This window comes from Pseudomonas costantinii (assembly GCF_001870435.1).
Classification (GTDB): domain Bacteria; phylum Pseudomonadota; class Gammaproteobacteria; order Pseudomonadales; family Pseudomonadaceae; genus Aquipseudomonas; species Aquipseudomonas costantinii.
On sequence record NZ_MDDR01000035.1, the window covers coordinates 56,087 to 110,546 of the forward strand.

The 54,460-nt window shown below is 59.8% G+C and carries 59 protein-coding genes; 30 read left to right on the forward strand and 29 right to left on the reverse strand.

Features of this window, described 5'->3' with window-relative positions; translation table 11 throughout:
- Positions 1-56: 56 nt before the first annotated feature.
- From BFL40_RS18955 to BFL40_RS18975, 5 genes are all read right to left on the reverse strand, one after another.
- Complete coding sequence (locus BFL40_RS18955; RefSeq protein ID WP_071485383.1) at positions 57-755, reverse strand: OmpW/AlkL family protein; 699 nt, start codon at positions 753-755, stop codon at positions 57-59.
- A gap of 94 nt (positions 756-849) precedes the next feature.
- The gene (locus BFL40_RS18960) at positions 850-1,371 is read right to left on the reverse strand and encodes a DUF3299 domain-containing protein (RefSeq protein WP_071485384.1); all 522 of its coding nucleotides are present in this window, start codon (positions 1,369-1,371) and stop codon (positions 850-852) included.
- 11 nt (positions 1,372-1,382) lie between these two features.
- Positions 1,383-2,648, reverse strand: coding sequence for an ABC transporter permease (locus BFL40_RS18965; RefSeq protein WP_071485385.1), 1,266 nt, complete (start codon positions 2,646-2,648; stop codon positions 1,383-1,385).
- A gap of 1 nt (position 2,649) precedes the next feature.
- On the reverse strand, positions 2,650-3,360 hold the full coding sequence (locus tag BFL40_RS18970) for an ABC transporter ATP-binding protein (RefSeq protein ID WP_071485386.1): 711 nt from the start codon (positions 3,358-3,360) through the stop codon (positions 2,650-2,652).
- Between the two features lie 6 nt (positions 3,361-3,366).
- On the reverse strand, positions 3,367-3,972 hold the full coding sequence (locus BFL40_RS18975) for a DUF2796 domain-containing protein (protein WP_071485387.1): 606 nt from the start codon (positions 3,970-3,972) through the stop codon (positions 3,367-3,369).
- A 131-nt stretch (positions 3,973-4,103) separates the two neighbouring features.
- On the opposite strand from BFL40_RS18975, the gene BFL40_RS18980 reads away from it, so the two are divergent.
- Positions 4,104-4,451: a hypothetical protein gene (locus BFL40_RS18980; protein ID WP_071485388.1), complete on the forward strand. Its 348-nt coding sequence runs from the start codon at positions 4,104-4,106 to the stop codon at positions 4,449-4,451.
- Here the strand turns inward: BFL40_RS18980 and trxA are convergent.
- From trxA to BFL40_RS18995, 3 genes are read right to left on the reverse strand one after another with little or no spacing between them, the layout of a single operon-like run.
- Complete coding sequence (gene trxA / locus BFL40_RS18985; RefSeq protein WP_071485389.1) at positions 4,448-5,320, reverse strand: thioredoxin; 873 nt, start codon at positions 5,318-5,320, stop codon at positions 4,448-4,450. The two genes, BFL40_RS18980 and trxA, sit on opposite strands and share 4 nt — an antisense overlap.
- A gap of 32 nt (positions 5,321-5,352) precedes the next feature.
- A complete protein-coding gene (locus tag BFL40_RS18990; protein ID WP_071485390.1) occupies positions 5,353-6,015 on the reverse strand; it encodes a class I SAM-dependent methyltransferase in 663 nt (220 codons plus the stop codon).
- Positions 6,012-6,467 (reverse strand): YbaY family lipoprotein, encoded by a 456-nt coding sequence (locus BFL40_RS18995; RefSeq protein ID WP_071485391.1) that lies wholly within the window; start codon positions 6,465-6,467, stop codon positions 6,012-6,014. Before BFL40_RS18995 ends, BFL40_RS18990 begins: the two co-directional genes overlap by 4 nt.
- Positions 6,468-6,607: 140 nt before the next feature.
- On the opposite strand from BFL40_RS18995, the gene nrdR reads away from it, so the two are divergent.
- The 11 genes from nrdR (at position 6,608) to BFL40_RS19050 (ending at position 14,803) form a co-directional block, all read left to right on the forward strand.
- Positions 6,608-7,072, forward strand: a complete 465-nt coding sequence (gene nrdR, locus BFL40_RS19000; protein WP_071485595.1) for a transcriptional regulator NrdR — start codon at positions 6,608-6,610, stop codon at positions 7,070-7,072.
- Complete coding sequence (ribD, locus tag BFL40_RS19005; protein ID WP_071485392.1) at positions 7,069-8,205, forward strand: bifunctional diaminohydroxyphosphoribosylaminopyrimidine deaminase/5-amino-6-(5-phosphoribosylamino)uracil reductase RibD; 1,137 nt, start codon at positions 7,069-7,071, stop codon at positions 8,203-8,205. The genes nrdR and ribD overlap by 4 nt, the downstream gene beginning before the upstream one ends.
- 44 nt (positions 8,206-8,249) lie before the next feature.
- Positions 8,250-8,912 carry a riboflavin synthase gene (locus tag BFL40_RS19010; RefSeq protein ID WP_065909971.1) on the forward strand — a complete coding sequence of 221 codons (663 nt, stop codon included), beginning with the start codon at positions 8,250-8,252 and terminating at the stop codon, positions 8,910-8,912.
- 15 nt (positions 8,913-8,927) lie between these two features.
- Positions 8,928-10,019 carry a bifunctional 3,4-dihydroxy-2-butanone-4-phosphate synthase/GTP cyclohydrolase II gene (ribBA, locus tag BFL40_RS19015; protein WP_071485393.1) on the forward strand — a complete coding sequence of 364 codons (1,092 nt, stop codon included), beginning with the start codon at positions 8,928-8,930 and terminating at the stop codon, positions 10,017-10,019.
- 88 nt (positions 10,020-10,107) lie between these two features.
- Entirely contained in the window at positions 10,108-10,584 is a 477-nt protein-coding gene (gene ribH, locus BFL40_RS19020; RefSeq protein WP_003176356.1) for a 6,7-dimethyl-8-ribityllumazine synthase, read from the forward strand.
- Positions 10,581-11,081, forward strand: coding sequence for a transcription antitermination factor NusB (gene nusB / locus BFL40_RS19025; protein ID WP_071485394.1), 501 nt, complete (start codon positions 10,581-10,583; stop codon positions 11,079-11,081). Before ribH ends, nusB begins: the two co-directional genes overlap by 4 nt.
- 18 nt (positions 11,082-11,099) lie before the next feature.
- A complete protein-coding gene (gene thiL / locus BFL40_RS19030; protein WP_071485395.1) occupies positions 11,100-12,065 on the forward strand; it encodes a thiamine-phosphate kinase in 966 nt (321 codons plus the stop codon).
- 55 nt (positions 12,066-12,120) lie between these two features.
- Positions 12,121-12,846 (forward strand): substrate-binding periplasmic protein, encoded by a 726-nt coding sequence (locus tag BFL40_RS19035; protein WP_071485396.1) that lies wholly within the window; start codon positions 12,121-12,123, stop codon positions 12,844-12,846.
- A 129-nt stretch (positions 12,847-12,975) separates the two neighbouring features.
- A complete protein-coding gene (gene ribA / locus BFL40_RS19040) occupies positions 12,976-13,593 on the forward strand; it encodes a GTP cyclohydrolase II (RefSeq protein ID WP_016978544.1) in 618 nt (205 codons plus the stop codon).
- Entirely contained in the window at positions 13,590-14,009 is a 420-nt protein-coding gene (locus tag BFL40_RS19045) for a nuclear FMR1 interacting 1 family protein (protein WP_071485397.1), read from the forward strand. The genes ribA and BFL40_RS19045 overlap by 4 nt, the downstream gene beginning before the upstream one ends.
- On the forward strand, positions 14,006-14,803 hold the full coding sequence (locus BFL40_RS19050) for a cobalamin-binding protein (protein ID WP_071485398.1): 798 nt from the start codon (positions 14,006-14,008) through the stop codon (positions 14,801-14,803). Before BFL40_RS19045 ends, BFL40_RS19050 begins: the two co-directional genes overlap by 4 nt.
- Here BFL40_RS19050 and BFL40_RS19055 read toward each other — a convergent pair.
- The 7 genes from BFL40_RS19055 to ycaC all read right to left on the reverse strand — a co-directional run bounded on the left by BFL40_RS19055 (position 14,800) and on the right by ycaC (position 21,817).
- On the reverse strand, positions 14,800-16,695 hold the full coding sequence (locus BFL40_RS19055) for a TonB-dependent receptor domain-containing protein (RefSeq protein ID WP_071485399.1): 1,896 nt from the start codon (positions 16,693-16,695) through the stop codon (positions 14,800-14,802). The two genes, BFL40_RS19050 and BFL40_RS19055, sit on opposite strands and share 4 nt — an antisense overlap.
- A gap of 117 nt (positions 16,696-16,812) precedes the next feature.
- The gene (gene dxs / locus BFL40_RS19060) at positions 16,813-18,711 is read right to left on the reverse strand and encodes a 1-deoxy-D-xylulose-5-phosphate synthase (RefSeq protein WP_071485400.1); all 1,899 of its coding nucleotides are present in this window, start codon (positions 18,709-18,711) and stop codon (positions 16,813-16,815) included.
- Positions 18,712-18,822: 111 nt separating this feature from the next.
- Positions 18,823-19,710, reverse strand: coding sequence for a (2E,6E)-farnesyl diphosphate synthase (gene ispA, locus BFL40_RS19065; RefSeq protein ID WP_071485401.1), 888 nt, complete (start codon positions 19,708-19,710; stop codon positions 18,823-18,825).
- Positions 19,707-19,949, reverse strand: coding sequence for an exodeoxyribonuclease VII small subunit (locus BFL40_RS19070; RefSeq protein WP_003176346.1), 243 nt, complete (start codon positions 19,947-19,949; stop codon positions 19,707-19,709). The genes ispA and BFL40_RS19070 overlap by 4 nt, the downstream gene beginning before the upstream one ends.
- 158 nt (positions 19,950-20,107) lie before the next feature.
- Complete coding sequence (locus BFL40_RS19075) at positions 20,108-20,485, reverse strand: MerR family transcriptional regulator (protein ID WP_071485402.1); 378 nt, start codon at positions 20,483-20,485, stop codon at positions 20,108-20,110.
- Complete coding sequence (locus BFL40_RS19080) at positions 20,424-21,068, reverse strand: NAD(P)H-dependent oxidoreductase (RefSeq protein WP_071485403.1); 645 nt, start codon at positions 21,066-21,068, stop codon at positions 20,424-20,426. The genes BFL40_RS19075 and BFL40_RS19080 overlap by 62 nt, the downstream gene beginning before the upstream one ends.
- A gap of 116 nt (positions 21,069-21,184) precedes the next feature.
- The gene (ycaC, locus tag BFL40_RS19085; RefSeq protein ID WP_071485404.1) at positions 21,185-21,817 is read right to left on the reverse strand and encodes an isochorismate family cysteine hydrolase YcaC; all 633 of its coding nucleotides are present in this window, start codon (positions 21,815-21,817) and stop codon (positions 21,185-21,187) included.
- A gap of 371 nt (positions 21,818-22,188) precedes the next feature.
- Here ycaC and BFL40_RS19090 point away from each other — a divergent pair, with 371 nt between their 5' ends.
- Genes BFL40_RS19090 through BFL40_RS19120 form a run of 7 tightly spaced genes read left to right on the forward strand, consistent with a single transcriptional unit; the run spans position 22,189 to position 27,106 of the window.
- Complete coding sequence (locus BFL40_RS19090; RefSeq protein ID WP_071485405.1) at positions 22,189-22,770, forward strand: YjfI family protein; 582 nt, start codon at positions 22,189-22,191, stop codon at positions 22,768-22,770.
- 17 nt (positions 22,771-22,787) lie between these two features.
- Positions 22,788-23,486, forward strand: coding sequence for a PspA/IM30 family protein (locus BFL40_RS19095; RefSeq protein WP_071485406.1), 699 nt, complete (start codon positions 22,788-22,790; stop codon positions 23,484-23,486).
- A gap of 58 nt (positions 23,487-23,544) precedes the next feature.
- Positions 23,545-24,111: a rhomboid family intramembrane serine protease gene (locus BFL40_RS19100; RefSeq protein ID WP_071485407.1), complete on the forward strand. Its 567-nt coding sequence runs from the start codon at positions 23,545-23,547 to the stop codon at positions 24,109-24,111.
- Positions 24,098-24,760, forward strand: a complete 663-nt coding sequence (locus tag BFL40_RS19105) for a DUF2491 family protein (protein ID WP_071485408.1) — start codon at positions 24,098-24,100, stop codon at positions 24,758-24,760. The genes BFL40_RS19100 and BFL40_RS19105 overlap by 14 nt, the downstream gene beginning before the upstream one ends.
- Positions 24,761-24,775: 15 nt before the next feature.
- Positions 24,776-25,204: a DUF350 domain-containing protein gene (locus BFL40_RS19110; protein WP_071485409.1), complete on the forward strand. Its 429-nt coding sequence runs from the start codon at positions 24,776-24,778 to the stop codon at positions 25,202-25,204.
- 18 nt (positions 25,205-25,222) lie between these two features.
- A complete protein-coding gene (locus tag BFL40_RS19115) occupies positions 25,223-25,936 on the forward strand; it encodes a DUF1190 domain-containing protein (protein WP_071485410.1) in 714 nt (237 codons plus the stop codon).
- 12 nt (positions 25,937-25,948) lie between these two features.
- On the forward strand, positions 25,949-27,106 hold the full coding sequence (locus tag BFL40_RS19120; protein WP_071485411.1) for a glutathionylspermidine synthase family protein: 1,158 nt from the start codon (positions 25,949-25,951) through the stop codon (positions 27,104-27,106).
- Between the two features lie 295 nt (positions 27,107-27,401).
- Here the strand turns inward: BFL40_RS19120 and BFL40_RS19130 are convergent, their stop codons facing one another.
- From BFL40_RS19130 to exaC, 9 genes are all read right to left on the reverse strand, one after another.
- The gene (locus tag BFL40_RS19130) at positions 27,402-28,172 is read right to left on the reverse strand and encodes a LexA family transcriptional regulator (protein WP_071485413.1); all 771 of its coding nucleotides are present in this window, start codon (positions 28,170-28,172) and stop codon (positions 27,402-27,404) included.
- Between the two features lie 214 nt (positions 28,173-28,386).
- Entirely contained in the window at positions 28,387-28,914 is a 528-nt protein-coding gene (gene ppa / locus BFL40_RS19135; protein WP_003237090.1) for an inorganic diphosphatase, read from the reverse strand.
- A 108-nt stretch (positions 28,915-29,022) separates the two neighbouring features.
- Complete coding sequence (locus BFL40_RS19140) at positions 29,023-29,838, reverse strand: M90 family metallopeptidase (protein WP_071485414.1); 816 nt, start codon at positions 29,836-29,838, stop codon at positions 29,023-29,025.
- Between the two features lie 6 nt (positions 29,839-29,844).
- Positions 29,845-30,501: a DedA family protein gene (locus BFL40_RS19145; protein ID WP_071485415.1), complete on the reverse strand. Its 657-nt coding sequence runs from the start codon at positions 30,499-30,501 to the stop codon at positions 29,845-29,847.
- A 315-nt stretch (positions 30,502-30,816) separates the two neighbouring features.
- Positions 30,817-31,275, reverse strand: coding sequence for a GNAT family N-acetyltransferase (locus BFL40_RS19150; RefSeq protein ID WP_071485416.1), 459 nt, complete (start codon positions 31,273-31,275; stop codon positions 30,817-30,819).
- A gap of 89 nt (positions 31,276-31,364) precedes the next feature.
- Positions 31,365-32,201 carry an ethanolamine ammonia-lyase subunit EutC gene (gene eutC, locus BFL40_RS19155; RefSeq protein WP_071485417.1) on the reverse strand — a complete coding sequence of 279 codons (837 nt, stop codon included), beginning with the start codon at positions 32,199-32,201 and terminating at the stop codon, positions 31,365-31,367.
- Positions 32,198-33,592, reverse strand: coding sequence for an ethanolamine ammonia-lyase subunit EutB (locus tag BFL40_RS19160; RefSeq protein WP_071485418.1), 1,395 nt, complete (start codon positions 33,590-33,592; stop codon positions 32,198-32,200). The genes eutC and BFL40_RS19160 overlap by 4 nt, the downstream gene beginning before the upstream one ends.
- Positions 33,593-33,645: 53 nt before the next feature.
- The gene (gene eat, locus BFL40_RS19165; protein ID WP_071485419.1) at positions 33,646-35,079 is read right to left on the reverse strand and encodes an ethanolamine permease; all 1,434 of its coding nucleotides are present in this window, start codon (positions 35,077-35,079) and stop codon (positions 33,646-33,648) included.
- Between the two features lie 186 nt (positions 35,080-35,265).
- Entirely contained in the window at positions 35,266-36,786 is a 1,521-nt protein-coding gene (exaC, locus tag BFL40_RS19170; RefSeq protein WP_071485420.1) for an acetaldehyde dehydrogenase ExaC, read from the reverse strand.
- Positions 36,787-37,059: 273 nt separating this feature from the next.
- Between exaC and BFL40_RS19175 the strand changes: the two genes are divergently transcribed.
- The 6 genes from BFL40_RS19175 (at position 37,060) to BFL40_RS19205 (ending at position 45,431) form a co-directional block, all read left to right on the forward strand.
- Positions 37,060-38,970, forward strand: coding sequence for a sigma-54-dependent Fis family transcriptional regulator (locus tag BFL40_RS19175; RefSeq protein ID WP_071485421.1), 1,911 nt, complete (start codon positions 37,060-37,062; stop codon positions 38,968-38,970).
- Positions 38,971-39,370: 400 nt separating this feature from the next.
- Positions 39,371-42,628 (forward strand): hypothetical protein, encoded by a 3,258-nt coding sequence (locus tag BFL40_RS19180; protein WP_071485422.1) that lies wholly within the window; start codon positions 39,371-39,373, stop codon positions 42,626-42,628.
- Positions 42,629-42,823: 195 nt separating this feature from the next.
- A complete protein-coding gene (locus tag BFL40_RS19190) occupies positions 42,824-43,150 on the forward strand; it encodes a hypothetical protein (RefSeq protein WP_071485424.1) in 327 nt (108 codons plus the stop codon).
- Positions 43,151-43,178: 28 nt separating this feature from the next.
- On the forward strand, positions 43,179-44,528 hold the full coding sequence (gene mpl / locus BFL40_RS19195; protein WP_071485425.1) for a UDP-N-acetylmuramate:L-alanyl-gamma-D-glutamyl-meso-diaminopimelate ligase: 1,350 nt from the start codon (positions 43,179-43,181) through the stop codon (positions 44,526-44,528).
- On the forward strand, positions 44,525-45,154 hold the full coding sequence (ubiX, locus tag BFL40_RS19200; protein WP_071485426.1) for a flavin prenyltransferase UbiX: 630 nt from the start codon (positions 44,525-44,527) through the stop codon (positions 45,152-45,154). The genes mpl and ubiX overlap by 4 nt, the downstream gene beginning before the upstream one ends.
- Positions 45,147-45,431, forward strand: coding sequence for a YceK/YidQ family lipoprotein (locus BFL40_RS19205; protein WP_071485427.1), 285 nt, complete (start codon positions 45,147-45,149; stop codon positions 45,429-45,431). Before ubiX ends, BFL40_RS19205 begins: the two co-directional genes overlap by 8 nt.
- 56 nt (positions 45,432-45,487) lie before the next feature.
- Here BFL40_RS19205 and BFL40_RS19210 read toward each other — a convergent pair whose 3' ends face one another.
- The 3 genes from BFL40_RS19210 to BFL40_RS19220 all read right to left on the reverse strand — a co-directional run bounded on the left by BFL40_RS19210 (position 45,488) and on the right by BFL40_RS19220 (position 48,438).
- On the reverse strand, positions 45,488-46,129 hold the full coding sequence (locus BFL40_RS19210) for an oxidoreductase (protein WP_071485428.1): 642 nt from the start codon (positions 46,127-46,129) through the stop codon (positions 45,488-45,490).
- A gap of 29 nt (positions 46,130-46,158) precedes the next feature.
- The gene (locus BFL40_RS19215) at positions 46,159-47,877 is read right to left on the reverse strand and encodes a C13 family peptidase (RefSeq protein WP_071485429.1); all 1,719 of its coding nucleotides are present in this window, start codon (positions 47,875-47,877) and stop codon (positions 46,159-46,161) included.
- A 105-nt stretch (positions 47,878-47,982) separates the two neighbouring features.
- Entirely contained in the window at positions 47,983-48,438 is a 456-nt protein-coding gene (locus BFL40_RS19220) for a MaoC family dehydratase (RefSeq protein WP_071485430.1), read from the reverse strand.
- A 159-nt stretch (positions 48,439-48,597) separates the two neighbouring features.
- On the opposite strand from BFL40_RS19220, the gene BFL40_RS19225 reads away from it, so the two are divergent.
- From BFL40_RS19225 to BFL40_RS19235, 3 genes are read left to right on the forward strand one after another with little or no spacing between them, the layout of a single operon-like run.
- Positions 48,598-48,960, forward strand: a complete 363-nt coding sequence (locus BFL40_RS19225; protein ID WP_071485431.1) for a CidA/LrgA family protein — start codon at positions 48,598-48,600, stop codon at positions 48,958-48,960.
- Positions 48,957-49,673 carry an LrgB family protein gene (locus BFL40_RS19230; protein ID WP_071485432.1) on the forward strand — a complete coding sequence of 239 codons (717 nt, stop codon included), beginning with the start codon at positions 48,957-48,959 and terminating at the stop codon, positions 49,671-49,673. Before BFL40_RS19225 ends, BFL40_RS19230 begins: the two co-directional genes overlap by 4 nt.
- A gap of 21 nt (positions 49,674-49,694) precedes the next feature.
- Positions 49,695-50,288 carry an LON peptidase substrate-binding domain-containing protein gene (locus BFL40_RS19235; protein WP_071485433.1) on the forward strand — a complete coding sequence of 198 codons (594 nt, stop codon included), beginning with the start codon at positions 49,695-49,697 and terminating at the stop codon, positions 50,286-50,288.
- Here BFL40_RS19235 and BFL40_RS19240 read toward each other — a convergent pair.
- The gene (locus tag BFL40_RS19240) at positions 50,282-51,598 is read right to left on the reverse strand and encodes a bifunctional DedA family/phosphatase PAP2 family protein (protein ID WP_071485434.1); all 1,317 of its coding nucleotides are present in this window, start codon (positions 51,596-51,598) and stop codon (positions 50,282-50,284) included. The genes BFL40_RS19235 and BFL40_RS19240 overlap by 7 nt on opposite strands.
- A 30-nt stretch (positions 51,599-51,628) precedes the next feature.
- Entirely contained in the window at positions 51,629-52,312 is a 684-nt protein-coding gene (locus tag BFL40_RS19245) for a DNA-3-methyladenine glycosylase (protein WP_071485435.1), read from the reverse strand.
- Between the two features lie 175 nt (positions 52,313-52,487).
- On the opposite strand from BFL40_RS19245, the gene BFL40_RS19250 reads away from it, so the two are divergent.
- The gene (locus BFL40_RS19250) at positions 52,488-53,753 is read left to right on the forward strand and encodes a glutamate-5-semialdehyde dehydrogenase (protein WP_071485436.1); all 1,266 of its coding nucleotides are present in this window, start codon (positions 52,488-52,490) and stop codon (positions 53,751-53,753) included.
- The gene (nadD, locus tag BFL40_RS19255; RefSeq protein WP_016973919.1) at positions 53,753-54,397 is read left to right on the forward strand and encodes a nicotinate-nucleotide adenylyltransferase; all 645 of its coding nucleotides are present in this window, start codon (positions 53,753-53,755) and stop codon (positions 54,395-54,397) included. Before BFL40_RS19250 ends, nadD begins: the two co-directional genes overlap by 1 nt.
- Positions 54,398-54,460 lie beyond the last annotated feature (63 nt).

Consider the following 54,460-nt stretch of genomic DNA (forward strand, 5'->3'; position numbering starts at 1 on the left):
GCAAAAAAAGGCCCTGCAAAACAGGGCCTTGTTTTTTGAAAGATTGAGAGTCTATATCAAAACTTGTAGCCGATACCCACCATGTAAACCATCGGATCCACGTCCACATTGACCTTGGCGCGTGTGCCTTGGCCCAGCGCGTTGTTGTCCACGGTGGCCTTGGTGCTGATGTCGATGTAGCGCGCCTGGGCGTTGATCATCCACTTGTCGTTGATCATGTAGTCGGCGCCGATCTGCGCGGCCCAGCCCCAGGAGTTCTCAGCCTTGAAGTTGCTGAAACCGGCTTGTTCGGCGCGGCTGCCGACGTGCTCGTCATAGATCCAGGTGTAGTTGATACCCGCGCCCACATACGGTTGGAACGCCGACTTGTTGTCCAGCGGGTAGTACACGACGCTCAAGGTCGGCGGCAGGTGCTTCAGGGTGCCGAGCTTGCCGTTGGCGGCGCCCAGGGCGGTGTTCTTGATACTCACGTCGTGCTCGAACGGCGTGGCCGCCAGCAGCTCGATACCGATGTGGTTGGTCAGCATGTAGGCGAAGTTCAAGCCCAGCTGGGTGTCGCTGCTCATGGTCGCTTTGCCGCCCAGGTTGGTGCCCGCCAATGGACCTTGGTCAACCTTGACGCTGCTGCTGTCGGCCTTCGGATTCACGGTGATTGCACCCGCGCGAATCAGAATGTCACCGGCTTCGTGAGCGTGAACGGCGGGGGCGGCGAGGGCGAGCGCGAAGAGGGACGCGCCGAGCAGGGACTTGTTCATGGGAGCTCCAAAAGGACGTTAAAAGTTGTACGTCCAATGGTAAAGATCGTTCCGTTCGATCTTTTGACTCAGCTCAATGAATGGGCGATCAGCGTTATTCCTGCAGTTCGTAGACGTAAATCTTCTCGGCATCCATCTGATAACCCGCATCTGCCAGTTCACTGGAAGACGGCTTGACCTGCATCGAGCCCTCAATCCAATACGGCTGATACAGCTCATCGAGTTTCACCCCGACTTCGCTTTTCACATGCACGATTTGGTTCGACGGCGGTGGCGGCACATGGATGCAGGCGCCGAAATACGGCACCAGCAAAAACTCGGTAGTGCGGCCTTCTTCACTGACTTCCAACGGGACGATATAGCCTGGCAAACGAATGTGTTTGCCGTTGAGGCTCTGCACCACCGGTGCGTTGGGCAGGTCCTGCTTGGCGGCTGGTGCGGCCTCGACCGACAACGCGTCGGCCATGTTCGACAGGTCGTGCAGCGGTTTCATGTTGGGGATTTCCGGGGGAGCATCCGGCGGGATCATCTCCTGCCACGACAGGTCCTTGGGCTGGTCGGCTGCCCAAGTGGGCAACGCCACCAGCAGCAACAGGGCAAACAGTGCACGACGCATCGAAGCCTTCCTCATAAACGTATGGACAGGCCGTCGGCCAGAGATTGTCGATAGGCACGCCACGCAGGGACGCTGCCCATCAACAGTGCTGCGGCCAGGATACCGGCGAGCAACGTCCATTCATATTCGCTCGGCCACGACATCGGCAAGTCGAGGCCATAGTTGGCCTGCAAATAGCCGCGCGATGCGGCGATGCACACGTACAGCAAACCCACGCCGGCAACGACGCCGGAGAAGGCCAGGGCGAAGGCTTCGAAGATCAGCAGCGTTGCGATATGCCAAGGCCGTGCGCCTACTGAACGCAGGATCGCCATTTCGCGGCGGCGTTCATTGAGGCTGGTGAGGATCGCCGTGAGCATGCCGATCAAGCCGGTCAGCACCACGAACAGCGAGATCACGAACAGCGCTTTTTCGGCGGTGCCCATCATGCTCCACAGCTCTTGCAGCGCCACGCCCGGCAGGATCGCCAGCATCGGTTCGCCACGGAACTCATTGATCTCGCGCTGCAAGGCGAAGGTGGAAATCTTGTTGTTCAGGCCGAGCATAAAGGCGGTGATGGCTTGCGGGGTGAGGTCCATATTGCGCGCTTGGTCGGCGCTGATGCGGCCTTTGCCCTGGGCCGGCACGCCGTTGTGCCAGTCGATATGAATCGCTTCCATGCCGCCGAGGCTGATATGCAGCGTGCGGTCCACCGGCGTGCCGGTGCGCTTGAGAATGCCGACCACCGTGAACGGTTTGTCATCGTGCTTCACCAGGCTGACCACTGCCACGCCGTGGGCCAGCACCAGCTTGTCGCCGAGCTTGTAGTGCAACGCGTCGGCCACTTCGGCGCCGAGTACCACTTCGAACGGGTCGGTGGCGAAGGCGCGGCCACTGGCGAGTTCGAGGTTTTGCTTGCGGCCGTATTGGTAGTGCTCGAAGTAGGATTCGTTGGTGCCCATCACGCGGTAGCCGCGGTGCGAGTCGCCGAGGGAAATCGGGATCGCCCATTTCACCTGCGGGTTGGCGGCGAAGTGCTCGTAGCTGTCCCAGCGGATGTTGTTGGTGGCGTTGCCGATGCGGAACACCGAGTACAGCAGCAGGTTGACCGAGCCGGAGCGTGCGCCGACGATCAGGTCGGTGCCGCTGATGGTGCTGGCGAAACTGTTACGCGCCTCAACGCGCACGCGCTCCACCGCCAGCAACAGGCACACTGACAGGGCGATGGCGAAGGCGGTGAGGATCGCGGTAAAGCGGCGGTTAGCCAGGCTGGCCATGGCTAGACGAAACAAATACATCTCAAACCTCTGCGGGCGTGGCGGCGCGATTGAGTTCGGCCAACGACAGGTTGCGGTCGAACAGCGGCGCCAGGCTCTGGTCGTGGCTGACAAACAGCAGGCTGGCACCGGCTTCGCGGCATTCGGCGAACAGCAACTGAATGAAGGCTTCGCGGGCGTCGTAGTCCAGGGCCGAGGTGGGTTCGTCGGCGATTACCAGCTCCGGCTGGCCGATCAACGCGCGGGCGGCGGCCACCCGTTGTTGCTGGCCGATGGACAGCGAGTCGGCGCGGCGCTCAAGCAGGTTTTTATCCTTCAAACCCAGGTGCGCCAGCAGTGTTGCGGCGGCCTGGTCGACACTGCCGTGGCGCTGAATCGCCCGTTGCGCGCGCAGCTTGGAAAAGTGGCAGGGCAGCTCGACGTTCTCGCGCACCGACAGAAACGGCAGCAGATTGAACTGCTGGAAGATGTAGCCGGTGTGGTCGACGCGAAACCGGTCGCGGGCGCCGGCCGAGAGTTCGGTGAGTTCCTGGCCGAGCAGTTGAATGCTGCCCCGGCTGGGTTTCTGCACGCCGCCCAGCAAGCCAAGCAACGTGGTTTTGCCACTGCCGCTCGGGCCCTTGAGAAATAGGGTTTCCCCCGCTTCCAGGCGGAACGCGGGGATGTCCAGCAACTGCGGGTGACCGGGCCAGTTGAAGCCCAGGTCAGACAGTTCGATAAGTGCTTGGGTCATGTGAACTCAGAACTTCAGGGTGGCGGCTGCGGCCGTCGCTTCGACACCTTGCTGGCCGCTTGGGCCGATCAGTTGTACCTGAATTTTCTGGGTCGCGGGGAAGGTCTTGAACACCTGGGTCAGGTCGAGATTGCTCAGGGCTGTCGGCGTGGCGCAGGTGAATTGGTAGTGGGCGTGGATTTCGCTGTGGTCGTGATGATGCTCGTGGGCAGCGGCACCTTTGCCGTCGGTGGCGTGGTCATCATCGTCGTCATCATGATCGGCTTCGGGCTTGTCACCGAACAGCGGGCTGTTGAGTTCCTGGGTGCTGATCACACAACCGGCGGTCTTGGGCAGGTTGAACAGAGCCAGTGGGTTCTCCAACTGCTTGCGCGCGGCGGCGACCTTGGCTTTGTCGGCCGGGGTGGTGGCTTTGTGTTCGAAACCCACGAGGTTCATGGCGGGGCTGTCAAATTCCAATTCCAGCGCCTGGCCGTCGAGCACGGCGTTGAGACGGCCGATCCCGTGTTCGTGGGCACCGAGGCTGCCGTGTTCATGATCGTGCTCGTCGGCAGCGTGGGCGATGGCGAGTGGCAACAGGGCAAACGGCAAAGCGAGCAGCAGACGGCGCATGAGAAAGCTCCAGAACATGAAAGTTTTGTTATGTGATCTTATAACAATAATGGCGGGAGTTTGAACGCCCGCTTGGCGTTGCGCAAGTCGCGTGGGAGCATGCCTGTCGGAAAAGTGCGGGAGTAAGCGCGATGTTGCGAATTCGTGGAACCGTCGGCGACCTGCCGGTGGACTTGACCCTGGAGCTGGATGACGGCGATTGGGCACGGCTGGGTGCGCAGTTGCAGGCGACCTCGGGGTCAAGCGCGGCCGCCGTGCCGGTTGTGCCGGTCAAACACAATGATGATCTGTGGCAGAACGCCCAAGACCTGTTACGCAAGGCCGGGCAACTCAGCGGGCTGGAGTTGCTTGATCAATTGGAAGGTTTGGCCGGCGATGCCGCGTCAGGCAAGCGCCTGCTGGTGCGTCTGCGCCACAGTTCGAACGTGAAAGTGGCCAGCGGCGGGGATACGCCGCTGTACAGCTGGATCGGCGATTAGTACAACGCGGCGAACAACTTGCGGCGGTACACCGTGACCAGCGGGTGGTCATTGCCCAGCAGTTCGAATACCTGCAGCAAGGTCTTGTGCGGCAGGCCTTCGCTGTAGCTGCGGTTGCGGATAAACAGCTTGAGCAGGCCTTCCAGCGCGGCGTCGTATTGCTGGCGCGCCAGTTGCTGAATAGTCAGTTGATAGGCCGCTTCATCATCCAGCGGGTTTTGCGCCAGGCGGCTTTTCAAGTCAGCGGCGTCCGGCAAGTCGGCAGCTTGGCGCAGGAAGGTGATTTGCGCCTTGGCCCCGGCGAGGGCGGCTTTGTGGTCATCGCTTTTGACGGCGTCGAGCACGGTTTGGGCTTCACCCAATTCACCGCGTTCGGCCAGGCAGCGCGCGTACAAGATCAGTGCGGCGGCGTTGGTGTTGTCCTCGCCCAGCAGCGCAACCAGCACCGTTTCGGCATCGCTGATACGCCCTTCGGCAAACAGCGCCTGAGCCTGTTCCAGTGGATCGGCCGCCGCCGGTGGTGGCATCTGTACATGCGGCTCCAGCATCGCCCGCACTGCCGACTCCGGCTGCGCCCCGGCAAACCCGTCTACCGGCTCGCCATCCTTGAACAGCACCACCGTCGGCAAGCTGCGAATGCCAAAGCGCGCGACGATGTCCTGCTCGGCATCGCAATCGACTTTGGCCAGCAGCAATTCGCCCTGATAGCTCTCGGCAATCTGCGTCAGCATCGGCATCAACGCCTTGCACGGCGCGCACCACTCAGCCCAGAAGTCCACGAGCACGGGTTTTTCGAATGAGTTTTGAATTACCGCCTGGTCGAACGTGGCAGTGGTGGCGTCGAAGATGTACGGCGTGGGCTCACTCATGGGGCGTCTCGAATAAAGCGGGAATGGGGCAACTATAAGGGCTGGCGCCGCGAATGGTACAGGCTCACCTTGCGAAACTCCCAAGGCTCGGCCAGGTCCGGCAAGGTCAATGCATCGAGGATTTCCAGGCGCTGATAATCCGGGTGCTGGAAATCCCGTACCCGCGAGTCCGCCACCAGCGCCTCACGGCCACGGGTGAGGAATTGATCCAGCAACGGCAGGTTCGCCCGGTCGTAAAGCACGTCGGCGACCAGGATCAGGTCGAAGCGATCGGCCTCGGCGAAAAAGTCCGCCGAGTAGCCCAGCTCCACACCATTGAGTTCGGCATTCGCCCGGCAGGACGCGAGGGCCAGCGGATCGAGGTCGCAGGCCACGACTTCCCGCGCACCCGCTTTACCGGCGGCAATCCCGGCCACGCCGGAACCGGCGCCAAAGTCCAGCACGCGTTTACCTGCCACCCACTCGGGATTCGCCGCCAGGTACCGCGCCAGCGCAAGGCCGCTGGCCCAGCAAAAACTCCAGTAGGGCGGTTCATGCAGGATGCGCCGGGTTTCCTCGGGGCTGAATGCGCGGTCCATATTGTCCGCGTCCAGCAGCCACAACGATAACTCGGTGCCCGGCAGCGGGCAGGGCACCAGTTGGGCGTCGCCGATCAGTTCGCTCAAGGCACGTTGCAGGCCCAGCGGTGGCGTCATGGGGCTTTGACGAGTTGCAGGGGGCCGGTGGTCTGGGTGATCGCCTGGGTGATGCGCACGGCGGGCAGGTGCAGGATCAACTGGCCGGACTGGCTGGCGCGGCCGCGCAATTCAACCCGTGCACCGGCCGGGAAGGCTTGCGGGTTGAAGCGCAGGCGGAAGGCCAGGGGCTTGTCATTGCCGGTCAGCACGCTGCTGGCGAGCAACTGTTGCGGGCGCGAACGGTCGTCAATCACCAACAATGCCAATTCAACTTCGGCACCGGCGGGCACGCCGTTCAGGGTGCCGTTGATTTCACGCTGGTAAGCCGGCAATGGGCCTAGGTCTTCAAGGCCAGGCACTTTTTTCTCTTGTGCAGGCGTGGGTTGAGGCGCGGCAGGCTTGGGGGCTTGGCTGCTGCAGGCGACCAGAAAACTGAACAGGGTGAGTAAAACAAGTGGTCGTAACTGCATGTACGGCTCCAGAAAGGACAAAATCCGTGACTTGAAAATTAACAAACATATAAGCCTGCCTATATACCGTAAAGGCTATGGCTTGTCTTGCCACGGGGATGCGCTACCATGGCCCTCCCTTTTTTTGTTGCCTGCCAACCATGCACTGTCCCTTCTGCGGTGCCAACGACACCAAGGTCATTGACTCGCGTCTGGTCGCCGAGGGCGATCAAGTGCGTCGCCGGCGCGAATGCCTGGCCTGTGGTGAGCGTTTCACCACCTTCGAAACCGCCGAACTGGTATTGCCACGTCTGATCAAGTCCGACGGCAGCCGCCAGCCTTTCGACGAAGACAAACTGCGCGCCGGTATGCAGCGCGCCCTGGAAAAACGCCCGGTGAGTGTCGAGCGGCTGGAGGCGGCGCTGGTGCATATCAAGCACAAGCTGCGTGCGACCGGCGAGCGCGAGGTCAAGAGCCTGGTGGTGGGAGAACTGGTGATGGGCGAGCTGCAAAAGCTCGACGAAGTCGCCTATATCCGTTTCGCCTCGGTGTATCGACGCTTCCAGGACCTCAATGAGTTCCGCGAAGAAATCGACCGCCTGGCCCGTGAGCCTGCCAAAGAATGAACCCACCGTCTGCCGAACAAGCTGTCCTCGACGCCCATTACATGGCCCGCGCCCTCGAATTGGCGCGCAAGGGCCTGTACACCACCCATCCCAACCCTCGGGTGGGCTGCGTGATTGTGCGCGATGGGCAGATTGTCGGCGAAGGCTGGCATGAGCGCACCGGCGAACCGCATGCCGAGCCGAATGCTCTGCGCGCAGCCGGCGACAAGGCGCGTGGCGCCACGGTGTACGTGACCCTCGAACCGTGCAGCCACCATGGGCGTACGCCGCCATGCGCCGACGCGCTGGTGAGTGCCGGTGTCGCGCGCGTGGTGGCGGGCATGCAGGACCCGAACCCGGAAGTGGCCGGTCGCGGCATGCAGCGTTTGGCCCAAGCCGGTATCGAAATCCGTAGCGGCGTGCTGGAAAGCCAAGCCCGTGCGCTGAATCCAGGCTTTCTCAAACGCATGGAACACGGCCTGCCCTTCGTGCGGGTCAAGCTGGCGATGAGTTTGGACGGCCGCACCGCGATGGCCAGCGGCGAAAGCCAATGGATCACCGGCCCTGCCGCCCGCGCCGCCGTGCAGCGCCTGCGTGCCGAGGCCAGCGTGGTGCTGACCGGCGCCGACACGGTGCTGGCCGATGGCGCCCGCTTGACGGTCCGCGCCGCTGAGCTCGGCCTGGATGAAGAAACCACTGCGCTCGCCATGTCGCGTCCGCCCTTGCGGGTGTTGATCGACGGCCGTCTGCGTGTGCCTTTGAATGCCCCGTTCTTCAAGGCTGGCCCGGCGTTGGTCATCACCTGCGTGACCCCGGAAAACCAGTTCCCACGTGGACCTGAGTGCCTGGTGGTGCCGGGCGTCGACGGCCAGGTTGACCTGCGCTCGGCGCTGGTAGCTCTGGCCGCCCGTGGCGTCAACGAGGTGCTGGTGGAAGCTGGCCCAAGCCTGGCGGGCGCGTTTGCCCAACAGGGGCTGGTGGACGAGTACGTCATTTTTGTTGCGGGCAAGTTCCTAGGCTCCGCTGCCCGACCTTTGTTGGACTGGCCGCTTGAGAAACTCAGCGACGCCCCCCAACTCAAGATCACTGAAATGCGCGCTGTAGGCGACGACTGGCGAGTCACTGCCATCCCTGTGCCACCAGCGAGCGTATAATTCCAGCCTGCGCTAAGCGCAGCCCCGTTTTCCAGGAGAAGGCCATGTTCACCGGCATTATCGAATCCATCGGCAGCATCCGCGCCATGACCCCCAAAGGCGGCGACGTACGCCTGCTGGTTGAAACCGGCAAGTTGGACCTGGGCGACGTCAAACTGGGCGACAGCATCGCCGTCAGCGGCGTGTGCCTGACCGTCATCGAGCTGCCGGGCAACGGCTTTGCCGCCGACGTCAGCCGGGAAACCCTGGACTGCACGGCGATGAATGACCTCAAGGCCGGCAGCCCGGTCAACCTGGAAAAAGCCCTGACCCCGACCACCCGCCTGGGCGGCCATCTGGTCAGCGGCCACGTCGACGGTGTCGGCGAAGTGGTTGCCCGCAGCGAAAATGCGCGTGCCGTGGAATTCCGTATCCGCGCGCCAAAAGAGCTGGCCAAGTACATCGCCCATAAAGGCTCGATCACCGTCGATGGCACCAGCCTGACCGTGAACGCCGTGAATGGCGCCGAATTCGAACTGACCATTATTCCCCACACCCTGAGCGAAACCATCATGGCGTCGTACCAGCCGGGTCGCCGGGTGAACCTGGAAGTGGACTTGCTTGCCCGTTACCTGGAGCGCCTGTTGTTGGGCGATAAGGCCGCAGAGCCAACTGCCGGGAACATCACTGAAAGTTTTCTGGCCGCTAACGGCTACCTGAAATCCTGACCAAGGGGGTGCCACGTGGCGCTCAATAGCATCGAAGAACTGGTTGAAGACATCCGCCAAGGCAAGATGGTCATCCTGATGGATGACGAAGACCGCGAGAACGAAGGCGATATCATCATGGCCGCCGAGCTCTGCAAGGCTGAGCACATCAACTTCATGGCCAAGCACGCCCGTGGGCTGATCTGCATGCCCATGAGCCGTGAGCGCTGCGAGTTGCTCAAGTTGCCGTTGATGGCGCCGCGCAACGGGTCGGGTTTCGGCACCAAGTTCACCGTGTCCATTGAGGCGACCACCGGTGTCACCACTGGTATCTCCGCGGCTGACCGCGCACGCACGGTGCAAGCCGCCGCCGCGAAAGACGCCAAGGCCGAAGACATCGTCAGCCCTGGGCACATCTTCCCGCTGATGGCCCAACCGGGCGGCACGCTCGCGCGCGCCGGCCACACCGAAGCGGCCTGCGACCTGGCGCGCATGGCCGGTTTCGAGCCGAGCGGTGTGATCTGCGAAGTGATGAACGACGACGGCACCATGGCCCGTCGAACTGAACTCGAAGCGTTCGCGGCCGAACACAACCTCAAGATCGGCACCATTGCCGACCTGATTCACTACCGCATGATCCACGAACGTACCGTTCAGCGGATTGCCGAGCAGCCACTGGACAGCGAACTGGGCCAATTCAATTTGGTGACCTACCGTGATTCAGTGGAAGGTGACGTGCACATGGCCCTGACTCTGGGCAACATCTGCGCGGAAGAGCCGACCCTGGTGCGGGTGCACAACATGGACCCGCTGCGTGACTTGTTGATGGTCAAGCAACCGGGTCGCTGGAGCTTGCGGGCCGCCATGGCTGCGGTTTCCGAGGCGGGCAGTGGCGTAGTGTTGTTGCTCGGCCACCCGTTGGATGGCGATGTGTTGCTGGCGCATATCCGCGAAACGGCTGACCACGCGCCGGTGAAAAAACCGACCACCTACAGCATCGTCGGTGCCGGTTCGCAGATCCTGCGCGACCTCGGCGTGCGCAAAATGCGCCTGATGAGCGCGCCAATGAAATTTAATGCGATATCCGGTTTCGACCTGGAAGTTGTAGAATACGTGCCCTCCGAATAAAAGCCGGCGATTTTTGCCCCTTGTTCGCGGTTAAAACATCACTGAGGGACGCACTTTTCGCGTCCCTGCTCTTTAAGAGATTTGTCGAATGACCCTGAAGACCATCGAAGGTACCTTCATCGCCCCCAAAGGCCGCTATGCCCTAGTGGTTGGCCGCTTCAACAGCTTCGTGGTTGAAAGCCTGGTAAGCGGTGCCGTGGACGCCCTGGTTCGCCACGGTGTGAGCGAGAGCGACATCACCATTATCCGTGCCCCTGGCGCCTTCGAAATTCCACTGGTTGCGCAAAAAGTTGCTCAGCAGGGTGAATACGCGGCGATCATCGCCCTGGGCGCAGTCATTCGTGGCGGTACCCCGCACTTCGAATACGTAGCTGGCGAATGCACCAAGGGCCTGGCCCAAGTCTCCATGGAGTTCGGTGTGCCAGTCGCTTTCGGCGTACTGACCGTAGATTCCATCGAGCAAGCCATCGAGCGTTCCGGCACCAAGGCCGGCAACAAAGGCGCTGAAGCTGCCTTGTCCGCCCTGGAAATGGTCAGCCTGCTGTCGCAGTTGGAGGCCAAGTGATTTCCGACGAGAGCGACAACTTCAACCCGCGCGAGCCACGTCCAGCCGATGCTGGCAAGCCATCGAAAAACGAGAAGCGTCGCGCTGCTCGTCAACTGGCCACCCAGGCGCTGTACCAGCGCCAGATGGCCGGTGCGTCGCTGAACGAAATCGAAGCGCAGTTTCGCGTCGACAACGACTTCACCTTCGCCGACCTGCCGTACTTCCACGACATCCTGCACGGTGTGTATGCGCACCTGAGCGAGATCGACACGGCCCTGGCACCATGCCTGGACCTGACCATCGAAGAGCTGGACCCGGTTGAACTGTGCGTGATGCGCCTGTCCACCTGGGAACTGCTGTATCGCGTCGACGTGCCGTACCGCGTGGTGATCAACGAAGGCATTGAGCTGGCAAAAGTCTACGGTTCGACCGACGGCCACAAGTTCGTCAACGGTGTGCTCGACAAGCTGGCCCCGCGCCTGCGTGAAGCCGAAGTGAAGGCGTACAAGCGCTAATTCGCGCTTGAATCCTTGATGGGTGAGTTTGAGCTGATCCGCAAATACTTCGCCGCCGCGCCCTGTGCGCAAGGCGGTGAAGGCATTGCTCTGGGGATCGGCGATGACTGCGCCTTGCTGGCGCTCCCCGCCGGGGAGCAACTGGCAATCTCCACCGATACCCTGGTGGCCGGCGTGCATTTTGCCGACCCCTGCGATCCCTTTCTGCTCGGCCAGCGCTCGTTGGCTGTGGCAGTCAGCGATTTGGCCGCCATGGGCGCCCACCCCCTCGCGTTTACCCTTGCACTCACTACCCCGACAGTCGATGCCGATTGGCTGCAACGCTATGCCCAAGGTTTAAACGCCATGGCGCAAAGTTGTGGCGTAGGCCTGGTGGGGGGGGACACCACGCGCGGGCCGTTGAGCCTGACCCTGACCGTATTTGGCCGTGTACCGGCCGGGCAGGCCCTGAAGCGCAGCGGCGCACAGCCGGGTGACCTGTTGTGTGTGGGCGGTGAACTGGGCAATGCCGCTGGCGCCTTGCCGTTGGTGTTGGGGCAGCGCACCGCTGACGCCGCCATCGCCGAGCCGTTGCTGGCCCATTACTGGTCGCCGCAACCGCAGTTGGCGCTGGGCCTGGCGCTTCGGGGCAAGGCTACGTCTGCCATGGATATCTCCGACGGGTTGTTAGCCGATTGCGGGCATATCGCCAAGGCGTCGGCTGTCAGCTTGTTGATCGAGCGTCAGCAGTTGCCGTTGTCAGAGGCGTTGCTGGCGTTTGTCGGTGATGACCAGGCCCGTGTGGCCGCGTTGAGCGGGGGCGACGACTACGTGCTGGCGTTCACCCTGCCACCGGCCGAGTTGGCGCCGTTACTGGCGAGTAACTGGCCGATCCATGTGATTGGCCGGGTCGAGGCCGGGCAGGGCGTGACGCTGCTCGATGCCAATGGGCAGGACATCACCCCGGCCGTGCGCGGCTATCAGCACTTTCGCGAAACGCCGTAAGCCAGCGACCTGCGCTACCCTCTATGCGGTTATCAAGCTGTAGGAGGTCGTTACTATGGATGTGCGCCACTGGCTGCTGATTGTGCTGTGTGCCGTCGCGTCGCTGGTGCAGGCGGAGGATGTTCAGGTTCCCGGCAAGGTCATGCTGGCCAGTGAGGAATGGAACGACTACACCAACAAAGACGGCAGCGGCCTGGCCTGGGACATATTGCGCCAGGTCTTCGAGCCTGCGGGCATCACGCTGCAAACCCGCAGCGTGCCCTATACCCGTTCGGTCGGTCTGGCCCAGCGTGGTGAGGTGGATGGTTGGGTCGGCTCCTACCGCGATGAAGCCAGCGGCGTGTTGTACCCACACTGGAATTTCGATTCCGACCACATCTACGCCCTCGGGCTGGCAACGACGCCGACGCCGAGCATTGCCACATTGGGCAACTACCGCCTGGCCTGGGTGCGCGGCTACAAATATGAAGAGTATTTGCCCAACATCCACCGCTTCAACCAGATCGAGCGCCGCGACGGTATTTTGCCGATGCTGCAGTATGGTCGCGCTGACTTCTATATCGATGCCCATTCCGAAGCCAAGTACGTGCTCGGTCAGTCGGATGAACCGTCGAAATTCAAGCTCACCCACATCGCCGAGCTGCCGCTCTATATAGGTTTTGCCGATAACGAACGAGGCCGGGCATTGATGGCGGTGTATGACCAGCGCATGGCCGCCTTGGTCGTCAGTGGCGAGCTGAAGCCGATTTTCGAGCGCTGGAAACAGCCATATCCGTTCTGAACTGCATAGAACCGAGACGAAGGCCAATCGAACCGATTGATCTTTATCAGCGATAATTCAGCTTAAGCGTCTGTAGGAACCTGCTGTTACAATGACAGCCTCTGTGAAATCTGAAATCAGGAGCACACGGTGCCCGTCGTTTTCGTCGCCGCTTCCAAGCTGCCTACCCCTTTTGCCACGTTCACCATGAACGGCTTTCTCGAAGAAGCCACCGGCCGTGAGCACGTTGTGCTCAGCCTGGGCGACATCGCCGACGGCGCGCCGGTGCTGGGTCGTGTGCACTCCGAGTGCCTGACCGGCGACGCGCTGTTCAGCCAACGCTGCGACTGCGGTTCGCAACTGGAAGCTGCCATGCGCGCCATCGCCCGTGAAGGCCGTGGCGTGTTGCTGTACTTGCGTCAGGAAGGCCGTGGTATTGGCCTGATGAATAAGATCCGCGCGTATGAGCTGCAAGATGGCGGCGCCGACACTGTCGAAGCCAACGAACGCCTGGGCTTCGCCGCCGACCAGCGTGACTACGCGATCTGCCTGCCGATGCTGGAGCATCTGGGTGTGAAGTCACTGCGCCTGATGACCAACAACCCGCGCAAGGTCAAAGCCTTGACCGAGATGGGCATCACCGTTGCTGAGCGTGTGCCGCTGCACACCGGGCACAACCCGCACAACAAACTCTACCTGGCCACCAAAGCCAGCAAGCTCGACCACATGATGGGCAACGAGCATCAGGGCGAGGTCGACCGCGCGTGACCCGTGGCCAGGTAAAACGGCGACTGTCCTTCAACTGGTGGCAGTACCTGGCCCTGGCATTGCTCCCGTTGTTCGTGATCAACCTGGTATTTGGCCAAGCCGAATTCCTGCTCCCCGTGCTGGCCATGCCGTTCTTTATCGCCGGCGTGGCCTCGATGTTTCTGAGCCTGCGCTATTTTCATGGTTATAAACACGCGCTGATCGCCACGTCCAAAGCCCTCGATACCCCAGAAGAACCAGCCGCCTGGATTACTCTCGCGGCCCGTCGACGCACGGCCTTGCTGGTCGCCGCCGTACCCGCCTGGATCGGCGCGTTGGCGGTATTCGTCGGCCTGGAAGCCGTGCCGCTGTGCCTGCTGGCCCTGTCAACTCTGGTCCTGTTCTACCTCTACCGCATTCCGCGTCAACTGGGATGATGCGCCACTGGCTGGCGGTCCTGCTGCTGGCATTCGCTGCCCAGGCGTTGGCGGTCGAGCGCGTCGTCAGCCTGGCGCCATCGCTGTCTGAAATCGTGGTTGAGCTGGGTGCTGCCGACTTGCTGGTGGGCGTTCTCGACGGTGGTGATCGGCCAGCGGCGCTGGCGAAAGTGCCATCGGTTGGGCGTTACGGGCAGTTGGACATGGAGCGCCTGCTCAGCCTTAAGCCCGACCTGATCCTACTCTGGCCCGGCAGCGTAGGCCCGGCGCAGCGTGAGCAGTTGCAGCGTCTGAATATCCCGGTGTACGTCGCCGAACCCCATAGCCTTGAACAACTGACCACCCAAGTCCAGGCCATTGCCCAGCAATTGGGGCGTGCTGAGGCGGGTCTACAGCTGGCCACGCAATTGCGCCAGCGCCTGGCCGAGTTGCGTCAACGCTATCAGCGTGCCGAGCCGTTGCGGGTGTTTTATCAGGTGTGGAACCAGCCGCTGTACACCGTGGGGGGTGGGCAGATCATCAGCGATGCGCTGACGGTGTGCGGTGCGCGCAATGTGTTTGATGACCTCAAGTTGCCAGCGCCGCAGGTCAGCATCGAGTCGGTGTTGCAGCGCAATCCCGAGGCGATCCTGGCGGGTGATCAGCCGCAGTTGGATGCCTGGAAAGCTTGGCCGCAGGTTGCCGCCGTGGCGCAGAGGCGCTTGCTGCTGGTGCCGGATAAAGGCCTGGAGCGGCCCAGCGGGCAGATGTTGGAAGCGGTGGCACGGCTGTGTGAAGTGATTTCGCCGCGTTAGAGCTCTGGCGTCCAGGTCACCCCAAACATCAGCGCCCGGCCTTCTTCCCGATAGCCATACTGTTGGCCTTGATACTGGTACAGCGCCCGGCTGTAATCTTTGTTCAGCAGGTTATCGAGCTTCATTTCCAGCTTGATCTCGTGAGTCACCGCCCAACTGCCCCGTAGCCCTAGCAAGCCATAACCGCCCATGGGTTGCTTGTTAGCCGCATCGTCGTAGCTGCTACTGACCGCTTGCCAGCTAGCGCCAACGCCGAACCGATCAAATTGGCGATCCAGGTCCAGGCTCACGGTGCGCTTGGCGCGACGGGCCAATGTGTGTCCGGTGTCGCGGTCTCGTGGATCTATCAGTGCAATGGCGAGGCTGCTTTGCCAGCCGAACAGCTCTTGCTTGAGGGCGGCTTCGAAACCGTTGATGCGCGCCGAGCTGACGTTTTGCGGGCCGCCGCTGGCGAAAACAATCGCATCTTGAATATCGGTCCGGTACAGCGAGGCTTCGAGTCGACTGGTGTCGCCGAGCTGGCTGCGCCACTGTACTTCGTAGCTTTTCGAGGTTTCGGGCTTCAGGTTCGGGTTGCTGTTTTTCCCGTAGCTGTTATCCGGGTAGTAGAGGTCGTTGAACGTCGGCGCCCGGAAGCCTTCGCTATAGCTAAGCAACAGATCATTGTCCGGGTTCAGCGGCAAGGTGAATGTGCCGCTCCAGCTGTTGTGGCCGCCGAACTGTTGGTTCTGGTCACGGCGCAGGCCCAGTTCTGTGGAGAAAGATTGCGCTTGAAAACGGTGTTGGATAAACGCAGCGCGGTTCCAGCGATGGTCTTCATTCAGTTGGGCGCTGCTGTTGACCCGGTCTTCATACCAGTCTGCGCCCAGGATCAGACTGTTCTGATCATTGAGGGTCAAGTCGTTTTGCCAGGTCAGCGAGTCGCGGTAAGTGTTGAATACGCTGCGTTCGTCGCTGAGCTTATCGAGTGTCTCTTCACGGTTTTCACTGTGGCCGAGTTCTACGCGAGATTTCCATGCGTCGTTGATACGTGCGTCGACATAGCTACTGACGCTGCTTACGGTGAAGTCGGTGTAAGGCTTTTGCTGGAAGCTTTGGAATGTGATCGCATCAACGCGCCCGAACGGGCTGTCGAATTCGCTTTTGCCACGGTTATCCAGCACGTTCACGCCGGCTTCGAGGTCATCGTTGAAGGCGTGGCTCAGGCTGAAACTGGTGGACTGGTTGCGATAGGCATCATGGTCGCCATCGCTGGGGTAGGACGTTCGTGTGCGGTCGATCCCGGCGGTGTCATCCAGGCTGGCGCCGAGGTTGAAGCGGGTTTGACCATCACCGCCCGATAAGCCGACGCTGCGCTCCCATGTCTGCTGGCTGCCAAACCCCAGGTGTACACGGGGCTGCAGGCCAGACTCGGTATTGCGTCGAGTGAAGATCTGAATCACCCCGCCAATGGCATCGCTGCCGTAGATCGCCGAGCGCGAACCCCGCAGCACTTCTATACGCTCGATTTGGTCGATGTTGAGGTATTGCAGATTGCTGGTGCCGGTGGTGGAGCTGCTGATGCGCTGACCATCCACCAGAACCAGGCTCTGGGCGGTGGAGGTGCCGCGAATATAAACGTTGGTCGCGCTGCCACGGCCGCCGCTTTGTGCCACCTGTACGCCGGGCACTCGGCTCAGCAAGTCGCTCACGCTAGTGGGTTGCAAACGGTCAATGTCATCGCGGGTGAACACGGTGTTGGCCGCGCTGCTGTCGTTGCGTGCCTGGACCTGGCGGTTGGCGCTGATGACCACGTCGGGCAGCTTCAGCGCGTCGTCGCGCTCGAAGGACTCGGCGAGCAGGTGAGGGGCGGGGAGCAACAACAAGGGCAGGGCGAAGCGAAGGCGGTTCATGGGCTGTCCATAGCATTGTAGGAGCCGGCTTGCCGGCGATGGCGGTCTGTCTGACACATTGATGTTGAATGTGCCGCCGCTATCGCTGGCAAGCCAGCTCCTACAGGTTTTCGGTGGTTACAGGCCGAGCAGCACCCTGCGCTCGCGCACCGAAGCCTCAATGCCGGCCTCGTCCAGCCCACATTCGGCCAGCATCTGCGCCGGCTTGGCGTGTTCGACATACACATCCGGCAAGCCAAGGTGCAGCACCGACTTGAGGATATTCTCTCGCGCCAGGAACTCGCTGACCGCCGCACCTGCGCCGCCCATGATGGCGTTTTCTTCGACAGTCACCAGCAGCTCATGGCTACCGGCGATCTCGCGCACCAAGGCTTCATCCAGCGGTTTGACGAAACGCATGTCGACCACGGTGGCGTCGATTTTCTCGGCGACTTTCAGGGCCTCGGCCAGTTGCACGCCGAACACCAGGAAGGCGGTCTTGCTGCCTTGGCGACGCACGATGCCCTTGCCGATCTCGATAGGCTCAAGGTCCTTCTCGATCACGGCATTTGGGCCGTTGCCGCGCGGGTAACGCACGGCGGCCGGGCCGTTGTACAGGTGACCGGTGCTGAGCATCTTGCGCAGTTCGTTTTCGTCGCTCGGCGTCATCACCAGCATGCCAGGGATGCAGCGCAAGTAGGACAAGTCGAAGCTGCCGGCGTGGGTCGGGCCGTCTTCGCCCACCAGGCCTGCGCGGTCGATGGCGAACAGCACGTCGAGGTTCTGCACCGCCACGTCGTGAACCAACTGGTCGTAACCGCGCTGCAGGAAGGTGGAGTAGATCGCCACCACTGGCTTGGCGCCTTCACAGGCCATGCCAGCGGCAAAGGTCACCGCGTGCTGCTCGGCAATCGCCACGTCGAAGTAGCGCAACGGGAAACGCTCGCTGAACGCCACCAGGTCGGAGCCTTCCTTCATCGCCGGAGTAATCCCCACTAGGCGCGGGTCGGCGGCGGCCATGTCACACAGCCATTCGCCAAACACACCGGAATACTTCGGCCCGCTGGCTTTTTTCGGTGCGGCGGCGGGAGCGTCCAGCGGCTCCAGCTTGGTGATCGCGTGGTAACCAATCGGGTCGACTTCCGCCGGGGCGAAGCCTTTGCCTTTCTTGGTGACGATATGCAGGAACTGCGGGCCCTTGAGGTCACGCATATTGCGCAGCGTGGCGATCAGGGTCGGCAGGTCATGGCCGTCGATCGGGCCGATATAGTTCCAGCCCAGCTCTTCGAACAGGGTGCCGGGAACCAGCATGCCTTTGGCATATTCTTCGGTGCGACGGGCAATTTCCCACGCGCCAGGCAGACGCGAGAGCACCTTCTTGCTGCCCTCACGCATGCTGGCATACGTGCGGCTGGAGAGGATTTTTGCCAGGTAATTCGACAGGCCACCGACATTGCGCGAAATCGACATGTCGTTGTCGTTAAGGATCACCAACATGTTGGCGTCCACTTCCGGCGCATGGTTCAGCGCCTCGAAGGCCATACCAGCGGTCAGTGCACCATCACCAATCACGGCAATCGCCTTGCGATCGCTGCCTTGCAGGCGGGCGGCAATTGCCATGCCCAGTGCTGCACTGATGGAGGTGCTGGAGTGGCCGACGCCAAAGGTGTCGTACTCGCTCTCGGAGCGACGCGGGAAGGCAGCCAGGCCGTCCTTCTGGCGCAGGGTACCCATGCGCTCGCGACGGCCGGTGAGGATTTTATGTGGATACGCCTGGTGGCCCACGTCCCACACCAGCCGGTCGTCCGGGGTGTCGAACACGTAATGCAAGGCGATGGTCAGCTCGATGACGCCCAGCCCTGCACCGAAATGCCCACCGGTCTGACCGACCGTGTAGAGCAATTCCAGGCGCAACTCATCGGCCAGGGTTTCCAGCTCGGCTTCACCCAGTCGACGCAGGCCGTCCGGCGTGGCAGCACGGTCGAGCAGGGGCGTGGACGGGCGTTTGCGGGGAATCTCTTGGAACGTCGTGGGCATCAGGCGAATCGTTATAGGTATAAGAAGAGGCGGCAGTTTACCTCAAGCATTGCAAACTGCCCACGCAGAGCGCCGAACTTGGCTGATATGCGGCTGCAATGGCCGCCGTTATCAGTGGCGACGTTCGACGATATACCGCGCCAAGTCACGCAGAGGCTCGGCCGCCGCGTCGAAAGGTCGCAGGGCGTCCAGGGCCTGGTCGCGCAGTTCCAGGGCATAAGCCTTGGCGGCGTCCAGCCCGAGCAGGGCCGGATAGGTCGGTTTGTCCCGTGCGATATCGGCGCCTTGGCGTTTGCCCAGGGTCGCGGTGTCACTTTCCACGTCGAGAATATCGTCCTGCACTTGGAATGCCAGGCCGATGGCCCGGGAGTAGGTCTGCAACGCAGCCAGCTGTGCGGTTTCGGCACGGCCGCTGGCCAGGGCGCCCAGTTCCACGGCCGCTTCGATCAGCGCACCGGTCTTGTGACGATGCATATGTTCGAGGGCTTGCTGGCCCAGCTTGAGGCTGACCGAACCCATGTCGATCGCTTGCCCGCCGACCATACCGGCCGGGCCTGCGGCGTGAGCCAATGCGGTCACCATGCGCAGACGGATCTCGGCATTGACGCTGCTCAAGCGCGGGTCCAGCAATGCGCTGAACGCCAGGCTCTGCAGGCCATCACCGGCCAGGATCGCATAGGCTTCATCAAAGGCTTTATGGGTGGTCGGCTGGCCGCGACGCAGATCGTCATCGTCCATCGCCGGCAAATCGTCATGCACCAGGGAATAAGCGTGAATCAACTCCACCGCACACGCCGCGCCGTTGGCCTGCTCGGCAGGCGCGCCCAAGGCTTCACACGCGGCGTACGCGAGCAACGGGCGCACACGCTTGCCGCCATTCATCACGCTATAACGCATGGCTTCATAGAGGCGGTTCATTTCCGGGCTTGGCGCAACAAACAAGGGCTCGAGCGCCGCATTGACCCGGGCTTGGCTACTGGCCTGATACGCGTCGATCATTCCGGTTGTTCCGCATCGAAAGGTTCTTCGGCCAACTCCCCGTCACGCTCCAGCAGCACCTGCACCTTCTGCTCCGCCTGCGCCAACGCGCTCTGGCAGTCGCGAGTCAGGCCGATGCCTTGCTCAAACGCCGTCAACGAGTCCTCCAGCGACAACTCGCCGTTCTCCAGACGCTCGACCAGGGTTTGCAGGTCAGCGAGGGATTGTTCGAAATCGAGTGCAACTTTTTTGCGGGCCATGGCGGCAATTCCGGTAGACGGTAAACCGGCGCGACACTAGCAGACATGGGGATTCTGGGCAAATGAGCGGGGCGGACATGGACGCCAGTGAGCCGAATGAACGGCCTATTCGGCTCATCCAATGAGCCGATTAGCCATTTTATTCGGCTCACAGCCGGTCAGGGTCTTTGCGCCATCGATGAGCACTTTCCGTGCGCTTCTTTCAACTGAGCTTCAAATGTCAGCAATCCCTGATGCATTTCCTGCATTACGGCAATTTTCAGGGCCAGCTCCTGTTTTTTGTCAGCGATAGCCAGGCTGGCCCGCCCCCAAGGCAATACATCGCCTTGGCGGTCTTGAAGAATTTCCTGCAACTCCTTGAGCTTGAACCCCAACTGCTGTGCGCACTTGATAAACATCAACAGCTCAACGTTCTGCTCCGAATAGACCCGGTACTGCCCCTGACGCTGCGGCGCCGGCAACAGCCCGATGGCTTCATAGTGCCGAATCGCCTTGATGGTCGTGCCCGACAGTTGCGCGGCTTTGCCGATGTACATGAAAACTCCCTTTTTCAATTAATGCGCCGGCCTGTTTCAGCCACTTATCCCGCTGCGCCGATGTGGATCCCAATACGGGCCCGAACATCAATGTTTTGATCGGCCGGATGCCACAAAACGCCAGCGTGGTCTTGCGCATCTGATGTACGCCAGGCATGCGGTAGAACCAGCGGTAATACCACGGGGGCGTGTCCAGGGTCACCAACAAGTGTGCGGTTCTACCTTGCAGTAGCTTATCGGGGAAGGCTTTGCCCTTACGGTATTTGAAGGCAAAACCGGAAAGGAAAATACGGTCGAAAAAGCCCTTCATCAAAGCAGGGATGCCACCCCACCAGATCGGGAACACAAATGTCAGATGGTTCGCCCAGAGGATGTCGGATTGGGCGCTGAGCAGGTCGGGCTCCAGCGGCTGAATCTGGGTATAGCCGTTATGAAGAACAGGGTCGAAGGCGAGGTCGCCCAAGCATAGGACGCGTACCTCATGGCCAGCGGTTTTTGCGGCGTGGATGTAGGTGTCTGCGAGGGCTGAACAGAAGCTGGTGCTGGAAGGGTGGCCGAGGATGACCAGGATACGCTGAGTCATGGGGTGGGTCCTGAAAATGAGGCTTTCAGGGTAGGGGGTGCCGTATAGGGGAGAGTCAAGGTTGAAACAACGAAAGCCTGCTTTTCAGGGCAGGCTTATCGTGAGTCTCAGTTGGCTTAGTTCTTACCAGCCGTCAGCGCCGCATAACCATTCATCAAATTGCGATAGTTAGGAATGCGCTGGGACAACAGATTGCCCAGGCCTTCGATATCGTTGCGCCAGTCGCGGTGTAACTCACACGCCACCGAGAACCAGTTCATCAATTGCGCACCGGCCTGTGTCATCCGGCTCCACGCCGCCTGCTGCACCGTGGTGTTGAACGTGCCCGAAGCATCCGTCACCACAAACACTTCAAACCCTTCCGCCAGCGCTGACAACGTCGGGAACGCTACGCACACATCCGTGACCACACCGGCAATGATGATCTGCTTACGCCCGGTGGCCTTGATCGCCTTGACGAAGTCTTCGTTGTCCCAGGCATTGATCTGACCAGGGCGAGCGATATACGGCGCGTCCGGGAACATCTCCTTCAACTCCGGCACCAGCGGGCCGTTGGGGCCTTGTTCGAAACTGGTGGTGAGGATGGTCGGCAGGTTGAAGAACTTGGCCAGGTCGGCCAGGGCCAGCACGTTGTTCTTGAACTCGTTAGGCGAGAAGTCCTGGACCAGAGAGATCAGGCCGGTTTGGTGGTCGACCAGCAACACGATGGCGTCGTCTTTGTTCAAGCGGTTGTAGGTTGGAGCGCTCATGGTTGAATCCTTTTTTTGTTTAAGTGGGTTTGGCGTTGCGTTCAACATGGGCACAGATTAATGGGCGGGTGGCAGGGGATAAATCGGGTGGGATGTGTAATACCGTCAACTCAGAGGAGACAATTATCGAGTGGCCAGCAGTACGGGTTCTTTTCCTGGCCGGGAAAAGTAAGACAAAAAATCTCACGCGTGAGCTATTGAGCCTGACGAAAATTGCCTGTAGATTTTCTCACGCGTGAGTTTTTCACAACGAGGTCAGTACCATGAAAAGCAGCTCTCCATCGAGCCCGTCGGCAGGGCCCGATACTGATTCAGCAAGCCTTCAGGGAGAGCGCTTGAAGCCGTCCGCGAAAAAGCCATCAAGCTTTTACATGAAGCAGATGCGCGCGGGCCTGGCGGCCGCCGGTTATGTGAAACACGAGACTTGGGTGCTTCCCGAAAATCGAAGCCTGCTCAAGCAGATGGAGAAACAGCTTCGCCAGCCGATTCTGGCTGGCTCATTCATGTCGGAGAATTACATGAGCGCAGGTACTAACTGGAATATCGATCGACTGTTCACGGCGCTTCAGGCCCTGGACGAAGTGGTTTCCAACGACATCACGCTTTCTCTGGTTCAAGGCTCCGAGTCCAGCATCAAGTTGGAGATGAACGACTTCGGAGGCTTGCCGATTTACATCGCAGTGGTGGGCGAGCAAATCATCGTGGACACCGTTCTGGTTGACGTCGAGTCCATCAACGACGTGCCGACATTCAATGACGCAGTGCTGCGCAGCCGGGAAATGTTCCCGCTGTCCTCGATCGGTATCGAGTCCATGCCTAACGGGCAAGTTGTTTACAACATGTTCGGCGCGTTGAGCTCCGACTCCAGCCTGACCAACATCGTGACCGAGGTGAAAACCCTCGTCGACAACGTGCAGCGCGCCAGCGAAGCCTTCGAACGTTTCTTCAATTAAGTATTCAGGAGTATCCAATGACTCAGTCCATCTGGAGTAAATTGTTCACCGCGCTGCGTGGCGGTGCCAGCGAAGTCGGCGAATCGATCGTCGACCAACAAGCCCTGCGCATCCTTGACCAGGAAATTCGCGATGCTGACACTGCGCTGGCCAACGCCAAGCGCGAACTGGTCAGCATCATGGCCAAGCACAAACTGGCGGCTGATCGCGTCAGCGAATACGACGCCAAGATCAAAGACCTGGAGTCCAAGGCGATGGCCGCTATCCAGGCCAATCGTGAAGACCTGGCCCTGGAAGTGGCTGAAGCCATTTCGACCCTGACCAACGAACGCGACGTCGAGCAAAAGCAGACCACCGAATTCGGTGGGTACGCTGAAAGCATGCGCAAAGACATCACCAAGGCCGAAAGCCGGATCAAAAGCCTGCGCCAGCAAGTGGACATGGCCAAGGCGCGCGAAAGCGTACAGAAGGCCCAGGTCAGCGCTTCCATCGCCAGTGGCGGTGCCAATGGCAAGCTGGAAACCGCAGTCGGTACGCTGAACCGTTTGCAGGCCAAGCAGCAGCAACGCGCCGCTGAACTGCAAGCCCAGGACGAACTGGCCGAGGCATCCACCGGTACCGACCTGGAGCGCAAGCTGCGCGAAGCCGGCATCACGCCGGATACAGGCAGCGCCAATGCGATTCTGGAACGCCTGAAGCAAAAGTCGGCCGAGTAAACAACGCTGCAACAGGAAGGGCCTATTCTCGGCCCTTTCTTTTTACGTCGAGGTCAGGATGGACGCCCTCAAGGGTTTCAAGACAATCGCAGGCCTGGCCCTGTTGATGGTCGCACTGCAACTGTTCAATGTGGCGACCGGCTACAGTCTCATGGCATTCGGCCTGATCCCGAGAACGGTGCAGGGGTTGTTCGGCATCCTCACTTCACCGTTTTTGCATGGGTCTTTTGCTCACCTGAGCGCGAACCTGATCGCCTTTTTGGTCCTGGGCACCCTGGTAATCATCGAAGGGTTCAACCGTTTCATCAGCGTCAGCGCGATCATTATCCTGCTGGGCGGCGCGCTGGTTTGGCTGTTCGGTTTTTCCGGCGTACACATCGGTGCCAGTGGCTGGGTATTCGGGCTGTGGGCCTACCTGTTGTCGCGCGCCTGGTTCCACAGGAGTTGGGGCAACCTGATCACCGCCGGTGTTGTGGCGCTACTCTATGGCGGTTTGGTCCTGGGCTTCCTGCCGCGTCAGGGTGTTTCCTTCGAGGGGCATCTGTTTGGTGCGTTCGCCGGGTTTATTGCCGCCAAGGTACTTCTCTCCACCCGCCTCAAGGAGCGTTCTAATGGGATGGTTTAAACAGTTGATGGGGCTTGAGGCCCCGCAAGCGAATACCGAATCGAAATTGACCCTGCCGGTCACCGGACCTTTGGGCCTGGCACCGGGTAAAGGCGTGATGTTCGACGCGACCCTGAAATTGTTGCTCGATGATAAAACCTCGGTGGTGATCCCCAGCTCCCAGGAAATCTGGAGCAACGGCACCGTTGACCTCGGGCAGTCGACCTGGCTGTCGCGCTACTACATGAACGATGAAGATTACTGGTTGCAGGTGCACACCACGGGCGACATCGCCGGGCAGGTCGAGTCGGTGATCCTGTTCAATTACTTAAGCTACGTCACCCTCAGCAGTGAGGCGGAACTGCGTCGGCTGGCGGGCCCACAGAGTCTGATCGGGCTGCCGACTTACACCCACAACGGTGTCGAATACGCCCGCGTTTGGGGAAGCGAGAATGGTCAGACAGAATTAGTGGCGATGAGCGAACAGGTGATAAATCCCGAGGACTCCTACACCGTCGAGCACCGTTCGATGCTGTATGCCCGAGAAACAGGCCTGACCGATCGCCGAGAGTTTCTGCTGTTTTCCGTCGAAGAAGATGCTGAAGGCACCATCAGCCTCAGCACGTCGCTGGGCATTTCGCTGTACACAACCGACTTGAATGCGCTCTAAAAAAGGAAGAAACCCATGCTAGAAGCTCTCTCCATCTCCCTGAACAAAGCGGCCGTGTTCGGGTTTGTCACCTACCTGTTGGGGGCTGCCGTGCTGTTCGGCCTGTTCCAGTTCATCTACACCCGCATCACCCCGCATAAAGAGTTCGAACTGATCCGTTCGGGCAACGTTGCGGCTGCGGTGGCGCTGGGCGGTGCGATCATCGGTTTCGCCATTCCGGCCAGCAATGTGATTGCCTACTCGATCAGCATCCTCGACTTCGTCGTCTGGGCGGTGATCGCTGCCGTCGTCCAACTGTTGGCGTTTCTGCTGACCAGCCTGGTGCTCAAAGGCACGTCCGAGCGCATCAAGAACGGCGAGCTCGCGGCCGGCATCTACGTGGCCGCCGTGGCCATCAGCGTCGGCATGTTGAACGCCGCGTGCATGACGCCTACCCAGAACTGATCTCGCACGGAGCTCCCGATGAAACGAAGCAAGTACGTCCAGCTGTCGCTGGCTGCGTCGGTCGCGATGGCGATATCCGGCTGCGGGCCGACGGAAAAAACCTACGATTTGCAGAAGAAGTACAACTTCCAGTCTGTTCAGCAGTGTGCCGATGAAAAACTTCCGGTGGACGTCTGCTCGGACGCCTACATGACGGCCATGGCCGAGCATCGCCGTATTGCTCCGGTGTACGACAACCAGGCCGATTGCGATGCTGACTTTGTCGCCGACTGGTGCCAGCAGGACTCCACCGGCAAGTTCATCCCCAAGCTCGGCGGTTTCGAACTGACCGCCGCAGGCCAGGTGACCCAATCCCAGGTCGACGCTGCCAACGCTCAAGTGCCTGGCGCACAAGCGAGCAGTGGAGGCTCAGGCTTCTCCACCGGCAGCCTGCTGACCGGGCTGCTGATCGGCAACATGCTGAGCAACAATCGCAACAGCTACCGCTCCGAACCGGTGTATCGCTACCGCGATGATCGCGGCAGTTACGGTTCCTCAACGCTCAATCAGCGGGTGTCGAATGGCGCGACATTTGGTCGCTCGAACCAGGCCAGGTACGGCAGCAGCAATTATTCGAACACGCTGCGCTCCTCCAGCAAACCAGTGTCCGTTGCGTCCTCCACCTCTCGTGGCGGTTTCGGCAGCAAGGCCAGCGCACGCAGCGGCTGGGGCGGCGGCGGGTCGAGCAGTTAAGGAAACCGGGCCATGAAGAAAATCCATTGTGCAGAGCGTCATGACTGGAAACAGACCGCCGACAGCCTCGGCTTTTTGTTCCACACCATCGACGACGAACCCTACTGGGACGAGAGCGCGTATTACCAGTTCACGCTCAAGCAAATCGAGCACGACCTCGAAGACCCGACCACCGAGATCCATGACATGTGCATGGACCTCGTGGCCCGCGTGGTCCAAAGCGAAGAACTGCTGGAACGCCTGAGCATCCCCGCGCCGTTCTTCGACATGATTCGCACCTCATGGCTCGAAGGCCACCCGCACCTGTACGGGCGCATGGACTTCTCCTACAACGGCACCGGGCCCGCCAAGTTGCTCGAACTCAACTACGACACCCCGACCAGCCTGTACGAGGCGGCCGCGTTTCAGTGGGGCTGGCTGGAGCAGTGCATCGAACGCGGGTTGCTGCCCAAGCACGCCGACCAGTTCAACAGCATCGACACCAAACTGCATCAGGCCTTCGCGCAATTGCAGGTCAACCAGCCGTTCTACTTCGCCTCGATGAAAGACTCGATCGAAGACAAAGGCACCACCGACTACCTGCGCCTCGTCGCCGAAAAAGTCGGCATCGAATCACGTCACATCGACATCGAAGACATCGGCCTGACCGCCGAAGGCCGCTTCGTTGACCTGGAAGATCGCTGGATTCCGCACCTGTTCAAACTGCACGCCTGGGAGTTCATCTTCCACGAGCCTTTTGGTGCTGCGATTGCCGAGAGTGACACGCAGTTTTTTGAGCCTGCGTGGAAATCCATCATCTCCAACAAAGGCATCCTGCCGCTGTTGTGGGAGCTCAACAAAGGCCACCCGAACTTGCTCGCATCCCACCTGGATACCGACCCAGGTAAAGCCGTGCCGAAGGGCTGGGTGCGCAAGCCGTTCTTCTCGCGGGAAGGGGCGAACATCGAGCTGCAAACGGCTGACGGGCTGATCGTGAAAGAGGACGGGCCCTATACGGATGCGCCGTTTATCCTTCAGGAGTTTGCGCCGCTGCCGCGGTTTGGGGACAGCTATACGCTGATTGGGTCGTGGGTGATTGGTGACCAGGCAGCGGGGATAGGGGTGCGGGAGGACAATAGTTTGATTACCAAGGATTCGAGCCGGTTTTTGCCGCACTTGATTCTGGATTGAGACAGTCCGTCTTGGTCAGGGATGACCGAACACGACTTGACAGATTGTCTGAGAACTCGCGCCTCGAATAGGACAGGATTGTTCTAGACATTAAAAAGCCGGCTTGTGGCCGGCTTCTCGGGGACTGCTTCAGCTTGTTTTTGACAAACCTCACCAGCCTTCAAATCGCTCAGCCCACATTGCGTCAGGCTGAATAAAAGGGGCATCAGCGGGAACTCCTCCGCATCGCCGGACAGGGTGAATAGCCTGAAGCCACCCCCTGCCAAATGTGGGCCGCATGATACCCACATTCACCTCAAATGCCCACCTCCGGATCCGATTTAGAGCCTTCCCAACCCAACAGATGCTCATCCAGCGGCACCGGTCGGCGGTTGTTCAACGTAGACCACCAGAACACCCACCCCACGATCTGGAAGTTCTGTTCGAAGCGTTGCTCGTGAGTGAGGTATTCGTCCGGATGTTCGCTGGCGTTGTGGCTGCGCATACGCAAACCACCACCCGGTCGGTTGTAGAGGTATTTGATGCGCAACATGCCGTCGTGTTCGACGGCGTAAATTTCGCCGTCGATGATTTGGGTGCGGCCGCTGTCGATGCCGAGAGTGGCGCCTTGCTGGATGATGTCGGTCATGCTGTTGTCGACCATGTAGGCGCCTACTGCGCGGTCGGGGTTTACGTTTAAGGTTTTGAGGGTGTGCAGGGAGACGCGCACGCGCTCGACGGAGGTGAAGGTGGGGTGGAGGGGAATCTCCACGTCGGTTTTTTCTGGAGGGCAGGGTGGGCCGGTGAGGTATTTACCTGCGTCCTCGCGGATGGGGATTACGTTCCTTGTGTCGTGGCCTTCGAGCAGGAAGTTGGCCGGTGGATGTTTAGGGCCTTCGCCGGTGCGTAGCCAACGGCTGGAGATGCACAGCAGTTCTGCGATCTCGTTGAGTCGGCCCATGGGCACGCCGCGTTTGAACCAGTTGTTCACGTGTTGAGGCGTGACGCCGCGGTTCTTGGCGAAGTCGGAGGCGGAAAGATGAACTTCCCGTAGGAGTGCTTTTAGTCGATCACCTGATGTATTCATAAACGCAGAGTTTACTGGCCGGGAAAACACATCAAATAAACCATGCGTTGAATCGCGCGCGTAGGAGTTTGCTTAGTTGTAGCCTGATTTGTCAGATTTAAAACTTAGTTGAACGCTGAGTATTAAGTATTGAACTTGGCGTTTAATTTTTCCCACAAAAAAAGCCCCGAATGATCGGGGCTTTTTTGATTGCCAGGGCAATGAGGAGCGGTTATCAGCCTTTGTAGGCTGCAACCGATTTCATGATCTCGGCGCGGGCGGCGTCTGCGTTGCCCCAGCCTTCGATTTTCACCCATTTGCCTTTTTCGAGGTCTTTGTAGTTCTCGAAGAAGTGCTTGATCTGTTCCAGTAGCAGTGGCGGCAGGTCGGTGTATTCCTTCACGTCCACGTACAGCTGGGACAGCTTGTCGTGGGGTACCGCGATCACTTTGGCATCGCCGCCGCCGTCGTCGGTCATGTTCAGGATGCCGACTGGACGTGCGCGGATAACCGAGCCTGGGGTAACCGGGTAAGGGGTTACAACCAGCACGTCGAGGGGGTCACCGTCGTCAGCCAGGGTGTTTGGGATGAAACCGTAGTTGGCCGGGTAGAACATCGGGGTGGCCATGAAACGGTCAACGAACAGGCAGTCGCTGTCTTTGTCGATTTCGTATTTGATCGGCGCGTGGTTGGCCGGAATTTCGATGGCGACGTAGATGTCGTTCGGCAGGTCTTTGCCAGCCGGAATCTTGCTGTAGCTCATTGGGCGATGCCCCCGTAGTTGACCATTGAACATGGCCGGATTGGCCTAAAAGTGGCGGCGATTATAGGCATATTCTGACGCCGATGCCATGCGCCGGACGTCGTAAGGTCATTCGCCTTGCGGCGGGTAGCGCGGGTCGTGTGCTTGCAGTTGGGTCAGGCGTGCCAAGGGATCCTGGCGATAAAAGAGGCTCAATTGCGCGTACACCTGTGGATAAATGCTGACCAGTAAATCCGGGGCACTGAAAAAGTATTCGCTGGTGACGGCAAAGAATTCCGCCGGGTTTTCGGCGGCGTAGGGGTCGATCTCGGTTTCGACGTCCGGGTTGGCGTCCAGCTGGCGATTGAGGTCGTCATAGGCGCCTTGCATTACGCTGGCCCATTCCTGCACACGCATGTCGTGGTGCAGCGGTGGCAGCCCGTTGGCGTCGCCATTCAGCATGTCGAGTTTGTGCGCCAGCTCGTGAATGACCAGGTTGTAGCCTTCCCAATTGCCACTGGCCAGCACGCCCGGCCAGGCGAGGATCACCGGGCCTTGTTGCCAGGCTTCGCCGCTGTGTTCGCCGTCCCATTCGTGTTCGACGCCGCTGGCATCGCGATGGCGCTGCGGGCTGAGGAAGTCGTCGGGGTACAACACGATTTCGTGGAAACCCTGGTACCAGTCGAGGTCGCCAAGGTTCATCAACGGCAATTGCGCCTGTGCGGCGAGCAGCAGGCGTTGTTCCTGGTGCAGTTCGACGCCGGGCAGGGCGGTGAGGTGTTTTTCGTTGAGGAACACCACGCAGGCTTCGCGCAACCACTGGTCCTGCTCGGCGCTGATACCGTCGAGGAAGGTCAGGTGGTGGCGCACCCGTTGCCAGGTGTCATCGGCAATCGGGTGCTTGGCCAACAGGCGCCGGCGACGCCAGGCGCTGAGGGACCACATTGCAGATTACTGCGGCTTGGCTTCGGAGGACGCACGGCCAAAGCGGCTGCGGAGCACACCGATGATCATCGGCACCAGGGACAGCAGGATGATGAATACCACCAGCAGTGACAGGTTTTTCTTGATGAATGGCACGTTGCCGAAGAAGTAACCCAAGGTCACCAGGCCGCCGACCCAGATAATGGTGCCGAACACGCTGAACCCGAAGAAGCGCGGGTAAGGCATTTTGGCGATGCCGGCGACGAACGGTGCGAAAGTACGCAGGATCGGCAGGAAGCGCGCCAGGGTCACAGTTTTGCCGCCGTGCTTGTCGTAGAAATCGTGGGTTTTTTGCAGGTAGTCGCGGCGGAAGATCTTCGAGTTCGGGTTGCTGAACAAGCGTTCTCCGGCCGTTCGCCCGATCACATAGTTGGTACTGTCCCCGAGGATCGCCGCCAGCATCAACAGGCCGCCCAGCAATACCGGGTCCATGCCGCCGCCTGCGGCAACTGCACCGGCGATAAACAGCAACGAATCACCCGGCAGGAACGGCATGACCACAAGGCCGGTTTCGCAAAAAATGACCAGGAATAGAATGGCGTAGATCCACACACCGTAGTTTTTCACCAGCATGTCGAGATACACGTCGAGATGCAGGATAAGGTCGAGCGGGTTGAAATCCATGAATGGCACCTGTGTGAATGGCCCGGCTCAGCAGGCCAGTGCGGGGGGCTACGGGTAAGTTAGGCTACAAGCGTATGTCGTGATTCTTACAATCCTAAGAGGTCCGCATTATACGGATTGGCAAGTGAAAAGCGTGTTGGTTTTGTAGCGGGGGATGTCGCAAGTTTGCAGCGCGTCAGATCGCCAGTTCTCATGGGTCAAACTGTGGTCGCTGGCTTGCCTGCGATAGCGGCGTGTCAGCTAATGCATGATTTCCTGGCCCACCGCTATCGCAGGCAAGCCAGCTCTCACAGGGGATTTGTGGTGTTTTGGAGGTCAGTCCTCACTGATCGGCAACACGTAGCTCTTGAACTCGGTGTCCTCGCGAAAGCCGATGGACTCGTAAGTCTTCTGTGCCACTGCGTTGTCACTGCTGGTCGACACCCGTAGCCGCACCGCGTGGGTTTCCTTGGCCATTTTCTTCGCGGTGCGCATCAGGTTATCCGCCACCAATTGCCGACGCGCATCTTCGGCCACATAGATGTCGTTGAGGATCCACACCCGTTTAAGTGACAGCGAGGAGAAGCTTGGGTACAGCTGGCAAAACCCAAGCAGCTTCTTGTCGTCATCATCCGCCAGGGCCAGGTAAATCACCGACTCCTTGCGCCGTAGGCGCTTCTCCAGGAAAGCCCGCGACGAGTCCGGGAACGGCAAAGCGCCATAAAACTCGCGGTATTTGACGAACAGCGGGGTCAATAGGTCCAGGTGTTCCAGGGTCGCTTGAGTAATCCGCATGCCAGGCCTCAACTTCCAAAGGGGGAATGACCACACAAGCGGCCGTGACTCGATGCTGCCAAACGGCGCTAAAAAGCGCAATCACGCAGCTATCGGTCATCCGGTGGGCTGAGCAGGAAATTACCTTTCATCAGGTCAGGATCATCTGATTCGATCGTCTGAACCTGCGCTTCGTCCTTGAGATTGACTCCCGACAGTTGCCGGCGACACGCCTCTCTCATCAAGTAAAGCAGGCGATGCGCCGCCATGCCGTAGCTCAGGCCTTCCAGGCGTACATTGGAGATACAGTTGCGATAGGCGTCGGTGAGACCGACCTTGGGGTTGTAGGTGAAATACAGCCCCAGACTGTCTGGTGAACTGAGCCCCGGCCGTTCGCCGATCAGGATCACCACCATTTTGGCGCCCAGCAACTGGCCAACTTCATCGGCCACTGCCACACGGCCCTGTTCCACCAGGATCACCGGCGACAAAGACCACCCTTCGGCGTGGGTCTGTTCCTCCATCCGTGTGAGAAACGGCAGCGTGTGTTTATGCACGGCCAGCGCCGAGAGGCCATCGGCCACCACCACGGCCAGGTCCACACCGCCAGGATTGGCCGCCGCGTAGTCGCGCAGGCTTTGCGCCGACTCATCACTCAAGCGCCTCCCCAGATCCGGGCGTTGCAGGTAGCTATGCCGGTCAATGGCGGCGCTGTGCAGTAAGAGGCTGTTGCGACCGAGTTCGGCCAGTTGGCTGCTGAGGCCCGCGTGGTCGAAGGGCAGGTGCACGGCGTCCCGCGCTTGGGCGTGTGCAAACTGGAAGTCCAGTTGCGCGCTGGTGGGGATGCTGGTGCCGGTGCGGCCCAGTGCAATACGCGCCGGGGTGAGACGGCGCAGTTCCAGCCATGGGTTTTCAGGTAGGTCGAGTTGCACAGGCGGCTCCTTCATCCCAATTGCGCCAAGGCGTGGCGAAACGCTGGAGGCAGACTATTGCCAAAGTGCACCTTGCCGTCGGCTTGCGTGAAGATGCCCATTTTCGCCAGCCACTGTTCAAACTCCGGCGCCGGCTTTAAACCCAAGGTCTGGCGGGCGTACAAGGCGTCGTGGAACGAGGTGGTCTGGTAATTGAGCATGATGTCGTCGGAGCCGGGGATGCCCATGATGAAGTTAATCCCGGCCACGCCCAGCAGGGTCAGCAGGGTGTCCATGTCGTCCTGGTCAGCCTCGGCGTGGTTGGTGTAGCAGATGTCACACCCCATCGGCACGCCCAGCAATTTGCCGCAAAAGTGGTCTTCCAGGCCGGCGCGGATGATCTGCTTGCCGTTGTACAGGTACTCGGGGCCGATAAAACCGACCACCGTGTTCACCAAAAACGGTTTGAAATGCCGGGCTACCGCATAGGCGCGGGTTTCGCAGGTTTGCTGGTCGACGCCAAAGTGCGCGTTGGCCGACAGCGCGCTGCCCTGGCCGGTTTCGAAATACATCAGGTTCTGGCCCAAGGTCCCGCGGTTGAGGCTCAAACCCGCGTCATAACCTTCCTGCAGCACGCTCAGGCTGATGCCGAAACTGGCGTTGGCTGCTTCGGTGCCGGCAATCGACTGAAACACCAGGTCCAGCGGCACACCACGGTTGATGGCTTCGATGGAGGTGGTGACGTGGGTCAGCACACAGGCCTGGGTCGGGATTTCGTAGCGCTGGATAATCGCGTCGAGCATCTCCAGCATGGCGCAGATTGAGGCGATGCTGTCGGTGGCCGGGTTGATGCCGATCATGGCGTCGCCGTTGCCGTAGAGCAGTCCGTCGAGAATGCTTGCGGCGATGCCTGCCGGTTCGTCCGTCGGGTGGTTGGGCTGCAGGCGGGTCGACAGGCGCCCGCGCAGGCCCATGGTGCCGCGAAACTGCGTGACCACGCGGATCTTCTGCGCCACCAGCACCAAGTCCTGCACGCGCATGATCTTCGAGACGGCCGCGGCCATTTCCGGTGTCAGCCCTGGCGCCAGGGCGCGTAGGGTGTATTCGTCGGCGGCGTCGCTGAGCAGCCAATCGCGCAGGCCGCCGACGGTCAGATGGCTGACCACGGCAAACGCCTGTTTATCGTGGGTATCGATGATCAGCCGGGTGACTTCGTCGCTTTCGTAGGGGATCAGCACTTCTTCCAGAAAATGCTTGAGCGGGATATTCGCCAACGCCATTTGCGCCGCCACCCGCTCGCCGTCGTTCTGCGCGGCCACACCGGCGAGGAAATCCCCGGAGCGTGCGGGGCTGGCCTTGGCCATCACGTCCTTGAGGCTGTCAAAGCGGTAGGTCATTGCACCCACCGCGTGGGAAAAGCTTGCCATACAGTGTCTCCTTGGCGACGCGGGCAAGGCGCCCGCGTCGAGGTTTACGGCAGTTAGTGCAAGGCGGCCTCTGCGGCCTGGATCGCCGCGAATTCTTCTTCGGGCGTGCCTGCTACCAAGTGATGCCGGCTGTAGAAAGCAAAGTAAGCAATTAATACTCCATAGATGATCGCGGCGCCAATCACGACCCGTGGATCCACCAAAAAGCCTGCCACTACGGCCACGCAGGCCAGTACCAAGGCAATGCCTGAGGTGAAAATGCCACCCGGTGTGCGGTACGGACGGTCCATTTTGGGGCGACGGATGCGCAACGTGATGTGCGCGGCCATCATCAGCACGTAGGAAATGGTCGCGCCAAACACGGCGACCAGAATCAGCAAATCGCCTTGGCCAGTCAGCGACAGGCCGAAACCGATAATGCCGGGGATCACCAGTGCCAGCACCGGTGCCTTGCTTTTGTTGGTCTGGGACAGTTTGCGTGGCAGGTAGCCTGCGCGAGACAGCGCAAAGATCTGCCGCGAATAGGCGTAGATAATCGAGAAAAAGCTCGCGATCAATCCCGCCAGGCCCACCAGATTGACGAAGCTGCCCATCCAGGTTGAACCGCCGTAGGACAACGCCAGTGCTTCAACCAGCGGATTGCCCGATTTGATCAATGCGTAAGTCCCCGCGCCACCCGGTGCGATCACCAGAATCAGCAGGGCAAAACTGGTGAGCACCACAATAGCGCCGATCAAACCGCGGGGCAGGTCGCGTTTGGGGTTCTTGGTCTCTTCGGCTGCCAGCGGCACGCCTTCTACCGCGAGGAAAAACCAGATGGCATAGGGAATAGCCGCCCACACGCCGACGTAGCCGAACGGCAGGAAGGTGCTGGCGCCCTTGGCCTCGGTCACCGGGATATCCAGCAAGTTGGCGACGTTGAAGTGCGGCACCATCGACACCAGGAACACGCCCAAGGCAATGGCCGCGACGGCGGTAATCACAAACATCAGCTTTAAGGCTTCACCCACGCCAAAGATGTGGATGCCGATAAAGATGATGTAGAACGCCAGGTAAATCATCCAGCCGCCAATGCCGAACAACGACTCGCAATAAGCACCGATAAACACCGCGATAGCGGCGGGGGCGATGGCGTATTCGATGAGGATGGCGGTGCCCGTCAGGAACCCGCCCCAGGGGCCGAAAGCGCTGCGGGCAAAACCGTAGCCGCCGCCGGCGGTTGGGATCATTGAAGACAGTTCGGCCAGGGAAAAACACATGCACAGGTACATGGTGGCCATCAGCAACGTGGCGAGGAACATGCCGCCCCAGCCACCTTGGGCCAAGCCGAAGTTCCAGCCGGCGTAGTCGCCGGAGATGACGTAGGCAACGCCAAGGCCGACTAAAAGCACCCAGCCGGCGGCGCCTTTTTTCAGTTCGCGTTGTTGGAAGTAGTCGGTGCCGACTTTTTCGAAGTCGACAGAAGAGCCAGTGGGTTCGCTAGGCATGGGAAAGTACCTTCCATTCTTATTATTTTATGCAACGAGTGAGATCGTTCCCTCGCTCTGCGTGGGAATGCCGCCCCGGACGCTCCGCGTCCCGATGCCTGCGCAGAATTCAAGTCCTGCGCAAGGTGGCGCGGAGCGTCACGGGATGCATTCCCACGCAGAGCGTGGGAACGAGCAGTGGGTGAGTTAGAAGAACCCGAGCGGATTAATGTCGTAGCTCACCAGCAAGTTCTTGGTCTGCTGGTAGTGATCCAACATCATCTTGTGCGTTTCACGGCCTACGCCGGACTTCTTGTAACCGCCAAACGCGGCATGCGCCGGGTACAGGTGGTAGCAGTTGGTCCATACGCGGCCCGCTTTGATCGCGCGGCCCATGCGATAGGCGCGGTTAATGTCGCGGGTCCATACACCGGCGCCGAGGCCGAACTCGGTGTCGTTGGCAATCGCCAGGGCTTCGGCTTCGTCCTTGAAGGTGGTGATGCTCACCACAGGGCCGAAGATTTCTTCCTGGAACACGCGCATTTCGTTGGTGCCCTTGAGCAGGGTCGGCTGGATGTAATAGCCGCCAGCCATATCGCCCGTGAGTTTCTCAACCTTGCCGCCGGTCAGCAGTTGCGCGCCTTCGCCCTTGGCGATTTCCAGGTAGGACAGGATTTTGTCGAACTGCTGTTCCGAGGCTTGGGCGCCGACCATGGTGTCGGTGTCCAGCGGGTCGCCGCGTTTGATCTGCTCGACCTTCTTCATCACCACTTTCATGAAGTCGTCGTAGATCGACTCTTCCACGAGCGCGCGGGATGGGCAGGTGCACACTTCGCCTTGGTTGAAGAACGCCAGCACCAAGCCTTCAGCGGCTTTCTCGATAAACGAGGGTTCGGCTTTCATGATGTCGGCGAAGAAGATGTTCGGCGATTTGCCGCCCAGCTCAACGGTGGACGGAATAATGTTCTCGGCCGCCGCGTGCATGATGTGCGAGCCCACCGGGGTGGAGCCGGTGAAGGCGATCTTGGCGATGCGCTTGCTGGTGGCCAGGGCTTCACCGGCTTCTCTGCCGAAACCGTGCACCACGTTCAGCACGCCCGGCGGCAGCAGGTCGCCGATCAGTTCCAGCAGCACGTTGATGCCCAGCGGGGTTTGCTCGGCGGGCTTGAGCACCACGCAGTTACCGGCAGCCAGGGCTGGCGCGAGTTTCCACGCGGCCATCAACAGCGGGAAGTTCCACGGGATGATCTGGCCCACCACGCCCAGCGGCTCGTGGAAGTGATAGGACGCAGTGTGTTCGTTGATCTCGGCGCTGGTGCCTTCCTGGGCGCGGATGCAGCCGGCGAAGTAGCGGAAGTGGTCGGCAGCGAGGGGGATGTCGGCGTTGAGAGTCTCACGCACGGCCTTGCCGTTGTCCCAGGTTTCGGTGATGGCCAGCAGTTCGAGGTTCTGTTCGATGCGGTCGGCGATTTTCAGCAGCACCAGCGAGCGATCCTGGGCCGAGGTCTTGCCCCAGGCGTCAGCGGCGGCATGGGCGGCGTCGAGCGCTTTGTCGATGTCTTTGGCAGTGGAGCGCGGGAATTCGGCGATAGGCTTGCCGTTGACCGGCGAGGTGTTGGTGAAATAGTTGCCGTCGACCGGTGCAACGAATTCGCCACCGATGTAGTTGCCGTACTTGGCCTTGAACGAAACGATCGCGCCTTCAGTACCGGGGTGTGCGTAACGCATGGTGGGTATCTCCTGGCTCTTATGTTTATTGGGAGTGCAGCGCAGCAAGCGCATATAAAGCGTAGAGCAAAGGTTGGGCCACTGCGTTGCAAGCCAGGTAAATCAAGGGGTTGGGGTTTGTTGCAAGGCGTTGCTGTAGCACTGCTGATACAGCGAGAGTGACAGTTTGTGCCATAAACGGTACAGCCAATGACTGATGGGTCGAGTCGGGATTGCAATGGTAGGGTGGCTGGGGGATGCTGGCCGTTCTCACGCAGGGAGAATAATAAGAATATGCAAAACGATCATTTCAGCCGCCATGCCCAGCAAGTCTTGACCGTCACGCGCGGGCAGGACCTTTCCCAGGGCCCCGGCAGCGACCCTTCCATCGCCCGCTCCTGGCTGCGTTGCCTGGAGGACTATCACCTCGACCCCGCGCTGACTATCGCCCCCACCGTGCTCGAACACGGGCGCCTGCTGGAAAGCCGCGAACGCCTGCAACAAGTGCTGCACATCGCCGGCAGCGAGATGAACAGCCTGCACCAGCAGCTCTCTGGCGCCGGTCACGCGGTACTGCTGACCGACGCGCGCGGAGTGATCCTCAACTGTGTCACCGCGCCGTCCGAACGCAAGATTTTCGAGCGCGCGGGGCTGTGGCTGGGCGCTGACTGGAGCGAGGCGTGCGAAGGCACCAACGGCATTGGCACCTGCCTGGTGGAACGCCAGTCCCTGACGATTCATCGCGATGAACACTTTCGTGGCCGCCATACAGGGCTGACCTGTTCGGCGAGCCCGGTGTTCGACCCCCACGGTGAACTGTTGGCCGTGCTGGACGTGTCATCGGCGCGCGAAGCGGTGTCGCGTCAGAGCCAGTTCCACACCATGGCGCTGGTGAACCTGTCGGCGAAGATGATCGAGAGTTGTTACTTCCTGCGCCATTTTGAAAACCACTGGCTGCTGCGCTTTCATCTGCAAGCCGAGTCGGTGGGGTTGTTCAGCGAAGGGCTGCTGGCGTTTGACGGCGACGGGCGGATCTGTGCGGTCAACCAGAGTGCGCTGAACCTGCTGGGGCAAGTTTGTGGCGGGTTGCTGGGGCAGCCGGTGGAGGCGTTTTTCGACTGCTCCCTCGACCAGTTGCTCGGCCGCGCCAGCGCCAACGCGACGGCCAGTTGGCCGCTGCGAACCCGTGATGGCCGGCATTTATTCGCGGCACTGCGTGGTCAGGCACGCAGCCTGCCGCCGCCGCCGCCGGCCAAGCTTGAGGTGTCACGCCTGCCTGGTATTTGTCTGGGCGACCCCGCGCTGCAAAATGATTTTCGTAAGGCGCTGAAGGTGTTCGAGCGCGACGTGCCGCTGCTGATCAACGGCGAAACCGGCTGCGGCAAAGAGGCTTTCGCCAAGGCCGTGCACCAGGCCAGCCAACGTGCCAGCAAGCCTTTCGTCGCCCTCAACTGCGCCGCCATCCCCGAAAACCTGATTGAAAGCGAGTTGTTCGGCTATCGCGGCGGCAGCTTTACCGGCGCGCTTAAAGAGGGCATGCGCGGCAAATTACAACAGGCCGACGGTGGCACTTTGTTTCTCGACGAAATTGGCGACATGCCTTTCGCATTACAAACTCGTCTTTTAAGGGTGCTGGAAGATCGCATGGTGGTGCCTATCGGCGGGGCACCGCAGGCGGTGGACGTCAGAATCATCAGCGCCACCCACCGCAATTTGCTTGAGCGCGTTCAGGCCGGCAGCTTTCGCGAGGATTTGTATTACCGGCTCAATGGTTTGGAGGTGGCGCTGCCGGCGCTGCGTGAGCGCACTGACAAGGCTCAATTGCTGGATTTCATACTGGGCCAGGAGTCTGCTGGGCAGCCAGTCACAGTCGACGTGGCGGCACGAGAGGCGCTGCTCGCTTACGCCTGGCCGGGCAATGTGCGGCAATTGCGCATGGTCTTGCGCACGCTGGTGGCGTTGGCTGAGGGCGACCGAGTTGCTTTGGGTGATCTGCCGGCAAATGTACGTACTCCGAGCCTCGTGCCTGCCACACCTGTTGATGTTTCGCCCCTGGACGAGGCAGAACGTAAAACCCTGCTGACTGCACTTGAACAGCAGCGTTGGCATATAACCCGTACGGCGCAACTGCTGGCGGTCAGCCGTAACACGCTGTACCGCAAGTTGCGCAAGTATGGGATTGTTGCGTCTGAGCGTCATCATTAGTGGGTATATAGGAAAGTGCTTAAAAGTTAATCTGGTTTCAATAGGCGTTCGCTATAGGGTTGTTAGTTATATTCAATCGATATAACGCCTTCATGGCTTAGTAGCTCTGGAACTACTTCGGTGACGAAGGCCACGTAATAGTTGAACGTCGGAGGACGTCTTTCTTCAATGTCGGACATTGTCTGGTTAGTTTACTGGTCAGCTGGTTCGTGCGCATTTTATAAGGGAATTGATTTAGCTCACCAGTTTGGGGTGTTCGAGAAATGGTCGTGGAGTTTGGCGCTCGTTTCTATTAACTGAGCGTTAACTTTTATCGGCTCTATATAGCGTTGTCCGCTTTTTGCACTGTGCACTTCGTGCGATGGCGGGCCGTTCATCGAAACTGTGATAGAGATAAAATATGACCGTGAATACTATAAACGTAGTGGGCTTTGGCTCGGCAAAAAATGCTGCTCCTCAAGCGAACGATAACGTGAACAGTGCGCCGTCTGCCAGGAGTGAGAGTATTTCACCGGCGGATACCGAGGCTTCTCGAGCGGCGGCTGATGCCCGATTGCAGCAAACTTATTTAGCGCAGCCTTCATCAGGCGCACGCCTGTCGGTTCCGGCAGAGTCTACATTGGGGCGCTGGCTGGAGGCACTGAGCGGAGCCGTCAACTCTTCGGTGTTCAAGCGCCTGGAACAAGTGTTTGGAGGCAAGGGGGCATTTACTCATATTGACCACACGAAGGGTGAGATCTGGTTCGACAGCGGGTATAAAAAGATAAACATGGACTCCCCAGAGCTAAACGATCTACCGGGTGGTAAAGCGCTGTTTGAAAACTTGATGGTGATTGCCAGAAAGCTAGCGCCTTCTGGCGTTTTCAGCCGCCATGACGCTTATACATTGGGCGCGCTCGGCAAGGACACAGTTGATTCGAACATGGTTCAACAGTTTTTATATGGCCCAGGCCCGAAGGCATTGCCTGACAGCCATGTACCTGCCGATATTTTGAGCCAAACCGGCGAAGCCGAAACGCGGCATAACCTGCTCGCCGCTTTGAAGAAGCACATTGAGACGCCTGGTACGAAGTCAGACATGGAATCCATCGCCGTGGAGGTCGCGCCGCACTCCGTCTATTGGCGCGCAGATCAGCCGCAACCCTTCACGATGAACCTCAAACAACTGATAACGGCCTACGGTTTGTTCGCCCCAACGACCCTGGAAGCACTGGCCAATCTGGAGCGCGTATTGTTCGCTCCGTCGTTGTCGGTGCCAAGTGCAGGTGACTATGGCGGGTTGCTGAGTAAAGGCGTGCCATTAAGCGAAGACGCTCAGAAAAAAATAATCGAAACCGTCAGCACCTGGAAGGTCGGTCAAACTCAGGTGCCGCTGGGCGCAGGAGGCAAGGTTGTAAACCTTTTCGATTATCTAAAACGCTCGGTTCCGGAGTCGCTGAGGGGGCTGGCCGACAGCAATCCACAGGCGTTTCTCAACGCCATGATCGATACCCCTCAAGCCCGCGCGCTGGGTAAGCAACTGCAGGAGGCGATTGGCGCCTTGCCCACCGCTACCAGTGCCCAGGAAGCATTGCTTGCGGCGCTCGTGCTGGAGGTCGACCCAGCAGGGGGGCTGGACCGCAATAATCTGGCCGGCTATAACCTGCGCCAGCAAGACAATAAGGGCAGATCGCCGGCCGAAATTGCCAAACGTTTTGAAGCGCACCTACAGGGGCCACTCAGCCCAGAAATGGCGAAAGTCGCGGCTTTCCAATTACTGGCCATGGCAGCGCCGGAGTTTTTGGTCAAAGGCATGCCTGACACATTGGTGTATGGCACCCTGCCATGGGCCGCGTTCAGCGCGGGAATATCCCTCCGCGAACAGGAGCTTCCAGGCTCGACAGTCGGGCAGACCTACAATCAGATCAGACAACGTGATGTCCTGGAACCTGTTACAGCGGAACAAGAATACCAGTCGAAAGTTGCCGCACTGCAATCAGTGATCGACTGGGGTATCGCCAACGGCGTTATCAAGGAAAACAGCGAGGGCTATAGCGATGAAGTCATCGAGAAGGCTTCCGCTGCCATGCAAAAGCTGGCTGAAAGTACGGTGGAAACCCTCAAACAGGTTGCAGCGGCTGTGCCAACCCGTCGGGAACTGGCATTGGCAGAACTAACCAAAGTTTACGGCACAGAAAACGCGCATCTGTTTGAGAAAAAAATCATAATGCAGCGCAGTGGTTATAACCGTAAAGATACGTCACTGTTGGACCTTTATATGTCTGGCAAACTTTATCGTGTCTGGGCTTCGAAAGATCCTGCCTTCCCAACGTCGAAACTCTTGGCAGGTCTCAGCCAGTTGCCTAAAATAAAAGAAGTATTTGAGCAGGCCTTTGACGATCATACCGACAGCTTTGGCAAGGCTGCAGGTGCATTGCTCCAACATCAAATCTTGCAGTTGCCGGATGAAGACCGGAAGAGGTTCGAGCTCGGCCAGGTGAGTATGATGCATGTGGGAGAATCTTCTAGTTCGGAATTTCCGAAAGGCAGTGAAGATCACCCCTTGTTTAAGCATTTTGGACGGGGCGCGGTTCTTATTGATACGGTGTTGAATGGTGAATCCGTTAGTTATGTATATTCGCCGATATTGGGGAAAATTCTCAAGCAGGGCGAATATATTTCCGGCGTCCCTGAAGGGTGGCGTATACGGCGCGGTAAACGCCCCGAGGATCCACTCTGGGGTGTGGAGGTGGGTGGTAAATTTTTTGGTTTAAAAGCACATTGGGCGGGAAGCAGAACTCTTCCGGCTTCTAAATCCGATATTCTGCCCTCGGGGCTGACGTCATCGGAAAGGATCAAAGAGATAGGTGGCATCATTAGCCTTAATTACAAAGCGGCTATAGAAGAATTCAGAGAGGCGGCCAAGGGTGAAACCGACTTAGAAAAAACACGCCGGAAACAACAGGCGTTCCAGGGTTTTGTGTTAAGCCTTGTACCTTTTCACGACTTTATAAAAAGTATAGTTATAGGTGATAAGCACGAAGCGGTCGTTAATGGGCTTTTTGATTTTGTTGGTTTGATTTTGCCAGGTCTTAAAGGAGGCGCTGGCGCCGTCAAGTTGGGCGTCGGCGCGACTACCAACGCGTTGAAATTTGTTAAAGAATTTGCCAAGGCAGGGCTCAAGGCGGCTAATCCGGTGGGAAGTATTTATGATGCGGGGAGTGGTTTATTCAAATTGGGTAAAACCGCCATTAAAACGCTGCCGACCGTTAAGCTTCCGTCGTTTGATTTTGACAGCCTGCGTTCTATGTCCGGCCGCAGCGGCAGCTGGAATATTCCCCATGGTGGATACAAGCAGACGATCGCTGAAGGTACTTACCGACCATTAGGTGAGGATGGCAGTGTCATTTCCGTTGTGGCGTCGCAAAAAGATGGCAAATGGTTTGCCCTTGACCCTAATACCCTGACGCCCTACGGCCCCGAGTTGAAAAAATTCACACCCATTACCGTAAAAGAACTGGATGATCTTCGTCTGGACGTTGGTTCTTCAATAAAGACTGTCGATGGTGTAAAAAGCTACATAGACGAACAGGGAAGCGTTCCGTCTGGCCAGTCACTACCCCCCCAGCCTGCCAAGGCGCCGGAAGCCGAAGGCGAGCAAAAAAGCAACGCTGCCTAAGTAGGTAGGATTGCCAGAGCGGCCTGAAGAGTGGCGATCATCAAGACATATGCACGATCGCCACTGTCGGTACTCGTCAGTTCAAACGGCCCGTTGAAGCGCTGGCCTATCGTCATTGCGAACGTGTTATACGCCGCGCAGTGAATTGTTCCGCGGAACGAAAAATGGAAGTTGGCCAAAGAAGAGTCCTGGCGTTTGAGCAAGCTGGAAAAGCTACTGCACATCTCGGAACGGCACCTGAAAAAAACCACTCGGCAGAACGGGATTGTGTTCAAGCCTTATAAGCCTGGTGAGCCCATTCCCGAGGACGTGAAAGGGCGTCTTGAACGGATGGAAGAGAAACTGGAGCGAATGACTGAGTCTTACGAGAAGTTGCGAGTCTTCGTAGCGATCAAACAAAGCGAGCAAGAGGAAAGGCCCCAATCACTGCCTGACACAACCCGTGGCCGAACGGCATGCATCGGTGCATGTCGCTCGGCCACTGGCCGCATAAAGGGTGCGATTTCCCCCTCCCTGCGCTAACCTGCCTCGATGTTTTACGAGGTCGACTATGCACATTCATATTCTCGGTATTTGCGGCACATTCATGGGCTCGATGGCGGTTCTGGCCAAAGAGCTGGGCCATCACGTCACTGGCTCCGACGCCAACGTTTACCCACCCATGAGCACGCAACTGCAAGCCCAGGGCATTGAACTGACCCAAGGCTACGACCCTTCACAATTCGACCCTGTGCCGGATCTGGTGGTCATCGGCAACGCCATGGTGCGTGGTAACCCGGCAGTCGAATACGTACTCAATAAAGGTTTGCCTTATGTCTCCGGCCCACAGTGGCTGGCCGACCATGTGCTGCAAGGCCGCTGGGTACTGGCGGTCGCCGGCACCCACGGCAAGACCACCACCAGCAGCATGCTGGCCTGGGTGCTTGAGCATGCGGGCATGAGCCCTGGCTTCCTGATCGGCGGCGTGCCGCAAAACTTCTCGGTGTCGGCGCGCCTGGGCGATACGCCGTTCTTTGTGATTGAAGCGGATGAATACGACAGCGCCTTCTTCGACAAACGCTCCAAGTTCGTTCACTACCGTCCACGCACGGCGATCCTGAACAATCTTGAGTTCGATCACGCTGACATCTTCCCTGACCTGCCGGCCATCGAGCGCCAGTTCCACCACTTGGTGCGCACCATTCCAAGTGAAGGCCTGGTCATCCATCCGACCACCGAGCCTGCTTTGCAGCGTGTGATCGACATGGGCTGCTGGACCCCGGTGCAAACCACCGGTGCGGGCGGGCAGTGGCAGGTCAAGTTGCTCAGTGAAGACGGTTCCAGGTTTGAAGTGCTGTTTGAAGGCGAAGCGCAAGGCATTGTCGAGTGGGACATGACCGGTCAGCACAACGTCGCCAACGCCTTGGTCACCCTGGCCGCCGCGCGGCACGTTGGCGTGGTGCCCTCCATGGGCATCGCGGCATTGAGCGCGTTCAAAAGTGTGAAACGCCGCATGGAAAAAGTGGCCGACGTGAATGGGATTACCATCTACGACGACTTTGCCCACCACCCGACGGCGATTGCCACCACGCTGGATGGCTTGCGCAAGCGGGTTGGTGATGCTCAGATCATCGCGATTGTCGAACCGCGCTCCAACTCCATGAAGCTTGGCGCGCACCGTGATGGCCTGCCGGAAAGCGTCAACGACGCCGACCAAGTGGTCTGGTATGCGCCCGTCAATCTCGGCTGGGACCTGCCGGCGATTGCCGCGTTGTGCACGGTGCCCTCGATCGTGTGTGACACCATCGAAGGCATTATTGAGCACGTCAAACATCAGGCCAAACCTGGCACCCATGTGGTTGTGATGAGCAACGGCGGGTTCGGTGGCCTCCATGGCAAATTGGCTGAGGCGCTGAAATGAGCGGACCGGAACGCGTCACCCTGGCGATGACTGGCGCATCCGGTGCGCCGTATGGCTTGCGCCTGCTGGATTGTCTAGTGCGCGAGGACCGCGAGGTGCACTTCCTGATCTCCAAGGCGGCGCAGTTGGTGCTGGCTACCGAGACGGATGTCGCGCTCCCCGCCAAGGTGCAGATGATGCAGGCCTTCCTGACCGAGTACACCGGTGCGGCGGCAGGGCAGATCAGGGTTTACGGTAAAGAGGATTGGATGTCGCCTGTGGCTTCCGGCTCCGGTGCGCCGGCGGCGATGGTGGTGGTGCCGTGTTCCACTGGCACCTTGTCGGCGATTGCGACGGGTGCCTGCAACAACCTGATCGAGCGTGCGGCGGACGTGACCTTGAAAGAGCGTCGCCAGTTGATCCTGGTACCGCGCGAGGCGCCGTATTCGAGTATTCACCTGGAGCACATGCTCAAGCTGTCGAACATGGGTGTGACCATCTTGCCGGCGTCTCCCGGCTTCTATCACCAGCCGCAGACCATCGATGACCTGGTGGATTTTGTGGTGGCGCGCATTCTCAATCTGCTGAATATCCCGCAGGACATGCTGCCGCGTTGGGGCGAGCACCATTTGAGCAGCGATGAATAAGGCGCTACTGGTGGTGTTGGCGCTGCAACTGACGGGCTGCGCCACTGCTCGCACACTGGATGCAGCGCAGCCCGGCGCGCCGGTGGTGTATGCCGGTACGCGGCTGGATTTGTATGCGATTAATGGAGGCTGCTGCGCCAAGGATCGTTTTGGCGTCGAGGCGCCGAGCTATCCGCATGTCGACCTGCCGGCCAGTGCCGTACTCGACACGCTGCTGTTGCCGCTGTCGGTGTTGACGGTGTTGGGGGTTGGGTTTAACGCCACAGGCGGGCTCTAGCACCGACCTTAGATCGTTCCCACGCAGAGCGTGGGAACGATCAGCGATGTCCGGCCTTATTTACCTAGCTTACGCAGCTCATCCGATTCCACCACCCGCACTCCATCCTGCTCTTCCAGTGCCAGACGCCACATGGCCCGGGCCAACTCGCAGACTTCAATGCCGTGGTACTTGCCCGGAATCAACCGCGACAACGGCCCGGCCAGTTGTTCGGCCAAGCGTGGTTCCAGTCTTTCTCCCAGCAACAATGACGGCCGCACGATGGTCAGTTGTGGCCAGCCCTGAGTCTTCAGCGCCTGTTCCATTTCCCCTTTGACCCGGTTGTAGAAGATCGAGGATTTTGGGTCTGCACCAATCGCGCTGATCACGATCAGATGCCGCGCGCCCATTTCCCGTGCGCGCTTGGCAAAGGCCACGACCATGTCCAGGTCAACGGCGCGAAACGCAGCCTCGGAGCCTGCTTGTTTGATGGTGGTGCCCAGGCAGCAGAAGGCGATGTCCACACGGCCGCTCAGTTGCGGCAGAAACACCGCCGGGTCGCCCACCGGGTTTTCCAGGTGTGGGTGTTCGGCCAGTGGCTTGCGGCTGGGTGCCAGCACGCGAGTCACCGTGGGTTCGTTGAGCAGTCGGTCAAGCAGGTGTTCGCCGGTAAGGCCAGAGGCTCCGGCGAGCAATATATGTTGAGGTGTCAGGTACATAGTAATTCCCCCTTGTTACACGTTACAGCTTAGTTGCCTTTGGCTTCCTTGCTACTCATAGAGACGCTTTCGAGCGCCTTTCGTGCTTGCTGTTTACGTAATAATTGCCAATGGGCGATCACACCTTTGGGGGCCCAGATCTGCGGTTCTGAGGCTTCGAAGTTGTCCGCCTGTTCGCGTTCGGCGACGTGCAGTTGTGCCAGTTTGAAGGCTTGCTGCAAATCGTCGGTCTGGTTGAAGGCTTGGGCGAAGAGGGCGTCGCCGAAGTAGGTGAAATCCGCTTCTTCGGAGCATCCGAAGGACACGCGATCGGCGCGCGAGGCGGTCATGATCAGGGTGTGCTCGTCCTTCAGGGCGGGGATAAATCCGCCGGAATAGCAGGCGGAAATCACGATGATCTTGTCGCGGTTTTTCAGCGGTGCGAGCACGGCTGCCAGCTCGTCGGCCGGCAGGTCGGCCAGTTCCATACGCGGCTGGTCCAGCACCAGTTCGTGTTCGTGGGTGCCGTGGCTGGTTAGATAGATAAACACCAGGTCTTGCGGCCCGGTGCGTTCGGCCAGGGTTTGCACCGCACGGCGCAGGCTTTCGCGGGTGGCCAGGGGGCGGTCGGCGATATGGTCGCGGTGGTTGACCAGGCGGATCTGCCCACGAGCACCAAAACGGGTGGCGAGCATGTTGCTGACGTAATCGGCTTCGCGCAGAAACACGCTCTGTTTGCCGTCGCCAGCCAGTACCAGGGTGTACAGCTCGACGGCAGGGCTTGAGGGTGGCACGGCGGCGAGGGCGGCATCGAGCAAGCGGCCTTGCGCCAATACACCAACCTCCAGTGGGTCAGGCAGCAACTTGCCGTCGGCGTCGCGCACGCGCATGCCATTGGCCCACGTGCCGGCCTGTACGGTGCCGTCGGTGAGAACGAGAGTACCGTTGCCTTGATAGCTGTCGCTGTCGAAGCCGCCGACATAGAAGCTGCCGTCGGTGAGGTTCAGGCGGCCTTCGCCGGTGAAGCGCCAGTCGCTGAAATGGCCGACATAGTGGCTGCCATCGATGCCGATCAACTCGCCCTTGCCGCTGAGTGCGCCTTCCTTGAACTGGCCGATCCACACGTCGCCGTCGGCGTTTTCATAGCGGCCTTTACCGTTGAGCTGATTTTGTTTGAACTGGCCGACATAGATATCGCCGTCAGCGCTGTTGAAGGTGCCGTTGCCTTCGAGTTGGCCATCGACAAAGCGGCCGCTGAACTGGTTGCCACTGTCGTCGTTGCGCTGGCCTTCGCCATTCGGTTTGCCGTGGGCGAACTGGCCCTGGTACTGACTGCCGTCAGCCAGCTCCAGGCGGCCGAGGCCGGAATACTGGTCGTCTTTGAATTCACCGCGATAGGTCATCTGCCCCTCTTTGAGGGTGCCTTCGCCGTTGCGTCGACCGTTTTTGAACCCGCCGACATAGCTGCTGCCCGAGGTGGTCAGGCTGCCCTGGCCGTCGAACAAACCCTGCTGGAACTGGCCTTTATAGACCTCGCTGTTGCTGCCATGCCATTCGCCCTGGCCGTGCCACTGGCCTTTGTCGAACTGGCCGGCGTACCAACTGCCGTTGGGGTAGTCCACGCGGCCTTGGCCTTGCAGCAAGCCATTGACTACATCGCCACGGTAGCGGCCGCCATCGGGCAGACGCGCATCAGGCGGCAACAGCGATTCGCCGTCTCCGCAAGCGGTGAGCAACAGGGCAAGGGCAAGGGGAGCGAGTGGGCGCATAGCGGGATCCGGATAATTGAGCGCCGAGTATGCCGCAGCTGCGAGTTTCATACACAAATTTACATACGCTGTGGTGAGGATTATCACCTCACCACAGGCACGGCCTTATACGAAGCAGAGTGACAACGACTCGGCGATGTAAGCGGGTTTTTCCTGGCCTTCGATTTCCAGCGTCGCGGTGGCCTTGAACAGCCATTGGCCTGGTTTTTTCTCGGTGACGTCGGTGAGGGTGACGTTCAGGCGGACCTTGGAGTTCACTTTCACCGGCTGGATAAAGCGCACGCTGTCCAAGCCATAATTGACCGCCATCTTCAGGCCTTCCGGCATGATCAGGATGTCTTCCATCAGTTTGGGCATCAGTGACAGCGACAGGAAACCATGGGCGATGGTGCTGCCGAACGGCGTCTTGGCGGCCTTGACCGGATCAACGTGGATGAACTGATGATCGCCGGTGGCTTCTGCGAACAGGTTGATACGTGCCTGGTCGATGGTGAGCCATTCGGAACGTCCCAGTTCCTTGCCGACATAATCTTTGAGCTGCGCTACAGGTACATAGGGCATTGCGACTCTCCTTGGGTCATCGGTTTTTATAGGTGTGCGACATCCATGTTAGATCATCATGAGCATTCAGCCCGGTCAACCCACCATGCTTTTGGCGAATGCCGAAGCATAGGACGGGCGTGCTTATAATGCGGGCAAGCTTTGAGGGGGAGAGAGCGGATGCTGTTACGTGGCCTGACATGGCTGGTGCTGTTTCAATTGATCGGTACCGCGATCAACCATTTGCTGTTACCGGTGCTGCCGGGGCCGATCATTGGCTTGTTGCTGATGCTGGGATTCCTGATCTGGCGCGGCGAAGTCGGCGAGCCTTTGAGTCTCGCCGCCAGCAGCCTGCTGCGTTACTTGCCGCTGTTGCTGGTGCCCCCGGCGGTGGGGGTGATGGTGTATGCCAAGGACATCGTCGCGGACTTTTGGGCCATCATCGGCGCACTGGTGCTGTCGCTGGTGATCGCTATGGGCTTTGTCGGCGTGCTGATGCAAAAACTGGTGAAGCGCCAGGCGCGGCGGGAGGAGGGCCAATGACCGTTGACTGGCAGGGCGCGTGGACGGCGGTGATTCATCATCCGTTGTTCGGCATCGGTATCACCCTCGGCGCCTATCAATTGGTGTTGGCGGCCTTTGAAAAAACTCGCTGGATCTTCCTGCAGCCGGTGCTGGTTTCCATGCTGCTGGTGATCGGCGTGTTGCTCACCTGTGGTCTGACCTACGCCGAGTACCGCAAGAGCACCGAGATCATGGGGATCTTGCTCGGCCCCGCGACGGTGGCCCTGGCGGTGCCGCTCTATCTGAACCTGCGACGGATTCGTCAATTGTTCTGGCCGATTTTTACTACGCTGGTGGTAGGCGGGGTGTTGGCCACGGGACTGTGTGTACTGCTGGGTTGGTGGTTTGGTGCCGAACACATGATGCTGATGACCATGGCGCCCAAGTCGGTGACCTCGCCGATTGCCATGTTGGTGGCCGAGCAGATCGGCGGCGTGGCGGCGTTGGCGGCGGTATTTGTGCTGATCACTGGTGTGATTGGCGCGATGATCGGCCCGGCGTACCTGTCACGCCTGGGTGTGCACAGCCCCGAAGCGCGCGGCATGGCTCTGGGCATGACCGCCCACGCCGTCGGTACCTCGGTGGCGTTGCAGGAAAGCGAAGAGTGCGGTGCCTTTGCGGCGCTGGCCATGAGTTTGATGGGCGTGGCTACGGCGGTGTTTCTGCCGCTGGCCGTGTCGGTGATCGTTTAAATCGGGTTTAAGGAAACCTTTATGAGTCTGGCGCTGTTCCCGCTCAATACTGTGCTGTTCCCTGGCTGCACCCTCGATTTGCAGCTGTTTGAGGCGCGCTACCTGGACATGATCAGCCGCTGCATGAAAAAGGGCGAAAGCTTCGGCGTGGTGTGCATCTTCGACGGCAGGGAAGTGGGCATGGCCCCGGACGGCTACGCGCTGATCGGCTGCGAAGCGCTGATTCGCGACTTCAAGCAGCAGGACAATGGCCTGCTGGGGATTCGCGTCGAAGGTGGGCGCAGATTTCGCGTACGTGATGCCGGGGTGCAGAAGGACCAGTTACTGGTGGCCGAGGTGCAATGGCTGGAAGAACTGCCGGACCAAGCACTGGAAGAAGAGGATGCCGACCTGCTGGCCTTGCTCCATGCTTTGGCTGAGCATCCGATGGTCGCCTCGCTGGACATGGGCACTCACGCCGATGGCCAGCAAGCCTTGGGTAATCAGTTGGCCTATCTGCTGCCGTTCACCGAGGCCGACAAGATCGACCTGCTGCAACTCGATGATCCGCAACAACGGCTGGACGCGATCCAAATGTTGCTTGATGAGTTGCAAGGTGAACTCTTCGCTCAGTAGGCGTAGCGCAGCATGGCGTGCGAAGTGCCAATGAAGGCGATAACACTCAGCACCACCACGATGACCGGTAACAGCAGCCACCAGGTTTTTTGCGGCATGGGCGGCAGCGGGCTTCGATACTGGCTGACGGTCAGGCTGAACGCGCACACCGTCATTGCCAGCAGCGTGCCGGCCAGAATGTCGGTGGGCCAGTGGGCGCCCAAATAGACCCGTGACAGGGCAATAAAAGCTGCGGGAATGCAGCCCAGTAGCAGCCAGGTCAGACGCAAACGGGTGGGTTGACCGCGACCGGCCAGCACCGCCAATGCCAGGAAGAACGCAAATGCGCCCGAGGCGTGGCCGCTGGGCATGCTGAAGCTGGTCAGCGGGTCTGTCAGGATTTCCGGGCGGCCACGGGCGAAAAACAGCTTGGTGCCAGTGTTGATTACCGCAGCCCCGGCCAGTGTGGCGCCTACAAACACGGCATGGCGCCATTGCCGAGCCAGTAACAGCAGGCCAGTGAACACGGCGCTGGCGATAAACATTTTCTTGAATTCGCCCAGTTGAGTGATCCGTACCATCACGTCGTCCAGCCAGGGGCTGCGATGTTCCTGCACCAGTGCACTCAGGCCCTGATCGAAGTCGTTGAGATGGGGGTAGCCGATAAACAGGGCGATCAACAGCGTCAGACTGGCGCAACCAATCCACAAGGTGGCACGACGATGGCCGCGCAGGCTGCTGTTCAAGCTCAGCCCCAGCAATACCGCCAAACAGGCCGCGACAATCCCCGCTTCCGGCCAGAAGCCTTCCGGCAAAGGCAGACGGAACGCAGCGCCGGTCGCCCAGCCAGGCAATAGATAAACTACCGACCAGCCGGCACCGGCCACAATGCTCACGAGGGCGAATCGCGGGACCGGCATGTCGCACATCCCGGCGACCATTGGCAGCATTGGCCGCAGTGGGCCGATGAAACGTCCTACCAATAGGCTGGCGATACCGTACTTATGAAAGTAGGTTTCTGCGCCGTTCATCCATTCAGGATGGTGACGCAGGCCCGGCAGGCGTCGGATGTTCTGATGGAAATGGCGGCCCAGGAAGTAGGAAATCCCGTCACCGAGCAACCCACCCAGGAAACCCAGCAGCAGGGTTTCGCTCAGGGACAGTGCACCGCTGCCGGCCAATGCGGCGATGGCAAACAGCAACACCGTGCCCGGCACGATCAACCCGGCGATGGCCAGGCACTCCACGAACGCGACGATAAAAACCGCCACTGCCAGCCATTCGGGGTTCAGGGTCAGCCAACCGGTAATGCTATCGAGCCATTGGCCCATATAATCAACTCCATCCGTGTGCGGGCGAATTCAAATCAAAAAATAGTCGCGGCTTTCGACCTGGCCTCGGCGCAGCGGGTTCCGTGTGCAATAAGGCGCATAGCCGGCATCGACGAAGCGGTACATCAGGTGTTCGTCGCGCCCGCTGGGAATGCCCAGGCGCGTGGTCTGAATGATCTGCGTCGGCACCTGGCCCACGTCTTCAACGTAGAGCAATTCCTGGTCAAAGCGCTTGGCATCCCACATCGGCACTTTCAAACCCAATGCCTTGCACAGCAACGTCTGGCCGGCGCACAGCTTCTGCGAGGGGCGAGGGCTGCCATTGGCATCCGGGTTATTCAACAGCATCTGCGCCAGACTGGCCGGGCCAGACATTTCGTCTACCCAGGGATAGCCCGATTTGATCAACACGGCATTGCCGGGGCCTTGGGCGCTGAAGTTCAGTGAATCACCACCTCGGGCGTAATACATGTAGATATGCCCGCCATCCAGAAACAAAGCCTTACGTTTTTCTGTGTAGCCGAGTGAGGCATGGCTGCCTTTTTCGGCCACGTAATAGGCTTCGGTTTCAATAATTCGCGCTGAAAGCCAGGTATCTCCGACACGATGACGTATGACTTTTCCGAGTAATTCTCGCGCAAGAATTTGCGCATCGCGGTCGAAGAAGCTGTCGGGCAGGGCGCTGGCGGGGAGGTGGGGGGCAAAACTGGACATGGCGGTCAGGGGTTAATACGGCTAAATGTGACCGAATAATAACAACTCCCACCTTAATTACCGCTGAACCCCAAGTTTTTACAGTTCATTTCGACCATCCGCCCCTCACCGCTGTCAGTCGGGCGGCGTCACAGCTATAATCTGCCGCTTTCCTCCCTGCCAAGACTCCCTGACCATGACTGAGTCCGTTCTTGACTACATGACCCGCCTGGGTCGCGCTGCCCGTCAGGCCTCGCGGTTGATCGCCCGTGCGAGCACCGCGCAGAAGAACCGTGCCCTGTTGGCAGCTGCCGACGCTCTGGATGCTTCGCGCTCCGAGTTGACCGCCGCCAACGAACTGGACCTGGCCAACGGCCGCGCCAATGGCTTGGAGCCGGCGCTGCTGGACCGCCTGGCGCTGACCCCGGCACGTATTGACGACATGATCGAAGGCCTGCGTCAGGTGGCCAAGCTGCCTGACCCCATCGGTGAAATCCGCGATATGCGTTACCTGCCGTCCGGCATCCAGGTCGGCAAGATGCGCGTGCCACTGGGCGTGATCGGCATCATTTATGAGTCGCGCCCTAACGTGACCATTGACGCTGCGAGCCTGTGCCTCAAGTCCGGAAACGCGACCATCCTGCGTGGCGGTTCCGAGGCGATCAATTCCAACCGTGCCATTGCTGTGTGCATTCAGCAGGGCCTGGCTGTGGCCGAGTTGCCGGCTGAAGTGGTGCAAGTGGTCGAAACCACCGACCGCGCCGCCGTTGGCGCGCTGATCACCATGCCGGAATTCGTCGACGTGATCGTGCCGCGCGGAGGCAAGAGCCTGATCGAACGCGTCAGCCGCGATGCCAAGGTGCCTGTGATCAAGCACCTGGACGGCGTGTGCCACGTGTTTATTGACGTCGCCGCCGATATCGACAAGGCGATCCGCATTGCCGACAACGCCAAGACCCACCGCTACGCCCCGTGCAACACCATGGAAACCCTGCTGGTGCACGCAGGCATTGCCGATCGTGTGCTGCCGCCACTGGCTGCCATCTACCGCGACAAAGGCGTTGAGCTGCGTGGTTGCGAGCGTACCCGCGCGCTGTTGGGTGCGGACGTGATCGAAGCGACCGAGTTGGACTGGTACACCGAATACACGGCACCGATCCTGTCGATCAAGATTGTCGACGACCTGGACGAAGCCATCGAACACATCAATACCTACGGCTCCAAGCACACCGATGCCATTGTTTCCGAGCATTTCAGCGATGCCCGGCGTTTCCTCAACGAAGTGGATTCCGCTTCGGTGATGATCAACGCCTCGACGCGTTTTGCCGACGGCTTCGAGTACGGCCTGGGGGCGGAGATCGGTATTTCCACCGACAAGCTCCACGCCCGTGGCCCGGTTGGCCTGGAAGGGCTGACCAGCGAGAAGTACGTGGTGTTCGGCGACGGTCATGTGCGCACTTGATGGGTAAACGCATCGGGCTGCTCGGCGGCACCTTCGACCCCGTGCACATCGGCCATTTGCGCAGTGCCCTGGAAGTTGCGGATGCCCTCGCGCTGGATGAGCTGCGCGTGATGCCTAACGCGCGGCCGCCGCATCGCGATACGCCGCAGGTGTCTGCGCAGCAACGCCTGGAAATGGTGCGCCTTGCCGTAGACGGCATAGCGCCGTTGGTGGTGGACGACCACGAACTCAAGCGTGATAAACCGTCCTACACTGTCGATACCCTGGAAGTGATGCGCGCTGAAATGGCCGCGGACGACCAGTTGTTTCTGCTTTTGGGCTGGGACGCATTTTGCGGCCTGCCCTCTTGGCACCGCTGGGAGGAACTCCTCCAGCATTGCCACATCCTGGTTTTGCAACGCCCGGATGCCGACAGCGAACCGCCGGATGCCTTGCGCAACCTGCTGGCCGCGCGGTCGGTAAGTGACCCCTTGGCCCTGACCGGGCCGAACGGGAATATTGCATTCGTCTGGCAGACCCCGCTTGCGGTGTCCGCCACCCAGATCCGTCAACTGCTGGCCAGCGGTAAGTCGGTACGTTTCCTGGTGCCTGACGCGGTCCTGGCCTACATCGATGCGCACGGGCTTTACCGTGCGTCGAACTGAAAAGGCGCGCTTGAACGTACGAACAGTCGTACAGCGAGCGCCCGAACATACGAGCAAAACGAG

Coding starts and splice junctions, on each gene's coding strand:
- BFL40_RS18955 (WP_071485383.1), bottom strand. CDS start 755: ATGAACAAGTCCCTGCTCGGCGCGTCCCTCTTCGCGCTCGCCCTCGCC.
- BFL40_RS18960 (WP_071485384.1), bottom strand. CDS start 1,371: ATGCGTCGTGCACTGTTTGCCCTGTTGCTGCTGGTGGCGTTGCCCACT.
- BFL40_RS18965 (WP_071485385.1), bottom strand. CDS start 2,648: ATGTATTTGTTTCGTCTAGCCATGGCCAGCCTGGCTAACCGCCGCTTT.
- BFL40_RS18970 (WP_071485386.1), bottom strand. CDS start 3,360: ATGACCCAAGCACTTATCGAACTGTCTGACCTGGGCTTCAACTGGCCC.
- BFL40_RS18975 (WP_071485387.1), bottom strand. CDS start 3,972: ATGCGCCGTCTGCTGCTCGCTTTGCCGTTTGCCCTGTTGCCACTCGCC.
- BFL40_RS18980 (WP_071485388.1), top strand. CDS start 4,104: ATGTTGCGAATTCGTGGAACCGTCGGCGACCTGCCGGTGGACTTGACC.
- trxA (WP_071485389.1), bottom strand. CDS start 5,320: ATGAGTGAGCCCACGCCGTACATCTTCGACGCCACCACTGCCACGTTC.
- BFL40_RS18990 (WP_071485390.1), bottom strand. CDS start 6,015: ATGACGCCACCGCTGGGCCTGCAACGTGCCTTGAGCGAACTGATCGGC.
- BFL40_RS18995 (WP_071485391.1), bottom strand. CDS start 6,467: ATGCAGTTACGACCACTTGTTTTACTCACCCTGTTCAGTTTTCTGGTC.
- nrdR (WP_071485595.1), top strand. CDS start 6,608: ATGCACTGTCCCTTCTGCGGTGCCAACGACACCAAGGTCATTGACTCG.
- ribD (WP_071485392.1), top strand. CDS start 7,069: ATGAACCCACCGTCTGCCGAACAAGCTGTCCTCGACGCCCATTACATG.
- BFL40_RS19010 (WP_065909971.1), top strand. CDS start 8,250: ATGTTCACCGGCATTATCGAATCCATCGGCAGCATCCGCGCCATGACC.
- ribH (WP_003176356.1), top strand. CDS start 10,108: ATGACCCTGAAGACCATCGAAGGTACCTTCATCGCCCCCAAAGGCCGC.
- thiL (WP_071485395.1), top strand. CDS start 11,100: ATGGGTGAGTTTGAGCTGATCCGCAAATACTTCGCCGCCGCGCCCTGT.
- BFL40_RS19035 (WP_071485396.1), top strand. CDS start 12,121: ATGGATGTGCGCCACTGGCTGCTGATTGTGCTGTGTGCCGTCGCGTCG.
- BFL40_RS19050 (WP_071485398.1), top strand. CDS start 14,006: ATGATGCGCCACTGGCTGGCGGTCCTGCTGCTGGCATTCGCTGCCCAG.
- BFL40_RS19055 (WP_071485399.1), bottom strand. CDS start 16,695: ATGAACCGCCTTCGCTTCGCCCTGCCCTTGTTGTTGCTCCCCGCCCCT.
- dxs (WP_071485400.1), bottom strand. CDS start 18,711: ATGCCCACGACGTTCCAAGAGATTCCCCGCAAACGCCCGTCCACGCCC.
- ispA (WP_071485401.1), bottom strand. CDS start 19,710: ATGATCGACGCGTATCAGGCCAGTAGCCAAGCCCGGGTCAATGCGGCG.
- BFL40_RS19070 (WP_003176346.1), bottom strand. CDS start 19,949: ATGGCCCGCAAAAAAGTTGCACTCGATTTCGAACAATCCCTCGCTGAC.
- BFL40_RS19075 (WP_071485402.1), bottom strand. CDS start 20,485: ATGTACATCGGCAAAGCCGCGCAACTGTCGGGCACGACCATCAAGGCG.
- BFL40_RS19080 (WP_071485403.1), bottom strand. CDS start 21,068: ATGACTCAGCGTATCCTGGTCATCCTCGGCCACCCTTCCAGCACCAGC.
- ycaC (WP_071485404.1), bottom strand. CDS start 21,817: ATGAGCGCTCCAACCTACAACCGCTTGAACAAAGACGACGCCATCGTG.
- BFL40_RS19090 (WP_071485405.1), top strand. CDS start 22,189: ATGAAGCAGATGCGCGCGGGCCTGGCGGCCGCCGGTTATGTGAAACAC.
- BFL40_RS19095 (WP_071485406.1), top strand. CDS start 22,788: ATGACTCAGTCCATCTGGAGTAAATTGTTCACCGCGCTGCGTGGCGGT.
- BFL40_RS19100 (WP_071485407.1), top strand. CDS start 23,545: ATGGACGCCCTCAAGGGTTTCAAGACAATCGCAGGCCTGGCCCTGTTG.
- BFL40_RS19105 (WP_071485408.1), top strand. CDS start 24,098: ATGGGATGGTTTAAACAGTTGATGGGGCTTGAGGCCCCGCAAGCGAAT.
- BFL40_RS19110 (WP_071485409.1), top strand. CDS start 24,776: ATGCTAGAAGCTCTCTCCATCTCCCTGAACAAAGCGGCCGTGTTCGGG.
- BFL40_RS19115 (WP_071485410.1), top strand. CDS start 25,223: ATGAAACGAAGCAAGTACGTCCAGCTGTCGCTGGCTGCGTCGGTCGCG.
- BFL40_RS19120 (WP_071485411.1), top strand. CDS start 25,949: ATGAAGAAAATCCATTGTGCAGAGCGTCATGACTGGAAACAGACCGCC.
- BFL40_RS19130 (WP_071485413.1), bottom strand. CDS start 28,172: ATGAATACATCAGGTGATCGACTAAAAGCACTCCTACGGGAAGTTCAT.
- ppa (WP_003237090.1), bottom strand. CDS start 28,914: ATGAGCTACAGCAAGATTCCGGCTGGCAAAGACCTGCCGAACGACATC.
- BFL40_RS19140 (WP_071485414.1), bottom strand. CDS start 29,838: ATGTGGTCCCTCAGCGCCTGGCGTCGCCGGCGCCTGTTGGCCAAGCAC.
- BFL40_RS19145 (WP_071485415.1), bottom strand. CDS start 30,501: ATGGATTTCAACCCGCTCGACCTTATCCTGCATCTCGACGTGTATCTC.
- BFL40_RS19150 (WP_071485416.1), bottom strand. CDS start 31,275: ATGCGGATTACTCAAGCGACCCTGGAACACCTGGACCTATTGACCCCG.
- eutC (WP_071485417.1), bottom strand. CDS start 32,201: ATGAAGGAGCCGCCTGTGCAACTCGACCTACCTGAAAACCCATGGCTG.
- BFL40_RS19160 (WP_071485418.1), bottom strand. CDS start 33,592: ATGGCAAGCTTTTCCCACGCGGTGGGTGCAATGACCTACCGCTTTGAC.
- eat (WP_071485419.1), bottom strand. CDS start 35,079: ATGCCTAGCGAACCCACTGGCTCTTCTGTCGACTTCGAAAAAGTCGGC.
- exaC (WP_071485420.1), bottom strand. CDS start 36,786: ATGCGTTACGCACACCCCGGTACTGAAGGCGCGATCGTTTCGTTCAAG.
- BFL40_RS19175 (WP_071485421.1), top strand. CDS start 37,060: ATGCAAAACGATCATTTCAGCCGCCATGCCCAGCAAGTCTTGACCGTC.
- BFL40_RS19180 (WP_071485422.1), top strand. CDS start 39,371: ATGACCGTGAATACTATAAACGTAGTGGGCTTTGGCTCGGCAAAAAAT.
- mpl (WP_071485425.1), top strand. CDS start 43,179: ATGCACATTCATATTCTCGGTATTTGCGGCACATTCATGGGCTCGATG.
- ubiX (WP_071485426.1), top strand. CDS start 44,525: ATGAGCGGACCGGAACGCGTCACCCTGGCGATGACTGGCGCATCCGGT.
- BFL40_RS19205 (WP_071485427.1), top strand. CDS start 45,147: ATGAATAAGGCGCTACTGGTGGTGTTGGCGCTGCAACTGACGGGCTGC.
- BFL40_RS19210 (WP_071485428.1), bottom strand. CDS start 46,129: ATGTACCTGACACCTCAACATATATTGCTCGCCGGAGCCTCTGGCCTT.
- BFL40_RS19215 (WP_071485429.1), bottom strand. CDS start 47,877: ATGCGCCCACTCGCTCCCCTTGCCCTTGCCCTGTTGCTCACCGCTTGC.
- BFL40_RS19220 (WP_071485430.1), bottom strand. CDS start 48,438: ATGCCCTATGTACCTGTAGCGCAGCTCAAAGATTATGTCGGCAAGGAA.
- BFL40_RS19225 (WP_071485431.1), top strand. CDS start 48,598: ATGCTGTTACGTGGCCTGACATGGCTGGTGCTGTTTCAATTGATCGGT.
- BFL40_RS19230 (WP_071485432.1), top strand. CDS start 48,957: ATGACCGTTGACTGGCAGGGCGCGTGGACGGCGGTGATTCATCATCCG.
- BFL40_RS19235 (WP_071485433.1), top strand. CDS start 49,695: ATGAGTCTGGCGCTGTTCCCGCTCAATACTGTGCTGTTCCCTGGCTGC.
- BFL40_RS19240 (WP_071485434.1), bottom strand. CDS start 51,598: ATGGGCCAATGGCTCGATAGCATTACCGGTTGGCTGACCCTGAACCCC.
- BFL40_RS19245 (WP_071485435.1), bottom strand. CDS start 52,312: ATGTCCAGTTTTGCCCCCCACCTCCCCGCCAGCGCCCTGCCCGACAGC.
- BFL40_RS19250 (WP_071485436.1), top strand. CDS start 52,488: ATGACTGAGTCCGTTCTTGACTACATGACCCGCCTGGGTCGCGCTGCC.
- nadD (WP_016973919.1), top strand. CDS start 53,753: ATGGGTAAACGCATCGGGCTGCTCGGCGGCACCTTCGACCCCGTGCAC.